This window comes from Haemophilus parainfluenzae (assembly GCF_036288925.1).
GTDB lineage: Bacteria > Pseudomonadota > Gammaproteobacteria > Enterobacterales > Pasteurellaceae > Haemophilus_D.
The window spans coordinates 2,010,716-2,068,386 of sequence record NZ_CP127167.1; the positions used below are offsets into that span (position 1 = coordinate 2,010,716).

General features: G+C 40.3%; 53 protein-coding genes and 4 pseudogenes (2 of these 57 running past the window's edge). 27 read left to right on the forward strand and 30 right to left on the reverse strand.

The features are described 5' to 3' along the window. Both rlmM and gcvA read right to left on the reverse strand, forming a co-directional pair. Nucleotides 1-479, reverse strand: the 5' end (the start) of a protein-coding gene (gene rlmM, locus QQS40_RS10125) for a 23S rRNA (cytidine(2498)-2'-O)-methyltransferase RlmM (protein ID WP_329505132.1). The gene continues 610 nt to the left of window position 1, outside the view; the window shows 479 of its 1,089 coding nt (coding positions 1-479); its start codon is at nt 477-479; the stop codon falls past the left edge of the window. Beyond that, on the reverse strand, nt 472-1,365 hold the full coding sequence (gene gcvA / locus QQS40_RS10130; protein WP_329505134.1) for a transcriptional regulator GcvA: 894 nt from the start codon (nt 1,363-1,365) through the stop codon (nt 472-474). The genes rlmM and gcvA overlap by 8 nt, the downstream gene beginning before the upstream one ends. A gap of 481 nt (nt 1,366-1,846) precedes the next feature. Between gcvA and QQS40_RS10135 the strand changes: the two genes are divergently transcribed. After that, nucleotides 1,847-2,878 (forward strand): branched-chain amino acid aminotransferase, encoded by a 1,032-nt coding sequence (locus QQS40_RS10135; protein ID WP_297567699.1) that lies wholly within the window; start codon nt 1,847-1,849, stop codon nt 2,876-2,878. Nucleotides 2,879-2,945: 67 nt separating this feature from the next. Here the strand turns inward: QQS40_RS10135 and QQS40_RS10140 are convergent. The 5 genes and pseudogenes from QQS40_RS10140 to QQS40_RS10160 all read right to left on the reverse strand — a co-directional run. Then, nucleotides 2,946-3,518: pseudogene (locus QQS40_RS10140) on the reverse strand (AMP-binding protein); the annotation flags it as partial. Next, nucleotides 3,413-4,078 carry a hypothetical protein gene (locus tag QQS40_RS10145; RefSeq protein WP_239657975.1) on the reverse strand — a complete coding sequence of 222 codons (666 nt, stop codon included), beginning with the start codon at nt 4,076-4,078 and terminating at the stop codon, nt 3,413-3,415. The pseudogene QQS40_RS10140 and the gene QQS40_RS10145, both read right to left, overlap by 106 nt. Next, nucleotides 4,075-4,716, reverse strand: coding sequence for a MerR family transcriptional regulator (locus tag QQS40_RS10150; RefSeq protein WP_329505138.1), 642 nt, complete (start codon nt 4,714-4,716; stop codon nt 4,075-4,077). Before QQS40_RS10150 ends, QQS40_RS10145 begins: the two co-directional genes overlap by 4 nt. A gap of 136 nt (nt 4,717-4,852) precedes the next feature. After that, nucleotides 4,853-6,418 carry a peptide ABC transporter substrate-binding protein gene (locus tag QQS40_RS10155; protein WP_329505140.1) on the reverse strand — a complete coding sequence of 522 codons (1,566 nt, stop codon included), beginning with the start codon at nt 6,416-6,418 and terminating at the stop codon, nt 4,853-4,855. Next, the gene (locus tag QQS40_RS10160; RefSeq protein ID WP_049357633.1) at nt 6,411-6,773 is read right to left on the reverse strand and encodes a YbaN family protein; all 363 of its coding nucleotides are present in this window, start codon (nt 6,771-6,773) and stop codon (nt 6,411-6,413) included. The genes QQS40_RS10155 and QQS40_RS10160 overlap by 8 nt, the downstream gene beginning before the upstream one ends. A 230-nt stretch (nt 6,774-7,003) precedes the next feature. Here QQS40_RS10160 and prlC point away from each other — a divergent pair, with 230 nt between their 5' ends. After that, a complete protein-coding gene (gene prlC / locus QQS40_RS10165) occupies nt 7,004-9,043 on the forward strand; it encodes an oligopeptidase A (RefSeq protein WP_329505143.1) in 2,040 nt (679 codons plus the stop codon). A gap of 111 nt (nt 9,044-9,154) precedes the next feature. Here prlC and rpsO read toward each other — a convergent pair whose 3' ends face one another. Further along, nucleotides 9,155-9,424 carry a 30S ribosomal protein S15 gene (rpsO, locus tag QQS40_RS10170; RefSeq protein WP_005628925.1) on the reverse strand — a complete coding sequence of 90 codons (270 nt, stop codon included), beginning with the start codon at nt 9,422-9,424 and terminating at the stop codon, nt 9,155-9,157. Nucleotides 9,425-9,633: 209 nt separating this feature from the next. Continuing rightward, nucleotides 9,634-10,599 carry an iron ABC transporter substrate-binding protein gene (locus QQS40_RS10175; protein ID WP_329505145.1) on the reverse strand — a complete coding sequence of 322 codons (966 nt, stop codon included), beginning with the start codon at nt 10,597-10,599 and terminating at the stop codon, nt 9,634-9,636. Nucleotides 10,600-10,744: 145 nt separating this feature from the next. Here QQS40_RS10175 and QQS40_RS10180 point away from each other — a divergent pair. After that, nucleotides 10,745-11,221 (forward strand): annotated as a pseudogene (locus tag QQS40_RS10180) (hypothetical protein); the annotation flags it as partial. 73 nt (nt 11,222-11,294) lie between these two features. Here the strand turns inward: QQS40_RS10180 and QQS40_RS10185 are convergent. Next, the gene (locus tag QQS40_RS10185) at nt 11,295-12,194 is read right to left on the reverse strand and encodes a LysR family transcriptional regulator (protein ID WP_329505147.1); all 900 of its coding nucleotides are present in this window, start codon (nt 12,192-12,194) and stop codon (nt 11,295-11,297) included. 138 nt (nt 12,195-12,332) lie between these two features. Here QQS40_RS10185 and QQS40_RS10190 point away from each other — a divergent pair, with 138 nt between their 5' ends. The 6 genes and pseudogenes from QQS40_RS10190 to QQS40_RS10215 form a co-directional block, all read left to right on the forward strand. After that, nucleotides 12,333-13,400 (forward strand): alpha/beta hydrolase, encoded by a 1,068-nt coding sequence (locus QQS40_RS10190; RefSeq protein ID WP_420485552.1) that lies wholly within the window; start codon nt 12,333-12,335, stop codon nt 13,398-13,400. Next, nucleotides 13,331-14,191, forward strand: a complete 861-nt coding sequence (locus QQS40_RS10195) for a flavodoxin (protein WP_329505151.1) — start codon at nt 13,331-13,333, stop codon at nt 14,189-14,191. Before QQS40_RS10190 ends, QQS40_RS10195 begins: the two co-directional genes overlap by 70 nt. A gap of 12 nt (nt 14,192-14,203) precedes the next feature. Further along, the gene (locus QQS40_RS10200; protein ID WP_329505153.1) at nt 14,204-15,166 is read left to right on the forward strand and encodes an aldo/keto reductase; all 963 of its coding nucleotides are present in this window, start codon (nt 14,204-14,206) and stop codon (nt 15,164-15,166) included. 12 nt (nt 15,167-15,178) lie between these two features. Further along, the gene (locus tag QQS40_RS10205; RefSeq protein WP_329505155.1) at nt 15,179-16,204 is read left to right on the forward strand and encodes a cupin domain-containing carboxymuconolactone decarboxylase family protein; all 1,026 of its coding nucleotides are present in this window, start codon (nt 15,179-15,181) and stop codon (nt 16,202-16,204) included. Between the two features lie 245 nt (nt 16,205-16,449). Then, on the forward strand, nt 16,450-17,553 hold the full coding sequence (locus QQS40_RS10210; protein WP_329505157.1) for an alpha/beta hydrolase: 1,104 nt from the start codon (nt 16,450-16,452) through the stop codon (nt 17,551-17,553). A 156-nt stretch (nt 17,554-17,709) separates the two neighbouring features. Further along, nucleotides 17,710-17,922: pseudogene (locus QQS40_RS10215) on the forward strand (TonB-dependent receptor); the annotation flags it as partial. A 53-nt stretch (nt 17,923-17,975) separates the two neighbouring features. Here the strand turns inward: QQS40_RS10215 and hldE are convergent. Continuing rightward, on the reverse strand, nt 17,976-19,406 hold the full coding sequence (gene hldE / locus QQS40_RS10220; RefSeq protein ID WP_289901952.1) for a bifunctional D-glycero-beta-D-manno-heptose-7-phosphate kinase/D-glycero-beta-D-manno-heptose 1-phosphate adenylyltransferase HldE: 1,431 nt from the start codon (nt 19,404-19,406) through the stop codon (nt 17,976-17,978). 97 nt (nt 19,407-19,503) lie between these two features. On the opposite strand from hldE, the gene QQS40_RS10225 reads away from it, so the two are divergent. From QQS40_RS10225 to rnb, 4 genes are all read left to right on the forward strand, one after another. Beyond that, a complete protein-coding gene (locus QQS40_RS10225; protein ID WP_197555783.1) occupies nt 19,504-20,439 on the forward strand; it encodes a Kdo(2)-lipid IV(A) acyltransferase in 936 nt (311 codons plus the stop codon). A 243-nt stretch (nt 20,440-20,682) separates the two neighbouring features. Then, on the forward strand, nt 20,683-21,438 hold the full coding sequence (locus QQS40_RS10230) for a Nif3-like dinuclear metal center hexameric protein (RefSeq protein WP_289901954.1): 756 nt from the start codon (nt 20,683-20,685) through the stop codon (nt 21,436-21,438). Nucleotides 21,439-21,523: 85 nt separating this feature from the next. Then, nucleotides 21,524-22,312 (forward strand): SDR family oxidoreductase, encoded by a 789-nt coding sequence (locus QQS40_RS10235; RefSeq protein WP_115180611.1) that lies wholly within the window; start codon nt 21,524-21,526, stop codon nt 22,310-22,312. Between the two features lie 66 nt (nt 22,313-22,378). Then, a complete protein-coding gene (gene rnb, locus QQS40_RS10240; RefSeq protein ID WP_329505162.1) occupies nt 22,379-24,358 on the forward strand; it encodes an exoribonuclease II in 1,980 nt (659 codons plus the stop codon). An 86-nt stretch (nt 24,359-24,444) separates the two neighbouring features. Here rnb and tehA read toward each other — a convergent pair whose 3' ends face one another. After that, nucleotides 24,445-25,389 carry a dicarboxylate transporter/tellurite-resistance protein TehA gene (gene tehA / locus QQS40_RS10245; protein ID WP_329505164.1) on the reverse strand — a complete coding sequence of 315 codons (945 nt, stop codon included), beginning with the start codon at nt 25,387-25,389 and terminating at the stop codon, nt 24,445-24,447. A gap of 157 nt (nt 25,390-25,546) precedes the next feature. Further along, entirely contained in the window at nt 25,547-26,836 is a 1,290-nt protein-coding gene (serS, locus tag QQS40_RS10250; RefSeq protein ID WP_329505166.1) for a serine--tRNA ligase, read from the reverse strand. A 238-nt stretch (nt 26,837-27,074) separates the two neighbouring features. Between serS and QQS40_RS10255 the strand changes: the two genes are divergently transcribed. Beyond that, entirely contained in the window at nt 27,075-27,293 is a 219-nt protein-coding gene (locus QQS40_RS10255; protein WP_049357594.1) for an HP1242/YdcH family protein, read from the forward strand. Between the two features lie 52 nt (nt 27,294-27,345). Here QQS40_RS10255 and QQS40_RS10260 read toward each other — a convergent pair whose 3' ends face one another. Further along, a complete protein-coding gene (locus QQS40_RS10260; protein WP_290990132.1) occupies nt 27,346-28,224 on the reverse strand; it encodes a DMT family transporter in 879 nt (292 codons plus the stop codon). Further along, the gene (locus QQS40_RS10265) at nt 28,224-29,024 is read right to left on the reverse strand and encodes an HI_1241 family integral membrane domain (RefSeq protein WP_290990134.1); all 801 of its coding nucleotides are present in this window, start codon (nt 29,022-29,024) and stop codon (nt 28,224-28,226) included. Before QQS40_RS10265 ends, QQS40_RS10260 begins: the two co-directional genes overlap by 1 nt. 133 nt (nt 29,025-29,157) lie before the next feature. Between QQS40_RS10265 and QQS40_RS10270 the strand changes: the two genes are divergently transcribed. Beyond that, the gene (locus QQS40_RS10270) at nt 29,158-29,820 is read left to right on the forward strand and encodes a trimeric intracellular cation channel family protein (RefSeq protein ID WP_197542195.1); all 663 of its coding nucleotides are present in this window, start codon (nt 29,158-29,160) and stop codon (nt 29,818-29,820) included. Nucleotides 29,821-29,835: 15 nt separating this feature from the next. Further along, nucleotides 29,836-31,089, forward strand: a complete 1,254-nt coding sequence (gene proA / locus QQS40_RS10275) for a glutamate-5-semialdehyde dehydrogenase (RefSeq protein ID WP_329505173.1) — start codon at nt 29,836-29,838, stop codon at nt 31,087-31,089. Between the two features lie 66 nt (nt 31,090-31,155). Here proA and QQS40_RS10280 read toward each other — a convergent pair whose 3' ends face one another. From QQS40_RS10280 to seqA, 10 genes are all read right to left on the reverse strand, one after another. Further along, the gene (locus QQS40_RS10280; RefSeq protein ID WP_314022924.1) at nt 31,156-32,004 is read right to left on the reverse strand and encodes a DUF808 domain-containing protein; all 849 of its coding nucleotides are present in this window, start codon (nt 32,002-32,004) and stop codon (nt 31,156-31,158) included. Nucleotides 32,005-32,044: 40 nt separating this feature from the next. Continuing rightward, complete coding sequence (dnaX, locus tag QQS40_RS10285; protein ID WP_111406545.1) at nt 32,045-34,189, reverse strand: DNA polymerase III subunit gamma/tau; 2,145 nt, start codon at nt 34,187-34,189, stop codon at nt 32,045-32,047. Between the two features lie 16 nt (nt 34,190-34,205). Continuing rightward, a complete protein-coding gene (gene apt / locus QQS40_RS10290; RefSeq protein WP_289901961.1) occupies nt 34,206-34,748 on the reverse strand; it encodes an adenine phosphoribosyltransferase in 543 nt (180 codons plus the stop codon). A gap of 113 nt (nt 34,749-34,861) precedes the next feature. Beyond that, a complete protein-coding gene (gene lpxM, locus QQS40_RS10295) occupies nt 34,862-35,821 on the reverse strand; it encodes a lauroyl-Kdo(2)-lipid IV(A) myristoyltransferase (protein ID WP_289901962.1) in 960 nt (319 codons plus the stop codon). Nucleotides 35,822-35,830: 9 nt separating this feature from the next. Then, a complete protein-coding gene (locus QQS40_RS10300; RefSeq protein ID WP_289901963.1) occupies nt 35,831-36,598 on the reverse strand; it encodes a TSUP family transporter in 768 nt (255 codons plus the stop codon). A 10-nt stretch (nt 36,599-36,608) separates the two neighbouring features. Beyond that, complete coding sequence (gene mepA, locus QQS40_RS10305; protein WP_329505180.1) at nt 36,609-37,481, reverse strand: penicillin-insensitive murein endopeptidase; 873 nt, start codon at nt 37,479-37,481, stop codon at nt 36,609-36,611. 65 nt (nt 37,482-37,546) lie between these two features. After that, nucleotides 37,547-38,620 (reverse strand): chorismate synthase, encoded by a 1,074-nt coding sequence (gene aroC / locus QQS40_RS10310; RefSeq protein WP_329505182.1) that lies wholly within the window; start codon nt 38,618-38,620, stop codon nt 37,547-37,549. 15 nt (nt 38,621-38,635) lie between these two features. Next, the gene (gene mscK / locus QQS40_RS10315; RefSeq protein WP_289901965.1) at nt 38,636-41,977 is read right to left on the reverse strand and encodes a mechanosensitive channel MscK; all 3,342 of its coding nucleotides are present in this window, start codon (nt 41,975-41,977) and stop codon (nt 38,636-38,638) included. A 13-nt stretch (nt 41,978-41,990) separates the two neighbouring features. Continuing rightward, nucleotides 41,991-43,343, reverse strand: a complete 1,353-nt coding sequence (gene menE, locus QQS40_RS10320; RefSeq protein ID WP_289901966.1) for an o-succinylbenzoate--CoA ligase — start codon at nt 43,341-43,343, stop codon at nt 41,991-41,993. A gap of 4 nt (nt 43,344-43,347) precedes the next feature. Continuing rightward, nucleotides 43,348-43,989, reverse strand: coding sequence for a replication initiation negative regulator SeqA (gene seqA / locus QQS40_RS10325; protein ID WP_289901967.1), 642 nt, complete (start codon nt 43,987-43,989; stop codon nt 43,348-43,350). A 70-nt stretch (nt 43,990-44,059) separates the two neighbouring features. Here seqA and QQS40_RS10330 point away from each other — a divergent pair, with 70 nt between their 5' ends. From QQS40_RS10330 to fur, 3 genes are all read left to right on the forward strand, one after another. Next, nucleotides 44,060-44,845, forward strand: coding sequence for an alpha/beta fold hydrolase (locus QQS40_RS10330; RefSeq protein WP_289901968.1), 786 nt, complete (start codon nt 44,060-44,062; stop codon nt 44,843-44,845). Nucleotides 44,846-44,947: 102 nt separating this feature from the next. Continuing rightward, complete coding sequence (fldA, locus tag QQS40_RS10335; protein ID WP_289901969.1) at nt 44,948-45,472, forward strand: flavodoxin FldA; 525 nt, start codon at nt 44,948-44,950, stop codon at nt 45,470-45,472. 32 nt (nt 45,473-45,504) lie between these two features. Then, nucleotides 45,505-45,939, forward strand: coding sequence for a ferric iron uptake transcriptional regulator (fur, locus tag QQS40_RS10340; protein ID WP_126471749.1), 435 nt, complete (start codon nt 45,505-45,507; stop codon nt 45,937-45,939). Nucleotides 45,940-46,044: 105 nt separating this feature from the next. Here the strand turns inward: fur and argG are convergent, their stop codons facing one another. The 3 genes from argG to QQS40_RS10355 all read right to left on the reverse strand — a co-directional run bounded on the left by argG (nt 46,045) and on the right by QQS40_RS10355 (nt 49,193). Then, entirely contained in the window at nt 46,045-47,379 is a 1,335-nt protein-coding gene (argG, locus tag QQS40_RS10345) for an argininosuccinate synthase (RefSeq protein ID WP_289901970.1), read from the reverse strand. 51 nt (nt 47,380-47,430) lie between these two features. Next, nucleotides 47,431-48,261, reverse strand: coding sequence for a Rossmann-fold NAD(P)-binding domain-containing protein (locus QQS40_RS10350; protein WP_289901971.1), 831 nt, complete (start codon nt 48,259-48,261; stop codon nt 47,431-47,433). Nucleotides 48,262-48,332: 71 nt separating this feature from the next. Beyond that, complete coding sequence (locus QQS40_RS10355; protein WP_329505190.1) at nt 48,333-49,193, reverse strand: phosphoribosylaminoimidazolesuccinocarboxamide synthase; 861 nt, start codon at nt 49,191-49,193, stop codon at nt 48,333-48,335. A gap of 219 nt (nt 49,194-49,412) precedes the next feature. Here QQS40_RS10355 and prfC point away from each other — a divergent pair, with 219 nt between their 5' ends. The 8 genes and pseudogenes from prfC (at nt 49,413) to QQS40_RS10395 (ending at nt 55,544) form a co-directional block, all read left to right on the forward strand. After that, nucleotides 49,413-50,996, forward strand: coding sequence for a peptide chain release factor 3 (prfC, locus tag QQS40_RS10360; RefSeq protein WP_329505192.1), 1,584 nt, complete (start codon nt 49,413-49,415; stop codon nt 50,994-50,996). A 34-nt stretch (nt 50,997-51,030) separates the two neighbouring features. After that, nucleotides 51,031-51,570 (forward strand): hypothetical protein, encoded by a 540-nt coding sequence (locus QQS40_RS10365; protein ID WP_290915201.1) that lies wholly within the window; start codon nt 51,031-51,033, stop codon nt 51,568-51,570. A gap of 383 nt (nt 51,571-51,953) precedes the next feature. Then, nucleotides 51,954-52,001: pseudogene (locus tag QQS40_RS11250) on the forward strand (hypothetical protein); the annotation flags it as partial. Between the two features lie 15 nt (nt 52,002-52,016). Continuing rightward, a complete protein-coding gene (gene tet(M), locus QQS40_RS10375) occupies nt 52,017-53,936 on the forward strand; it encodes a tetracycline resistance ribosomal protection protein Tet(M) (protein ID WP_050142810.1) in 1,920 nt (639 codons plus the stop codon). A 363-nt stretch (nt 53,937-54,299) separates the two neighbouring features. Beyond that, nucleotides 54,300-54,545 (forward strand): hypothetical protein, encoded by a 246-nt coding sequence (locus tag QQS40_RS10380; RefSeq protein ID WP_001813542.1) that lies wholly within the window; start codon nt 54,300-54,302, stop codon nt 54,543-54,545. Continuing rightward, nucleotides 54,542-54,877 carry a DinB/UmuC family translesion DNA polymerase gene (locus QQS40_RS10385; protein ID WP_000806926.1) on the forward strand — a complete coding sequence of 112 codons (336 nt, stop codon included), beginning with the start codon at nt 54,542-54,544 and terminating at the stop codon, nt 54,875-54,877. Before QQS40_RS10380 ends, QQS40_RS10385 begins: the two co-directional genes overlap by 4 nt. A 12-nt stretch (nt 54,878-54,889) precedes the next feature. Continuing rightward, on the forward strand, nt 54,890-55,258 hold the full coding sequence (locus QQS40_RS10390) for a hypothetical protein (RefSeq protein ID WP_000567222.1): 369 nt from the start codon (nt 54,890-54,892) through the stop codon (nt 55,256-55,258). Next, the gene (locus QQS40_RS10395; protein WP_001072467.1) at nt 55,245-55,544 is read left to right on the forward strand and encodes a DUF5960 family protein; all 300 of its coding nucleotides are present in this window, start codon (nt 55,245-55,247) and stop codon (nt 55,542-55,544) included. Before QQS40_RS10390 ends, QQS40_RS10395 begins: the two co-directional genes overlap by 14 nt. A 117-nt stretch (nt 55,545-55,661) precedes the next feature. Here QQS40_RS10395 and msr(D) read toward each other — a convergent pair whose 3' ends face one another. Both msr(D) and mef(A) read right to left on the reverse strand, forming a co-directional pair. Next, nucleotides 55,662-57,125: an ABC-F type ribosomal protection protein Msr(D) gene (msr(D), locus tag QQS40_RS10400; protein ID WP_000420313.1), complete on the reverse strand. Its 1,464-nt coding sequence runs from the start codon at nt 57,123-57,125 to the stop codon at nt 55,662-55,664. 119 nt (nt 57,126-57,244) lie between these two features. After that, nucleotides 57,245-57,671 carry the 3' portion of a macrolide efflux MFS transporter Mef(A) gene (gene mef(A), locus QQS40_RS10405; protein ID WP_000417519.1) on the reverse strand. 791 nt of this gene lie beyond the right edge of the window, so 427 of the gene's 1,218 nt are visible here — the last part of the coding sequence; its start codon lies beyond the right edge, outside the window; the stop codon is at nt 57,245-57,247.

Consider the following 57,671-nt stretch of genomic DNA (forward strand, 5'->3'; position numbering starts at 1 on the left):
TGAGTGAAAAAACAATGTAAAATCTGACCGCGCTTTGCATTCGGCTTACCTTGTAACCAACCTTGTTTTTTCAACGCTTGGCGTAACGGCACGGTAAATTTTCGGCAAAATGTCGAAAGCGCTTTGGCTTCATTCGTATCAGCTGTTTCGACAAATAGCTCTACCGCTTGCTTAAGATTAATGCCTTCTGCAATATGTTTATATTGAGCCATAATTGGCGAGATACGATCTTGAGGATCGAGATTTTCTAAGAAATCTGAAACAACGATCATTTGACGCGCAAAAATCAAACGATTAAAAGGGATTTCTCGCGCTAAACGATCCGCATCACCCGGTTGATAACATTCAAAAATGACATAGCCGCTGTTTTCTACTACGCGAGCAAAACCAAATACACCACGCTCAGAGGCTCGGTCGGTAATTTCTGCGGCGACTTCTTTTTCAAAGCCAATTCGACAATATAAGGCTAATTTATTCATGTTTTCCTAATTTAATTGAATCTTTAATCCATGTTCTAAAGGCTTGAATTTGTTCATCATCTAAACGATCTAAATGATTGACCACATAGAATGATTTTGGATCCCGTAATTCGGTTGGTAACACAATTTGCAAATGACCGCTTTCAATTTCTTGCTGAGCCAAAATACGATTCGCTAACGCAATACCCTGCCCATGAACGGCCGCTTGCAATGCCATAAAAGTATGGCTAAATAACGGACCTTGCTGAATATTCAAATCATCTAATTTGAGATAATCCACCATCGCTTGCCAGTTATCTCGGGTATGCGTATGAATCAGCGTATGCTTTTTCAAATCATTAGCACAACTTACTGGTATTTTCTCAAGCAATGAAGGCGCAGCTAAAATTACTAAGTTCTCTTCGACCAAACGATCAACCTGTAAATTTTCCCAATCACCTTTACCATAATAAATAGCAATATCTATTTCTTTATCCAATAAACCTTCATCTTGATCAACGCCTTTTAAGCGTACTTCTATTTCAGGATATTGCTTATTAAAATCATTTAAATGTGGTACAAGCCACTGAATACCAAAGGTCTGTGGAACACTAATGGTTAAATGGGGCTCGGCCTTAAGTGTTAATAATCGTTCCGTCGCTTCATTTAATTTTCTTAAAATTTTATTAATATCGATAAAATACGCTTTCCCAAATTCTGTCAATTCGAGCGAACGATTTTTACGAATAAAAAGCTCAACACCTAAAAAATCTTCTAATAATTTTATTTGATGGCTTACAGCTGCTTGTGTTACACACAACTCATCAGCTGCTTTTGTAAAGCTTAAATGCCGTGCGGCTGATTCGAAAGACTTCAATGAATTAAGGGGAGGCAAACGTTTATACATAATTCTTCCCAAGGATAAAATTTTAGTTTATAATCAAAAAATATATATCGGATTAGTTTTTTTTATGCATTAAATAAAAAAACATCATTTGTCCTTTCACAACCTTCTACCTACAATACACCCATACTTAATGATTGGTAATTCCTTACAAGTTAATGAGTTTCAGGCTTAAGTATGATGTTGTGTTTGCATATAGTTCGGTTCTCCGAACTGGAGTAACAATTAAGTTACTCATTTACTTCCTGTATATATTAAACCATTCTGGTTAAGCGCTGCTCGTTTCGAGCGGCGTTTTTTTATTCCTGGCATTTTAGCATAAGCAAAATTTTATTTCCTGACTAACTTCACAAATTTGAAAACCCAATAAAAATTTTGAGAAATCACAATATTTTTGTGTTTAAAGGTTTTCATAGTTATCGTAATGGTGTAGATTAACCGCATTTCCATTCATAAAATTATTTATACAAATTAAGGAAGCAAAATGAAAGACTTAGACTGGAACAATCTTGGATTTAGTTATATCAAAACGGATTACCGTTTCATTGCTCATTGGAAAGATGGTAAATGGGATGAAGGTGAACTGACCACTGATAATATGCTACATATCCATGAAGGCTCAACGGCAATTCACTACGGTCAACAATGCTTTGAAGGCTTAAAAGCCTATCGTTGTAAAGATGGTTCAATCAACTTATTCCGTCCTGATCAAAATGCAAAACGCATGCAACATACCTCTGATCGCTTATTAATGCCACAAGTGCCAACAGAATTATTTATCCGTGCTTGTAAAGAAGTGGTGAAAGCAAACCAAGAATGGTTAGGTCCTTACGGATCTGGCGCAACATTATATTTACGTCCATTCCTCTTTGGTACAGGCGCGAATATTGGTGTAAAAACTGCACCTGAATTTATTTTTTCCGTATTCTGCTGTCCTGTTGGCGCATACTTCAAAGGCGGGCTAGCCCCTTCAAACTTCATCACTACCGATTACGACCGAGCAGCACCGATGGGAACTGGTGGTGTAAAAGTGGGTGGTAACTACGCAGCAAGTTTGCTTCCACATGAACTAGCCGCAAAAGAAGGTACGCCTGAACGTAAATTCGCTGATGCGATCTATCTTGATCCGAAAACACATACTAAAATTGAAGAAGTAGGGGCAGCAAACTTCTTTGGTATCACCAAAGATAATAAATTTATCACACCAGCGTCCGACTCTATTTTACCAAGTATAACTAAATACTCATTACTTCACATTGCAAAAGAGCGTTTAGGTATGGAAGCCATTGAAGGTGATGTGTATATCGATCAACTTGATCAATTTGCCGAAGCGGGGGCTTGTGGTACTGCCGCAGTGATTACGCCAGTAGGCGGTATTCAACACAAAGGTAAATTCCACGTGTTCTATTCAGAAACTGAAGTAGGTCCTGTTACACGTAAGCTTTACAACGAGTTAACCGGTATCCAATTCGGTGATGTCGAAGCGCCTGAAGGCTGGATTGTGAAAGTAGAATAATTTATATCTATCAATAAAAAGAGCGATCAGATCAGATTGATCGCTCTTTCATTTATGACGATTTTCTTTACTTAACCAAACTCATCGCTAAGTTCTTCGCCCCTTTGAAATCCACTTTACCACTTCCGAGCATCGGAATTTCATCCACTAAGAAGACTTGGCTTGGGAGCATAATCGGCGGTACATTTAATCCTTTAATACGTTCATTAATCTCGTCTAAAGAAAGTGCAGATTTGATTAAAAGTACAATGCTCTCGCCTTTTTTATCATCGCTCAAGGCAACGGCAACAAATTGATTTTCTTCATCAAATACTTGTGAAAGTTTCTCTTCCACGCTACCTAGACTGATCATTTCACCGCCGACTTTAGCAAATCGAGAATAACGATCCACAATGGTAATAAAGCCGTTATGATCAATATGGCCTTTATCGCCAGTTTTGTAATAACGTACACCGTCAATTTCAACAATCACTTCTGCTGTTTTTTCTGGTGCATTCAAATAACCTTTCATGACTTGCCCACCACCAATCAAGATCAAACCGTCTTCGCCGACTGGTAATTCTTGCAAGCTTTCTGGATCCACAATTTTAATAATGGTGCCCGGTAATGGCATGCCGACTGTACCAGCTTGATTGAAGGTAATACTAATGCTATACCTATCACCCAAACACTTTGTAATACTTCATTCGGATCATCTGATGCCACATAATGCGCTTCAAAGAAGAAAGAAAAAGCAAAAGAACTAAATAGAATGGCCACAATAGTAAGCGCTTGAATCACACCATTTGCCATACCAATATTTTCAGTGCCCACAATTGATTTAATAATGCTATATTTGGCTGGAGAATAGACCGCACTTTGCGCTGCCAAAATCAATGTCAGTACAAAGGAAATAGCAAACATTCCCGTCATATAACTCAATAAAATCCCCGCACTAATCACCACAGCCGCTAAACTGCTATAACGAATCACATTGGTGCGAGAAAATTTATCGTTAATAAATGCCGAAGGGGAAAATAAGAAAATAAATGGCAATAAAATCATGGCATTAATTAATGCCGTTAAAACGACCAAACTCTCGCCTGAAAAACTTTTCAGTAATACATTTTGAATGGTAATTTTATGTGCCAAATCCACACTGGCATTAATAAAGGCAATGGCTAAATACGGTACAAAGCCAGCATATTTTAAGAGTTTCATTTCCCACTCTCCGCTTGATAAAGATTAAAGGTTTTCATATTCAAGAGATAAGGTTTTAACACCAACAATAAATCAAATAAGTGTTTTAATTTTTCATCTTTTTGTTCGCTATTGGCTAATGCCGCTAAAGTCACATTCACCTCTTTTTCTGCTAACATTTTGGCTGCAGCTAAATAAGCTTTCACTACCTCCATTTCGGCTTCATCACAACGAGCCAAGATCACCAAAATATCACGTTCTTTTGCTGTAAAAATGCCTTCACGAGGATTCAATAATCCTTCCGCTACCATGTCTTCAATTTGTTCAGCAGAAAGATGAAATTCTGTACATAATTGCTCAATAGTGAACACTTCATTTTCAGCCCCCATGATGATATCCAATAATCCAATAAGGCTTTCATAAGGATTATTCCAATCAAAATGAGGATGAGCAAAAAGTGCTTTAATTTGTGAAATCGTTGCATTGAAATTGCTTTGTAGATACTTAATAAAACTGAGCAACTCTACACAATATTCATCATAGAGATGAAAATTCGGTTTATCTTTTACTGGTTCTGGCAACAAACCTTCTTTCACATAGTACAGTACCGTGGATTTTGGTGTCTGACTAAGCTTAACCAAATCATTCATTTTTAACATAAGGATTTCCCTCTAGGTTGATTTGTTGTGTATTGTATCGTATAAAAATAAAAAGTAAATAGTGTTACTTTACACTTTTATTAAATTTAATAAAAAAAGTTGTTCACCACATCATGAACAACTTTCTTAATCAGCTTTAGTTTTCAACTTTTCGCCATAAATCCTTACTGTAAATGACGCCCACCGGATTTTTCTTCGCCCCCATAATAGTTGGAGAAAGATAAACTGGCGTGGTGTATTGAAAAAGCGGTAAAGTAAGGTTTTCCTGTTGAATCTTCTCACTTAATTTTAAGTAAATTTCTGACCGCTCTTTTTCATTTAAGCTTGTCAATGCTTGCTCAAAAAGTTGGTCATATTCCGCATTGGCATAGCCATTTTTATTATCAGGACTTTTAGAATAGAACAAACCCAAGAATGCCATCGGATGATTAAAATCCGCACACCAACCAGAACGAATGACTTGGAAATCACCTTTTTGACGTTTAGCCTGTAATGTTTGCCAATTGACTGGTTGTGCATCCACACGCAACATATCTGATTGCGTTAATTGCCCGACTAAACGTTGCGCGATATTTACATGCAATGGCGTCTCATCATAAAGCACATTTAAGTGTAGCGGATGTCTTTCATTAATTTTATTTTGAGCCAATAGCTGCTCGGCAACAACGGGCTCCCATCTTGAATCTTGTCCATTTAACATGGCTTTCGGTAAAAAATACGAACTCGGAATTGCCGCAGGAATCTCATTATTCACGATATTGGTGACAGAGACCAACGAAGCTATCGCCTTACGCACATCGGCCTTAGCAACTTTAGGATCGTTGAGATTAAATTCATAAAAATAACTACAAAGCTGTGGGAAATGTTGAAGGTCCGCGTGCACTTCTGGTACATCAACCACCACATCAAAGTCAGACAATTTAGTGGCGATAAAAGGCAAATATTCTACCCGCTCAAAAGCCACATTATTTTTCTGCCAATAATAGGGGTTTTTAATCAAATGTATACCTTGTTGGTTTTCACTTTGCAACATATAGGCGCCATTTGTTACTGCAACTACATTTGGATTTTTATATTGAGGCACAAGGCTGATATGTGCCACCATTTCCGGTAAATAAGGCGTGGCTTTATCCAGTTCAATACGTAAAGTGCGGTCATTTTCCGCATAAATTCCCAAGCTCTTAAAAGGTTTATTTTTCTCTAAAATACCTTTCGCATTTTTTAAATTGAGATAAGCTAAATAAGATCTTAAAGGACTATTTGATTGGGATAACGCTTGCCAAGAAAGCATGACATCTTGGGCAACTAAAGGATCACCATTTGACCAACGAAGCCCTTCACGCAAGGTAAAGATCCAGGTTTTATTGTCTTTTGTTTGCCAACTTTCTGCGATACCCGGCACGATTTTTCCCTCTGGATCATAAGCCGTTAAGCCTTCATACAAATCACGCAATAAGCTCTCTTGTTCTGGATAACGAACAAACCAAGGCTCAAAAGAAGGGGGATGAGTAAACGCCCGAGTCAGTAATGTACGATTCGATTTTGAAGTATTCTCTTGTTTGATAGACTGGCTTTGTGTTGGTTGCTCATCCGTTTCTGTGTTTATCGATTTCTGGCTGTTTAATTTATCACAACCACTCAATCCAAAAACGACACCGAAAATAACCGCACTTTTAAGCCAAGTCAGGAAAGAATTATCCATTTTCAACGTCTTCTGTTTTAATCCAAAAGAAAAAGAACCAATATTTTACCGCAATTAAAATGGCAATGATCGTTCGACCCACAACGCTTGGGGTAAAATAAAAGCCAATTAAAAGCATTGTGGTTGAAAACGTTAGAATAGAAATTTTTGCTTTTTTCGTCAATGCACGACGTTCATTAAAGGATTTTAGGTGTTTTTGATAAAGCTTAGTGCCTAAAAACCATTGTTCTAAACGAGAAGAACCTTTCGCAAAAGAATAAAGTGTAAGCAGTAAAAAAGGTGTGGTTGGAAGAATAGGTAAAAAAATACCAATAACACCTAATATTAAAGAAATGCAACCAAGAACAATATACATGACTTTGGTTAAAGAAGTCTTTGAGAAAAACTTAAGTGAAACAACACCTATAACGATCGCAAGAGCAATGATGCCAGAAAAAATGATAATAGAAAAAAAGGAAGTGCCGTCCATCATAAACCCTAAATAAAAGTGATACGCAATTATCACTGATTTTTTAGATTTTTCAACCTTGATATTATAGAATTTGTCGCAATTTACTAAAGAAACTATTAGCAAAAGGAATATTTATGTCTAATCCATTACTTCATATTGAAGGCTTACCTCCGTTTTCTCAAATCAAACCGGAACATATTCAACCGGCAATTCAAAAACTCATCGAAGAAAATCGTCAAGCCATTGAACAAGTTCTAAAACAACCGCACTTTATTTGGGAAAACTTTATTGAACCGCTTTCTGAAGCAGGCGAGTACTTAAGTCGTGCTTGGTCACCCATCTCCCATTTAAATTCAGTTAAAAACAGCCCTGAATTACGTGATGCGTACCAAGCCTGCTTACCACTACTCTCTGAATACAGCACTTGGGTAGGCCAACACAAAGGCTTATACAACGCTTATTTAGCCTTAAAGAATAGTCCTGAATTTGCGACTTACTCCGTCGCGCAAAAGAAAGCCATTGAAAATGCACTACGTGATTTTGAGCTTTCAGGTATCGGTTTATCCGAAGAAAAACAAAAACGTTATGGTGAGATTGTCGCGCGTTTATCTGAATTAAGCTCACAATTTAGTAATAATGTACTCGATGCCACCATGGGCTGGGAAAAAGTTATTGAAGATGAAAGTGAATTAGCGGGTCTTCCTGAATCCGCATTACTTGCGGCAAAACAATCTGCAGAAAGTAAAGGTTTAAAAGGCTATCGTTTTACGTTAGAAATCCCAAGTTATTTGCCAATCATGACCTATTGTGAAAATGCAGCATTACGCGAAGAAATGTATCGTGCTTATACGACTCGCGCTTCTGATCAAGGTCCAAATGCTGGTAAATGGGATAATACGGCGATCATTGAAGAAATCATGACGTTACGCGTGGAGCTAGCTAAATTGCTAGGTTTTAATACCTATACTGAACGCTCACTTGCGACCAAAATGGCAGAAAATCCACAACAAGTGTTAGATTTCTTAAATAACCTTGCAGATCGTTCAAAAGCACAAGGTGAGAAAGAATTAGCTGAACTCAAAGCTTATTGTGAAAAAGAATTTGGCGTCACTGAACTCGCCCCTTGGGATATCAGTTTCTATTCTGAAAAACAAAAACAACATTTATATGCGATCAATGATGAAGAACTTCGTCCTTATTTCCCTGAAGATCGCGTTATTTCGGGCTTATTTGAATTAATTAAACGTATTTTTAATATTCGTGCAGTTGAACGTTTTGGTGTAGATACTTGGCACAAAGATGTGCGTTTCTTTGATTTAATTGATGAAACCGATGAAGTACGAGGCAGTTTCTATCTCGATCTTTATGCACGCGAAAATAAACGTGGCGGCGCATGGATGGATGATTGTATCGGCAGAAAACGCAATGCCGACGGTTCAATTCAAAAACCGGTTGCCTATTTAACGTGTAACTTCAACGCGCCTATTGGGGATAAACCTGCGCTATTCACCCATGATGAAGTCACGACTCTATTCCACGAGTTTGGTCATGGTATTCACCATATGCTTACCAAAGTTGATGTGCCGGATGTTGCGGGTATCAATGGTGTACCTTGGGATGCGGTAGAGCTTCCAAGTCAATTTATGGAAAACTGGTGTTGGGAAAAAGAAGCCCTTGATTTTATTTCGGGTCACTTTGAAACGCACGAACCATTGCCAGAAGAAAAATTAAATCAACTTCTGAAAGCGAAAAACTACCAAGCAGCGATGTTTGTGTTACGTCAGCTTGAATTTGGCTTGTTTGATTTTACCCTTCATCATACTTTTGAAGTGGGTAAAGCTAACCAAGTGCTTGATACCTTAAAAGCAGTGAAAGATAAAGTTGCCGTGATTAAAGGTGTTGAATGGGCAAGAGCACCACATAGCTTTAGCCATATCTTTGCTGGCGGTTACGCAGCAGGTTATTACAGCTATTTATGGGCTGAAGTGTTATCTGCAGATGCCTTCTCTCGCTTTGAAGAAGAAGGAATTTTCAATCCAGTTACGGGTAAATCCTTCTTAGATGAAATTCTCACTCGCGGCGGCTCTGAAGAACCAATGGTATTATTCAAACGCTTCCGTGGGCGTAAACCTCAACTAGACGCATTGCTTCGCCATAAAGGCATTGCGAACTAATAACTAAAAAAGAGCGGTCAAATTTTTGACCGTTTTTTATTTTCCAATATGTAGAAAATAAAAAAGCCCTCGGTAATCCGAAGGCTTTTATTTTTACTATCGTAATAAAAATTAGCGACGTAAACCTAAACGAGCGATAGTGCTTTGGTATAAAGCAAGATCAGTACGTTTTAAGTAGTCTAAAAGTTTACGACGACGAGAAACCATACGTAATAAACCACGACGACCATGGTGGTCTTTTTTGTGCTCAGCGAAGTGAGCTTGTAAGTGGTTGATTTGTGCAGTTAATAATGCGATTTGAACTTCAGAAGAACCAGTATCTTTCGCATCGCGACCAAATTCAGCAACGATTGCTGCTTTTTTTTCAGTACTTAGAGACATTTTTTACTCCTAAAAGGTAGTGTTATTAATACATCATTCGCCGATCTCTAACTCAGCGATGACAAGGAACCTGAATTTTAACGATTGAAGCCAATAAAAGCAAGGAATTATTACGCTGTTCCCCCTAAATGTTTAATCATTTTTAAATCCATTCTTACGAATAATCTCTTGCGCATGCTTGCTCAATAAAAATTGATAAAATCGTTGCGTCAATTCGGTAATTCAATCTGATAGAACAAGTGATAAAACGTTTGTACTTCTTTTGCAAATTCAGCAATAGGTTTACCGCTGGCTAAATGAGAGACCCAACGTACTCCAAGCAAACGGTTCACACTAGGTGGCGAATCTAACCAACCAAATGGATTATTCGGAATTAAAAAAACGTGTCCATTTTTGACCGCACTTAATTGTTGCCATTGCGGATTATCTTTTAAGGTTTGCAAAAACTCAGGATATTGGCTAAAAATCACATCAGGATTCCATAATAAAAGTTGCTCCATCGAAACCTGTGTGAGCCCTTTATGATCGCCTTCTACCACGTTTTTTAAACCGACTATTTCAATGGCTTCCGTATGAATGGAGCCTTTTTGTCCTGTTTGTAAGCCATCTGCACTACGAGCTAAATAGAAGGTTTTGGTAAATTTAGAGGCGTTTTCGACCGCTTGTTTAAGCGTTTCTTCCGCATACTTAGCCTGAGGTTTAGTTAAGTTCTCTACCCCTAATACTTTGCCTAAATAACGTAAGGTAGTCGGTGTTTCGCTGAGTTTGCCATCTAACAATAAATAAGGCACGCCCGTTTGCTCAAAGGTGCGCTTTGCTTGATCGATATAGTTTGGCGTAACATTACCCACATCAATAATTAAATTCGGTTGTAATGCCACAATTTTCTCTGGCGAGAGCGTGCTGCCTTTTCCAGCTATTTTCCCTAAGGTTGGTAAAGTTTGTTGCACTGCAGGAAACAGTTTTCCGCGTTTTTCCATATTAAATCCTGCCAATCCAAGCAATTTATTCGGTGCACTTGAAAGCAATAATACATCGGCTGGATTGCCCGCACTTAATACTTTTTCAATTTTAGCAGGCTGAGGCAATTCCCCTGCCAAATAAGATACTTCCTCGGTTGCTAATGCTGCGGTTCCTACACAGACTGAAAGTACAATGGTTATCCATTTTTTCATGTTTTCTCCCTCTTTTAGCCATTCAACTGATACAACTTAATTTTAACGCTATATATTTTTTAACATAACAGATAAATTTTGTTAGAATAACATCGTTATATTTTCAATTATATAATATTTATTATTCATAGCTAAAGGTGAAAAAATGAAATGGGATGTGATTTATAAGTTTTGCTTGCTTTGCATACTCATTGCAGGATTAGCAGGGATATTGTTCAGCGGCTTAGGGATTTACTTCCAGTGGCCCATTCAAGGCATCTTTCAGTTGCATTTAGGTTCTGCTTTACTGTTTATTTTGGGTGTGGCTTTACACGTCTTCAATCGTAAAAATAAAGCGGTCAAAATTGTTCAACAATTTAACGATTTAGTGACACATAGTCGCTATCCCACCTATTGCAATTTAGACCGTTTGATCATGACGTTTGAGCACTTTTCAATTCTACAAATTGCGGAGCAACTTCAACTTACCCCTTCGATTTTACTCACTGAATTAGCTAACGGAAAAATAAACTTCAGCGATTCTAACCGCACTTTACGAGAAAATTTCCCCCATCATAATGATGAGAAAATTTTCGCCGCGATCACTATTGCATTGAAGTTACGTTTCAACCCCAACCCAAAACCGACCGCGCTTTTGCCTTACAAGCCGACTTTAGTAGAAACAGTATCCTTTGGCAGGATTGCGACCGTATCGGTCAAGCCCCCGCCACGCGCAGGGCGGCGATTAGGGCGGCCATGGCGGCGGTTTTATGACGGTTTTGCGGGTAATACAGATACATCGGCGGGTAAGTGATGGCGGTTTGGGGGAGGATTTCCACCAGTTTGCCCGCCTCAAGTGCAGCTTGCACCCAGCTTTGCGGCAGCCACGCCACCGCCAGTCCGTCCAACGCCGCTTGTTTCACCAGCAGGGTGGAATTAAACACCAGGCTTTCGGGCACGCGGATTTTCACCAACTGCTTGTTTTCCATAAATTCCCATTCGCTCAGGCGGTATTCGGGGTTAAAGGAAATCACGGCGCAGCGATGTTTTGCCAATTCCTTCAAAGCCTTAGGCGCGCCGAAGCGAGCAAGATAAACAGGCGACGCTACCAGCGCCATTTGGTTGGGCGCGGAAATCGGCACCGCCACCATATCGCCCGCCACGTCTTTACCCGAGCGCACGCCGAAATCAAACCGCTCCGCCACGATGTCGCAATAGCGGTTGTTGATAAAAATCTCCAGCTCCATATCGGGATTGTCCGCAAAAAAACCGCTTAATCTGGGGTAAATCAGCTCGTAGGCGGGGCGTTCGGGGCAGTTAATGCGGATTTTGCCGCGCATTTCGTGGGTGAAATCCACCAAGGCACCCAACTCCTGCTGAATGCCGCTAAACAGCGGCGCAATGCGTTCGAGCAGCTGCTGCCCCGCTTCGGTGGTGGATACGGCTCTGGTGGTGCGGTTTAACAACTTGATTTTCAGACGGCCTTCCAAATCGCTAATCCGGTGGCTCAAGGCGGAAGGCTGCACGTTTAACGCCTGCGCCGCTTTGCTGAAACTGCCGAGTTTTGCCACCTGCACAAAGGCGTAGAGGTCGTTGAATTGTTTGTTGTCGTTCATCGCTGCTGCTCCATTGGTGAAATTTTCTCACTAGCGTATAGCAATTTATCTGTCTTATCAAATAAATTCATCGGCTTATAATAATACGCCTGATCAACGTTCGACAAACAAGATAGAAACCCGATGAAACGCAATATAATGAAAGGCTTGAAAGCCACATTCTTAACCGCAACGCTCGCTACAATCTTAGGAGGCAACGCCATGGCAGCAGATTACCGCAATAACCCGTTCACCTTAACTTACGACGGCGCCATCACTGAAAACGTGCAAGGCAAAGTGAATATCCACCCTGTGAAATACACCCAAAAACAAACCGGCATCGAAGTGGTGGCCAACGTTTACACACCGGTCAACTACGACGCCAAGAAAAAATACCCGACCATCGTGGTTGCCCACCCGAACGGCGGCGTGAAAGAACAAGTGGCCGGCCTGTACGCGCAGCGTTTGGCAGAGCAAGGCTATCTCACCATCGCCTTTGACGCAGCCTACCAAGGCGGCAGCGGCGGCACACCGCGCTACACCGATAAACCGCAAAACCGTATCGAAGACATCCGCTCGGCGGCGGACTTTATCAGCCAATATCCGGGCGCGGACGCCAGCCGCTTGGGCGTACTCGGCATTTGTGGCGGGGGCGGCTACACCATCAAAGCGGTGCAAACCGACAAACGCTTTAAAGCGGTGGCAACGCTAAGTATGTTCAACTCCGGCGACGTGCGAAGAAACGGTTTTATGCGCAGCCAAAAAGACACTATTCAAGAGCGTTTGGCAGACATCGCCAAAGTGCGCACCGAAGAAGCTGCGGGCGGCCCGATTCAATACACACCGGCTTTCGGTCAAAACATGACCGACGAACAAGTCGCCGCGCTGCCCTTCGAGCTGTACCGTCAAGGCTACCAATATTACGGCCAAACCCACGCTCACCCGAATTCGCAAACCAACAGCACCGTGGACAGTTTGCAGGATTTGATGGAGTTTGACGTCAACGCCAACGTGGATTTGATTAACCAACCGCTCTTGATGATGGCAGGCGACAAAGCCGACACCTTATACATGACCGAAGAAGTGTTCGCCAACGCCACCGGCACCAAAAACAAAGAGCTGTACAAAATCAAAGGCGCCACCCATATGGAAACCTATTGGAAACAGCCCTATGTGGATCAAATCAGCAGCAAACTCACCGAATTTTTCGGCGCGAATTTGAAATAACACCGGTAAAGTGCGGTCGGAATTTTGAAAATTTTTCTCACCGCAAAAACGAACAATGCCGTCTGAAAATAAATTTTTCAGACGGCATTTTATTGGTGAGAATTTTTCACAGAGCCATTGCGATTTATGCGGATTATCAAACCAATTCAACAGGTTTACACTATGTTCAAGCCATTAAGGAGAATAAGATGAAGCATTCAAAATTGACCCGCCTCCGTTTTGTGCAAGGCGGTTTGGCGCTGCTGGCAGCAGGCGGACTGAATCTCAAAGCAAGCGCCGCAGGCAAAAGCGATACGCTGGTGGTGTACCTTTCCCGCACCGGCAACAACAAAGCCTTGGCGCAGTTTGTCGCCCAAAGCACGGGGGCGGATTTGGCCGCCATCGAAACCGCCGAACCTTATCCGCAAAATTATGCGCAAATGCGCGACCAAGCGGCACAAGAAATTGCAGACGGTGTGTTGCCACCGCTGAAAAACATGCCGAACATCGAGCCTTACCGCCGTATCGTCATCGTGTTCCCTACTTGGGCGATGCGCCTGCCCGCACCGGTGAAGAGTTTTTTAATCGGGCGCAACCTACGCGGCAAAACCATTCTGCCGCTCAACACCAATGCCGGTTACGGCGTGGGCAGCGGCTTTGAGGAAATCAAACTGCTGGCAGCAGGCGCGGACGTGCGCCTGGGTTTGTCGCTCAAAGGCGGCAACGAACGCGACGGCATTCTTTTGGTGATGAAAGGCAATGCCCTGACGCAGGCACAAAACCAAATCCGTCCGTGGCTGGCAAAAAATTAAGAAGCAAATAAAATGAAAACCAGAATTTTAGGCAAAGATTTAACTGTGTCCGCCATCGGGCTGGGCATTATGGGTATGGATCACGCTTACGGCAAGGCGGCAGATCGCGGCGAGATGATTGAGCTTATCCGCCATTCCATCGCGTTGGGCGGAAATTTTTTTGACACCGCGCCCATTTACGGCAAGGCCAATGAAATGCTACTGGGCGAAGCGGTGAAAGGCATGCGCCATCAAGCGGTGATCGCCACCAAATTCGGCATTGTGGGGCAAACTCATTCCGCCAGCGGCGTGGAGAATGTGCTGGACAGCCGCCCCGAATCCATCCGCAAGCAAGTGGACGAATCATTACGCAATCTGCAAACCGACTACATCGACCTGTATTACCAGCACCGCATTGACCCGAATGTACCCGCCGAGGCTGTGGCGGAAGTAATGGGCGAATTGATTAAGGCAGGCAAAATCCGTCATTGGGGCGTGTCCAACGCGCCGATTGAGTATATGGCCGCCGCCCACGCCGTTACGCCCATTACCGCCACGGAGAACCAATATTCCATGGTGTTCCGCGCTCCCGAAAAAGCATTGTTTGCTTTTTGCGAAGCCAACCATATCGGCTTTGTGGCATACAGCCCACTGGGGAACGGCTTTTTAAGCGGCCGTTTTAATGCGCAGACCCAGTACGCCAAAGGCGATTTCCGCCGCATGATGAAGCGTTTTTCGGCGGATGTGATGACGAAAAACCAGCCTGTGTTGGACTTGCTGCACGAGCTCGCCGCCGCCAAATCCGCCACCGCCGCGCAAATCGTGTTGGCGTGGGAACTGGCGCAACGGGATTTCATCGTGCCGATCCCGGGGACGACCAAACAATCCCGTCTGCAAGAAAATTTGGGCGCGATGGCGGTTGAATTAAGTACCGATGAAGTGGCGCGTATCAATCAAAAATTAGATGCCATGCACATCGACGAAACGCATTTTTAACGGTCTAATACCATGAAAATTTTACAAAAACTGACCGCACTTTGCATGGCATTATCCAGCCTGACAGCGGTTGCGGAGGATAAAATGTCAACCACTTACACACCAGTCAATCAACAAACCCTACAAGTGGCAGACGCTGCCCATTTTAGCGGCAACGCCGAGTTTGCCCGCCTACCTATAATGCCATCAAACGGCGATGTTGCGCCCGCTATTGTGCATTTTGCCCCCAATGCGTTGACGGATTGGCACAGCCACAGCCAAGGGCAGTATTTGATCGTAACCGACGGCACGGGGCGTTTCCAAGAATGGGGCAAGCCCGTGCAAACCATTCAAAAAGGCGATGTAGTGTGGATTGCGCCCGATGTCAAACACTGGCACGGCGCGGGCAAATTCACGGCGATGAGCCATATCGCCATCAGTCCCGTCAAAGACAATCGCGTAACTTGGCTGGAAAAAGTAAGCCCTGAGGCAGATAAAAGCGCGGTCAAAAATTCAAAAGTTTTTGACGGTATATTCACCGCCAAACAGCGCAGTATCGTCCCGCTCGCCGTCGCCGCTACGATTGGCGACCAAGCAGGCGTAAAAACTGCCGCCGAAAATGCACTGGCAGCAGGCTTGACGGTGAGCGAACTCAAGGAAGCTGTGTCGCACCAGTTTGCCTATATCGGCGCACCAAAAACCCTCAACGCCTTGACCACGCTCAAAGCCCTACTTGACGAACGCACCGCCCAAGGCATCAAAGACCCGCAAGGCAAACCCGCCACGGATTTGGGCAAAGTAGATTATTACGCGCTCGGCACGCAAAAAATGGCGCAGCTTACCCAAGCGGCGACTTCCCGCCCGATTTTTGATTTCGCTCCGGCGGTGGATTACGCCCTCAAAGCCGAACTGTTCGGCTACCAGTTCGCCCGCGATAATTTGGGCGATGTAGAGCGCGAACTCGCCACCCTCGGCTCGCTGCTCGCCTTCGGCGAAAGCGTCAACGGACAACTGCGCTCGCATTTAAGCGTGCTGAAAAATTTGGGCTTAAGCGAGTAAGGCTTGGCGCAGATTGAGCGGCAAATCAGCCCGGCGCAAGCGGCGAATATGCAAAGCGTGTGGGCAAGCGTGAAAGGCTGAAAGCGCGGTCGGTTTTGAGCAAATTTTAAGACCGTCTGCCCCCCTTGTCAGACGGCCTTTATTCTTGAAAATTTCTCACAACATCATACTGATTTTACAGAATTAACATTCTAACCCATTCCGCTATAATGTCCCTAATCCAATCAAACACAAGGACAATCAAGATGAAAAAATCCGCATTTTTTACCGCACTTTCGCTGGCGGCAGCCACGGCAACCGCCGCGCCGTTAAGCATTGAAAGCCAAGGCAGTTTTGCTGTGGGCGGTACGGTGAAAACCAGTCAAGGCCACTACAACCCACGCCCTGAAATTACCCAAAATAAAACGGCTAACGACTTTATGGCGGTGTTCAACGCCAATATGCAAAATGGCGGGCAGACCCTGCACGGCGATCACGCAACGGTGTGGTATCAAATCCCGACGGTTGCCAAAGCCTTGCCGCTGGTGTTTTTGCACGGCGCGGGGCAGTCAATGCGCACGTGGCAGACCACGCCTGACGGTCGTGAGGGCTGGAACAATATTTTCTTACGCAAAAATTACCCCGTTTTCCTCGTAGATCAACCGCGCCGAGGCTGGTCGGGACGTTCCACTGTGGACGGTGCGATTACTGCCACGCCCGACGATCAATTTTGGTTCGCCCAATTCCGTATGGGCGAATACCCGAAATTTTTTAAGGGCGTCGCTTTCCCGCAAGATGCCGCCAGCCTGAACCAATTTTTCCGCCAAATGACCCCGAACACCGGCGCCTTTGACGTAGGCGTGATTTCAGACAGCCTCAAAGCCCTGTTTGAGCGCGTGGGCGACGGCATGCTCGTTACCCATTCGCAAGGCGGCATCGCAGGTTGGTTTGCGGGCATCAAAGCGTCTGACAAAATCAAAGGGATTGCCGCCATTGAGCCGGGCAACTTCCCCTTCCCCGAAGGCGAAGTACCGCCCACCATCACCAGCGCATTCGGCGATATTGTTCCCGCCAAGATAAGTGCGGCGGATTTTGAAAAACTCACCAAAATGCCGATTATCATCTATTTTGGCGATAATATCAGTGATAAACCGTCCAAAATCCAAGGCGAAGACCAATGGAGCATCCGTCTCGCCCTCGCCCGCCAATGGGCGGATGTGGTGAACAAACATGGAGGCGATGTCAAAGTGGTGCATTTGCCAGAAGTGGGCATTCACGGCAACACCCATTTTATGATGCAGGATTTGAATAATGCCGAGGTTGCCGAGCATTTGGCGGGTTGGTTGCAAGAAAAGGGGCTGAATAAATAACAAAATGCCGTCTGAAATTTTCAGACGGCATTTCGTATCTCAAAAACTTTCTAAAATCCTACCGCGCTTTTTAGAAAATCGCTTTATTCGGGGAGTCGGCTTTTTCCCTTTGAGTATAAGGCATCGGGATGTGGGTCAGCATATATTGGCGCATGGCAATCGGAACATGGCCGTTATTATTTAGATGGTGGTGAAACCGTGAAACTCTCTGGTTTTGGAAATAGCAATGCGAAATTGATCTATGAACCTGTTTCAGGGTTAAGTTTAGAAGCGGGTGTATCGAACCTCTTTGATAAAAACTACTACTATCAAGCTGGCTACCCAGAAGAAGGACGCATTTATTTCGGCAATATCCGATATAAATTCTAAAATAAAAAACGGGCAACTTGTAAAACAGGTTGCCCGTCGTTTTTATAAAGCCATTAATCTTTCAGCGCTTTGATTTTCTCAATCACGTTTGTAGTTGAACAGCCATTTTCGAAATTCAATACACGAACATCACCGCCGTTCGCCCACACTTCTTTACTGCCTGCAATCTCTTCTGGTTTGTAATCGCCGCCTTTTACCAATAAATCCGGTAAAATCTCACCGATTAAACGTTGTGGTGTATCTTCATCAAAAGAGACTACCCAATCCACTGAAGCTAAACCAGCCAATACTGCCATACGAGCATTCAGATTGTTAATTGGACGACTTTCACCTTTTAAGCGTTTGACTGAATCATCCGTATTCACGGCAACAATTAAGCGATCGCCAAGTTTGCGAGCATTTTCTAAATAAGACACATGACCTGGATGAAGAATATCAAAACAACCGTTTGTCATCACAATTTTCTCACCGCGCGCTTTAGCATGAGATACTGCAGTTTTTAATTGGCTTTCTGACATAATACCGAAGCCTGTTTCAGAACGTCCATGGATTGCATTCTCTAATTCCACAGTAGAAACCGTTGATGTACCCAATTTACCAACCACAATACCTGCCGCCACATTGGCTAAGTAGCAAGATTCTTCAAAAGAAAGACCGTCTGCAAGTGCGGTTGCTAAGACACTGATTACGGTATCGCCCGCCCCCGTTACATCAAACACTTCTTTTGCAACGGTTGGTAAATGGAACGGTTCTTGATTTGGACGAAGTAATGTCATGCCTTTTTCAGAGCGCGTCACTAAAAGTGCGGTCAATTCGATGTCTGAAATTAATTTTAAACCTTTCTCAATGATCTCTTCTTCAGAATCACACTTACCTACCACCGCTTCAAACTCTGACATATTTGGTGTCAGTAAAGTCGCACCACGATAACGCTCAAAATCTGTACCTTTTGGATCGATTAACACGGGTACGTTTGCTTTACGTGCAATTTGGATCATCTTTTGCACATCTTTTAATGTACCTTTACCGTAATCAGAAAGCACTAGCGCACCAAAGTTTTTCACTTCCGTTTCTAATTTCGCAAGCAACTCATTACATTCCACGTTTTGGAAATCTTCTTCAAAGTCCAAGCGTAGTAATTGTTGATGACGAGACAAAATACGTAATTTCGTAATGGTTGGGTGAGTATCCAATGCCACAAAATTACAATCAATTTTTTGATGTTGTAATAAATTGGTTAAGGCTGCACCTGTTTCATCTTGACCAATTAATCCCAAAATTTGCACAGGTACATTAAGAGAAGCAATATTCATTGCCACGTTTGCTGCACCACCTGCACGCTCTTCATTATCTTGTACACGAACCACAGGAACTGGTGCTTCCGGTGAAATACGATTAGTCGCACCAAACCAGTAACGGTCAAGCATCACATCGCCTAACACTAATACTTTCGCTTGATTAAAATTGGCAGAATATTGAGCCATTTTGAAATCTCTCTGTTGGAATAATAAAAATTTGGTGCAATTTTACCACAACTCAAATTTGCGATAAACTACACGTCGAACTAACCAGAAAAGAATTATGAAAAACGAAAAACTCCCTCAATTTCAACCGCACTTTCTTGCCCCTAAATACTGGGGCTTTTGGCTTGGTGTGGCGATTTGGCGAAGCCTTTTGTTACTTCCCTATCCAATTTTACGTCACATCGGCAATGGCTTAGGCTGGCTTTTCTCAAAATTAAAAGTAGGAAAACGCCGTGCTGCAATTGCTCGCCGAAATCTTGAGCTCTGCTTCCCAGAAATGCCCGAACAAGAGCGTGAAGCCATTTTGCAAGAAAACTTGCGTGCCGTTGGGATGGCGATTATTGAAACCGGTATGGCGTGGTTTTGGTCTGATGCGCGCATTAAAAAATGGTCAAAAATTGAAGGCTTAAATTATTTAAAAGAAAATGCCCAAGACGGCATTATCTTTGTGGGTGTTCATTTCCTCACTCTTGAGTTAGGCGCACGTATTGTGGGCTTACATCATCCTGGCGTAGGCGTTTACCGTCCAAATGACAATCCTGTATTGGATTGGCTACAAATCAAAGGTCGCTTACGTTCAAATAAAGATATGCTAAACCGAAAAGATCTGCGTGGTATGCTCAAAGCCTTACGCAAAGGTGAAACCATTTGGTATGCCCCTGATCATGACTACGGCAGAAAAAATGCGGTATTTGTGCCTTTCTTTGCCGTACAAGAAGCGGCAACCACGACGGGCAGTTACTATCTACTTAAATCCGCACCAAATTGCAAAGTCGTGCCTTTTGCCCCATTACGTAATAAAGATGGTTCAGGCTATACGGTCAGCATTTCGCCACCAGTGGATTTTTCTGATCTTTCAGATGAAACGGCGATCGCTGCACGAATGAATAAAGTCGTGGAAAAAGAAATCTTAAAAGGTGTGGAACAATACATGTGGCTACATCGCCGATTTAAAACACGCCCAACGGAAGATGAACCGAGTTTGTATTCATAAGTGCGGTTGATTTTTCATTTGTTTTTGAATGCTAAAACGACATATCGAAAAATAAGGAAAATTTTCCTTATTTTTTTCTTGATTTTTATATAATTAAATATATAATGAACCTCGTTTTAGATAGTAAACTTGTGTTATGACAAACACACTACTGGCTAGTGCATTCCCCCCACTCCTTTTGCACTAGCCATTTTTTTTGAAATCTCTTACCATATCTCACCCTTTTCTTTTTTCTTAGAAATCATGAACAACCTAGAACTTGAACGTTTACTAAACGAAAAACTTAGCACAGACAGAATTAACGATTATGCGCCTAACGGTTTGCAAGTAGAAGGCAAAGCGGAGATCAAAAAGATCATCACGGGCGTCACCGCAAGCCAAGCTTTGATTGATTATGCCGTTGCACAACAAGCTGATGCAGTACTTGTCCACCATGGCTATTTTTGGAAAAGTGAAAATCCTTGTATTCGCGGCATGAAAGGCAAACGTATCAAAACCTTGCTTGTGAATGACATCAATTTATATGGCTACCATTTACCCTTAGATGTTCACCCTGAATTAGGCAACAACGCAAAACTTGCTCAGTTATTAGGGATTAGCGATCTTCAACCTTTAGAAAATAGCTCAACCAGTATTCCTGTTTGGGGAACGTTAAAAGATCCCATTACCGCTGAAGAATTTGCGCAACGTATTGAGCAAGCACTTCACCGTAAACCATTAATTTGCACCGAAAATGGACCGCACTTAATCCGTAAAATTGGCATTTGTACTGGTGGTGGACAAGGCTATATTGATTTAGCCGCAGCACAAGGTTGTGATGCTTTTATTACCGGTGAGGTTTCGGAGCAAACCATTCACTCTGCTCGTGAGCAAGGTATTCATTTCTTTGCGGCGGGTCACCATGCTACTGAACGCTATGGCATTAAAGCATTAGGTGAATGGCTAGCGGCTGAATATGGCTTGGATGTAGAATTTAAAGATATTGATAATCCGGCCTAACTGGTACAAAGTGTGATTAATTGCCGAAAGCACACAAAACAAGTATAATCTCGTCGATTTTTTTAACTCAAACATAGGAAAAAATATGGGTTTCTTAACTGGTAAACGTATTTTAGTGACAGGTCTTGCAAGCAACCGTTCTATTGCTTACGGGATCGCAAAAGCAATGAAAGAACAAGGCGCTGAACTTGCTTTCACTTATTTAAACGATAAATTACAACCACGCGTAGAAGAATTTGCAAAAGAATTTGGTTCTGACATCGTATTACCTTTAGACGTAGCGACCGATGAAAGCATCCAAAACTGCTTTGCTGAATTAAGCAAACGTTGGGAAAAATTTGATGGTTTTGTACACGCTATTGCATTCGCACCAGGCGATCAATTAGATGGTGATTACGTAAACGCCGCAACTCGTGAAGGCTACCGTATCGCTCACGACATCAGTGCATTCAGTTTTGTTGCAATGGCACAAGCGGCTCGTCCTTACTTAAATCCAAATGCAGCGTTGTTAACGCTTTCTTACTTAGGGGCAGAACGTGCAATTCCTAACTACAACGTGATGTGTTTAGCAAAAGCATCTCTTGAAGCGGCAACTCGCGTAATGGCAGCGGATTTAGGTAAAGAAGGTATTCGTGTGAATGCGATCTCTGCTGGTCCAATCCGCACTTTAGCGGCATCAGGCATTAAAAACTTCAAGAAAATGCTTTCTACCTTTGAGAAAACCGCAGCATTACGCCGCACTGTCACTATCGAAGATGTGGGCAACTCAGCCGCATTCTTATGTTCTGATTTAGCATCGGGTATTACCGGTGAAATCGTTCACGTTGATGCAGGTTTCAGCATCACTGCAATGGGCGAATTAGGCGAAGAATAATTTTTCGTACAGTCTATTTTTAGGCAGGCTTTTCAGTCTGCCTTTTCTCTCTTTTTAAATATAACTATGTTCCAAGATAATCCATTACTCGCACAACTTAAGCAACAAATCCACGATAGCAAAGAACACGTTGAAGGCGTGGTAAAAAGTACTGATAAAGCTTATGGTTTTTTAGAGTGCGATAAAAAAAGCTACTTTATTGCCCCACCCGCAATGAAAAAAGTGATGCACGGTGACAAAATCAAAGCCACCATTGAAAAACAAGGCGATAAAGAGCAAGCTGAACCTGAAGAATTAATTGAGCCAATGCTCACGCGCTTTATTGCCAAAGTGCGGTTCAATAAAGACAAGAAATTGCAAGTTTTGGTTGATCACCCAAGTATCAACCAACCCATTGGTGCACAACAAGCTAAATCCGTCAAAGAAGAATTACAAGAAGGCGACTGGGTCGTAGCAAATTTAAAAACGCACCCATTACGTGATGATCGCTTTTTCTATGCCACTATCAATCAATTTATCTGCCGTGCTGATGATGAATTAGCCCCTTGGTGGGTGACATTGGCACGTCATGAGCAATCTCGTCATCCTGTGCAAGGTGCCGAAAGCTATGAGATGTTAGATCAACAAACTCGCGAAGATCTGACCGCACTTCATTTTGTCACTATTGACTCTGAAAGCACGCAGGATATGGACGATGCGCTTTACATTGAACCTATCGAACAAAATGGTACGCAAACCGGCTGGCGATTAGTCGTTGCTATTGCGGATCCAACAGCTTACATTGCATTAGATTCACAAATTGAAAAAGATGCGAAACAGCGTTGTTTTACCAATTATTTACCTGGCTTTAACATTCCTATGTTGCCGCGTGAATTGTCTGATGACTTATGCTCATTAATGGCAAATGAAACTCGCCCTGCATTAGTGTGTTATATCGAAACGGATCTTGCCGGCAACATCACGGCTAAACCGCATTTTGTGTCAGCTTATGTACAATCTAAAGCAAAATTAGTCTATAACAAGATCTCAGATTATTTAGAACAAGTACCGGATGCATGGCAACCGGAAACACCAGAAATTGCACAGCAAATTGATTGGTTACATCAATTTACTAAAGCACGTATTCAATGGCGTAAAACGCATTCTCTTTTATTTAAAGAAAAACCGGATTACTCCTTTATTCTCGCTGAAAATGGCAAAGTGAAAGAAATTAAAGCGGAATATCGTCGTATTGCAAATCAAATCGTAGAAGAATCCATGATCATCGCCAATATCTGTGCTGCACAATTCTTAGCTGAACAAGCACAAACCGGTATTTTTAATACACACTCGGGGTTTGATAAGAAATTCTTAGAAAACGCGCATAATTTCTTAATGGCAAATTTAGCTAATGAAGAAAATCAAGCTGAGCTTGCTGAGCGTTATTCTGTGGAAAATTTGGCAACCTTAAAAGGTTATTGCCAAATGCGTCATGATATTGAACCCATTGAAGGTGACTATTTAGAATTCCGTTTACGTCGTTATTTAACCTTTGCGGAGTTTAAATCGGAACTCGCTCCACATTTTGGGCTTGGATTAGAAGGTTATGCGACCTGGACATCGCCTATCCGTAAATATTCCGATATGGTGAACCATCGTTTAATTAAAGCCGTACTCACACAGCAAGCTTGTGAAAAACCACAAGATGAAGTCCTTGCTCGCTTACAAGAAGCCCGTCGCCAAAATCGCTTGGTTGAGCGTGATATCGCAGACTGGTTATATTGTCGCTATCTTGCTGACAAAGTCGCTGAAAATACTGGATTTGATGCAGAAGTGCAAGATGTAATGCGTGGCGGTTTACGTGTTCAATTATTGGAAAATGGTGCATCAATGTTCGTACCGGCCTCTACACTGCACCCGAATAAAGCTGAAATGCAAGTGAACACTGATGAATTGGCCTTGTATATTCAAGGAGAACGTCGCTACAAAATCGGCGATTTAGTGAAAGTGAAACTCACCGAAGTGCGAGAGGAAACTCGTAGCATTGTAGGAAATATTATGATGTAGGCATATAAAATTTGCACCTCAATTATTGGCTGTTTAGTCCAACTTTTGGGGTGCAAATAATTTTTTAACCGTACTTTTTATTTAAATTACTTTAACCAAAATTGTCCTTTGAAAATTTTTCCTAGTGTTATCAGTACTAAACCACTCATCATCAGGTTAGCGAAGATAAATGCACCATTTGCCAAGCCGCTCAGTACATTATGATGAACGAAAAAAACGGCCCCATTTGCTAAAGAAGCTAATCCGAATGAAAAAGCCCAGAAGCCAATATTTAGCCCTTTTTCACTAATCCAAGGGAACAGGCGAATTAAAAAGAACATTTGTAAAAAACCGTATCCCCATAAGAACTTAACGAAAAGATCGATCTCTCCCCCATTAAGCGATAAGTAAGCCGACGATCCCACGAATGCCGGCGCTAAAATGATCCCCATGGTTGGACGAAATTGTGGTTCAATTTGCAACACGCGTAAGCGCTGGAATAACACCGGTTCATAAATAATCCAAGCAATCATCCCTGCACCTAAGAACAAATAGCCTAAATCGTGATAACCTAACAAGGCCAATGATGATGCACTGGTGAAATTAGTTGCTACAGAAGGCAAATAAAAAGGTGGCAATGTCGATTTCTGCTCAAACGTGCCATCTTTCCATAACGCACTAATACGCACGGAAGCAAACAATAATTGCCCAATTGTCCCAATCCAAATTAATCCCTCACCAATGAGAGGAAGCCAACGATACAGAATATCCCCGCTTAACATCGTTGTAATCGGTATTAAGGCAAGAAAAGAAAAACGTATCGGACAGCAATATTCATCGCGTACTTCGTGAGAGAAATAAATCATTTTATAAATATAAAGCAAGACGAAAAGTGCCCATACTGAAACAGACGTTACGCCAATAATATCACTCACATTCCGAGAAAAAGAGAGCGTATCGCCCATATGTAGCCAAGCTAAAGACAAGGCACCTAAACCTAATGGAATCGCAAAATACCCTGTTGGTAATGGAAATGGTCGTTTATCAGTCATTATTATTCTCCTAAAAATTGATACCTTACAAGATTATCTCTAAATGCATGAATATTGATGTGGATTTATCTCAAAGACTAGAATAAAAATCTCATTTCTCTAGATGAAAGAAAGGGCTAATAAACATTAGCCCTAAATTGAATTTATGTATTTTGGATTATTTGCAGATCACTTCTAACCCGCCCATGTAAGGACGTAATACTTCTGGAACAGTAATCGAGCCGTCTGCATTTTGATAGTTCTCAAGCACGGCCACTAATGTACGACCTACTGCCAAACCAGACCCGTTTAATGTGTGCACTAAGCGAGTTTTCTTATCCCCTTTCGCTTTGCAACGTGCTTGCATACGACGCGCTTGGAAATCCCACATGTTTGAGCAAGAAGAAATCTCACGATAAGTATTTTGTGCAGGCACCCACACTTCTAAGTCGTAAGTTTTGCAAGAACCAAAGCCCATATCTCCGGTACAAAGTAAGACTTTACGATATGGTAGATTTAAAAGTTGTAATACTTTTTCTGCATGACCGGTTAATTCTTCAAGCGCTTCCATAGATTTATCTGGATCCACGATCTGTACCATTTCGACTTTATCGAATTGGTGCATACGAATTAAACCACGGGTATCACGACCATAAGATCCTGCTTCAGAACGGAAACATGGTGTATGTGCGGTCATTTTAATTGGCAAATCTGCTTCATCAATAATCACATCACGTACAAGGTTGGTCACCGGCACTTCCGCTGTTGGAATTAATGCGTAAGGTTGTTCGCCTTCTAGCGCTAAAGTATGGAATAAATCTTCACCGAATTTAGGTAATTGACCTGTACCATAAAGGGTCGCATGGTTAACTAAATAAGGCACATAAGTTTCTAAATAACCATGTTGTTCGGTATGAAGATCTAACATGAATTGCGCTAACGCACGGTGCATTTTAGCAATTTGACCTTTCATGACCGCAAAGCGCGCACCTGCTAATTTAGCCCCTGCTGCAAAATCTAAGCCATTGGCATCTTCACCTAATGACACGTGATCTTTGATCTCAAAATCAAATGTACGCGGTGTACCCCAACGTAAAATTTCTTTATTTTCAGTGTCATCTTTACCTAATGGTACTTCATCCGCAGGAATGTTTGGAATGCTTAATGCGATTTGATTGATTTCGGCTAACACCGCATCAAGTTGGGACTTCGCTTCGTTAAGCTGTTCGCCCATGTTATCTACTTCAGCCAATAATGGTGCAATGTCCTCACCACGTGCTTTTGCCGCACCAATAGCTTTGGAACGTGCGTTACGCTCTGCTTGTAATGTTTCAGTTTTTACTTGTAAATCTTTGCGTTGCTCTTCTAATGCGGTAAGTTTTTCCGTATCAAGAATAAAGTTACGTTTTACTTTTAATTTTTCTGCTACTTCAGCCAGATTATTACGGAGTAAATTTGGATCGATCATTGGAATTCCCTATTTTTCATTATGAAACAGATGCCTTTATTCTAGCGTGCTTTGAGCAAATAAACCAGTTAAAAGCCTGATTTTTCTTTTATTAACCTCTTCAAAAACATCCAATTTTATGACCGCACTTTGCCATGATTTAATTTTGTGATCTCTGTCAAATTCTGAGAATGAGACACTAGAAACAGCAAAAAAAAGTTCTATAATGAAAATGAACGTTAACCAAGAGGAGTAACCTATGTTTCCTGAATTTCGCGATTTAATCACTAAGCTTAAAAACAAAGATGCTTATTTCGATCGCTTGTTTGAAAAGCACAATGCATTAGACCAAGAGATCAAAAATAAGATTGATAACATAGAACTCGCTACTCATACGGAAATTGAGAACTTGAAAAAAGAAAAATTACGGATTAAAGACGAGCTCTATCAATACTTGAAAAAGAAAGCAGCTGAGTAATTTGGTTTAATGTGAAGACAAAGTGCGGTGAAATTTACCGCACTTTTTTGTTTTAAGCGGTTTTGTTTTTTTGAGAGCCCAGATAAATCGCCACTAATGTCAGCACTGCCCCCGCCCATTGCCAATGATTGATGGGCTTATCCAAGCCAAAATAATCAATCACAAGCGCCACCACCGGCTCAGAAAGAAGCAATAAACCGGTTAAACCTAACGACAAATAAGGAATGGTATAAGCAATCATGCCCCAGGCGACACATTGCATCACTGCACCATAAATGAAGACTAATCCCCAATCGGTGAAGGTGGTTGGATAAAGATTATCAGAATTAAAAATCAACGAAGGAACAATTAAAACAAGCGCACCACTTAAACTCAAAATAAACATTAACGAAAATAAAGCGGTGGGTTCTTCTTCGTGTACTTTTTTAATCATAATCATTGAAGTGGCAAGCATGCCTGCAGAAATGAGCCCAATGATAATGCCGTACATCCCCTCAAAATTATGTTGTAACTCTTCCCCTGAGATTAAGACAACACCCGCAACCGCTAGAAAAAGGCTTAACATTTGTAATTTCGTTTGGCGTTCACCAAAGAAAAGATAGCCAATTGCTGCCAAAAAGAAAATCTGCAAGCTATTCAGCAACGTTGAAATACCCGGCCCTACCGCATATACACTTTCATGCCAAAAGGATAAATCAAAGGCTAAAAAGATGCCGGCTAATACAGCATACATCATCGCTTTACGGCTTTTCGGGAAACGCTGTCTTTTTAATTTCATTAAGAACCAGAAAATAAAAGAGGCAATAAGTAAACGCCAAAATGCAATGGCATAACCACCCACTGGCACAAACTTAACAATTAGGCTTCCTAAACCGAATAGCACGCAGCCCACGACTAACATCGGGGCGGCGTAAGATTTTATTTTATCCATTAAATGAACATTGCCCAGACAGCCAAACTCGCTACCATAAAGAACAAAATGAGTAAGCTGTTATAACTAAGTTTCCATTTATTAACACTGTGCAAAAGCAATACCCCTGCTATTACTAAGTGAAGAACAAAATAAATACCGTATGCGAAAACACCATCAAAACTGACCGCACTTACACCTTGATAAACAATAAAGATCAGTACTGCCAACGCATTCAGTGCAAGCAGTAAAATCATCAATAATGGCAGTAACGCAATGAAACCTTGCAGACGATTACGAGAAACAGACAAGCATAAATTCGCCAATAATACCCCCATCACCGCTTGCGCCAATGGATTATATTGCACGAAATTTGGTGTTGGATTGCCAAAGAAAATCATCAAATACGCAATCACACCCAATCCACTCACCAACGATGCCATTAAGAGAAAACCACGGCGAGCGACTTCATCCTTAGGTTGTTTCCATACTGCATATACAGCAGATAATCCACATAAACTGACAATATCAGTCATCACATAATGATGTGGGGAGGCTAAGCTCATTCCAAGCCAAACTAACCAATAAAGTGCAAAACAGACATTTGCTTTGATTAAACGTCCACGTTGTCCTGGACAAATTTCGCCTTTAATAAAGGCGACCAAACAAAGTAGCTGAGCAATCAGCACACCAAAGGCTAAATGAGGAATCAGTTTTTCAACAGATTGCAAAGACTCTGCAAAAAATTCAATAATTAATAGCAACCCAATTGGCAAGAGAGCAAGAAATGCGGCTAAGGGTTTGGATTGTTCTTCTGACATAAGATTCTCGATTAGAAAAAGAAAGCGGCATTATGCCAAAATTTACGGCTTTTTTTAATGGCTTTCGTGCATTTTGACTCATTCCCTTTTAAAATAAGCAAAATTATAACCGCACTTTAGGAACCACAAAAAAATGCTATTAAGCGTACTTTATATTATTGGAATAACTGCCGAAGGAATTACCGGTGCATTAGCCGCTGGACGAGAAAAAATGGATATTTTTGGGGTAATTATTATTGCCTGCGTGACGGCGATTGGTGGCGGTTCGGTACGCGATGTATTACTTGGACACTACCCGCTTGGCTGGGTTAAACATCCTGAATATTTCATTATGGTGGCTGGTGCAGCTGTATTAACGGTTTTTATCGCACCTTTCATCAAACATTTCATGCGCTACTTCCGCACAATTTTCTTGGTGTTAGATGCCTTAGGATTAATCGTGTATTCCATTATCGGTGCACAAATTGCCATTGATATGGGCTATGGCTTTACCGTGACATCCATTGCGGCAACGGTGACGGGGGCATTTGGTGGTGTGTTGCGTGATTTACTTTGTAACCGCATTCCCCTTGTATTCCAAAAAGAACTTTACGCCAGTGTATCATTCTTCTCTGCTGTGATGTATATGGCATTACAACATATTCAATTAGATCATACGTTTACGATTTTACTGACTTTATTCAGCGGTTTTGCACTGCGTTTACTTGCTGTTCGATTTGGCTGGGGACTACCTGTTTTCGATTTCCAAGAGCAAGAAGATGAAACAAATGATAAATTACCGAAGAAAACAAAATAATTAAAAGGAATAATTATGTTAGAACAAATGGGCAAACAGGCTAAAGATGCGGCCTTTATTTTAGCGCAGTTAAACACCACTGAAAAAAATCATGCGCTCAGTATTATTGCAGATCAATTAGAACAGCAAGTGGATCGTATTCTTGCCGCAAACCAAAAAGATATTGAAATTGCAAAACAAAATGGCTTATCAGAAGCATTAATTGATCGTCTTTTATTAACCGAAGATCGCCTAAAAGGCATTGCGAATGATGTGCTCCATGTGATTTCGCTCGCCGATCCTGTGGGTAAAATCATTGATGGAGGCACCTTAGATAGCGGATTAAAGATCGAACGCGTTCGTACTCCGCTTGGCGTGATTGGTACCATTTACGAAGCACGTCCCAATGTAACCATTGATGTGGCAAGCCTTTGCTTAAAAACCGGTAATGCCGTGATTTTACGTGGTGGAAAAGAAACGCAACATTCCAACCAAATTTTAGTAGAAGTGGTACAAAATGCCCTTGAACAAGCTGGACTACCACGCCATGCAGTCCAAGCCATTACCGATCCGAATCGTGAACTTGTGATGCAACTGCTTAAATTGGATCGTTATGTGGATATGATTATTCCTCGTGGCGGTGCAGGCTTACATGAGCTTTGTAAACAACATTCCACTATTCCTGTGATTGTCGGTGGTGTAGGCGTTTGCCATCTTTTTGTGGAAGAAAGTGCTGACCAAGAAAAAGCCCTTGCGGTGATTGCTAATGCAAAATGCCAACGTCCAAGCACATGTAATACGCTGGAAACACTTTTAGTTCAGCGCTCGATTGCTGATGCTTTCCTACCAAAACTCGCGAAATATTTAGCCGAGAAAAAAGTAAAATTCCATGCAAAATCGACCGCACTTTCGATTCTTCAAGCTGCAAATGTCGATGTGCAAGAAGTGACTGAACAAGCGCTACGCCAAGAATGGGGCTCATTGGATCTCAATGTTGTGGTGGTTGAAGATATGGATGCGGCGATTGCTCACATTCGTGAATATGGCACACAACATTCAGAAAGTATCTTGACGGAAAATCAACGACTAGCCACACAATTTATCAATCAAGTGGATGCAGCAGCCGTGTATGTGAATGCAAGTACCCGATTTACCGATGGCGGACAATTTGGTTTAGGTGCTGAAGTGGCGGTAAGTACTCAAAAACTTCACGCTCGCGGCCCAATGGGATTAGAAGCCTTAACCAGTTATAAATGGGTTTGTGTAGGTGATTACACTTCTCGCCAATAATCTGTTCCATCCATAAAATAACCGCACTTTGAAAGCATCAAAGTGCGGTTATTTTTTATCTCGTTTTTAGTGTTTACCAAATAATTTCATCGCGGGTAATACAATCGCACAAGCAATCGCGCCTACAATCACACCCACGACTAACGTCGCCACATTACCTAATAAGCCATTCGCTAATTGATAATCAGCAAGTAAATGATGAATGAAATCCACATTATGTACGAAAATACCACCACCGACTAAGAACATCGCAAGCGTACCGATAAAACTAAGTGAACGCATAAATTTAGGCATAATCACTAAAATTGCATTCCCGATTGACTTCGCCACACCACCTTTTTTGATAAGGTATAAACCGAAATCATCCGCTCTAACAATCAATGCCACTAAGCCATAAACAAAAATAGTAATCCCGATACCCACTACCGAAAGGGAAATAATACGTGTCAGCAAGCTGGCTTCAGTTAATTCACCTAATGCAATAATGATAATTTCAGCGGAAAGAATAAAATCGGTACGAATTGCCCCTTTAATTTTAGCGGCTTCATTAAAGGTTGTTTTTTCTTCGTGCTCTTCATGAGCAATAAATTTATGTAGAATTTTCTCTACACCTTCAAAACACAAATACGCCCCACCTATCATCAGAAGTGGCACGATCAACCAAGGTAAAAACGCAGAAAGCAGTAAAGCAATTGGAATTAAAATGACTTTATTGACTAACGATCCTTTGGTGACTGCCCAAACAATGGGTAATTCACGATCGGAAGATGCCCCCGTTACCTGATTAGCATTTAAGGCTAAGTCATCGCCTACCACGCCAACAGTTTTCTTGGCTGCTATTTTGGTCATCAAAGCGACATCATCAAGAATCGATGCAATGTCATCAATAAGGGTAAAAAGAGAGCTAAACGCCATATTCTTTCCTTTATAAAGTTAAAATTTAGAGAAATGAGTTTTAGACTGGTCTAATGCTTTCGACATCCAACTTCGCATCAAACTCTTTTTGTAATAAAAGCAGTTTTTTATCTTGCTGCAAATCCGTACGCGCCTGTTCACGTAAGTCTTGATAAACCTTTTTACGGTAATCCATCGGTGTTAAAACATCGGAATCTTCAACAAAAATCGACAATTTGACTGGTTTTTCATATAAACGTTCAAGATGTTCCACTAAATTTTTAATATTTCGATCTTGTTTTAAATGCGCTTTTTCAGAATGAAGCCCGAGTTGAATTTCATCTTCTGTTTGAGACTTAATGAAGCAATTTAATGCCAACTCTTTTGAAAAGCCAATCACGCCTGAACGTTCGACAATATCCGTCCAAGGATCTTGTTTTTGCGTAATTTGAATAATTTTCTCACGCAACTCTGGTGTCACATCTTTCAACATTGCCTGTTTAATATCAGAAGGACGCACACCGCTATCCACCTTGGCTAAATCCGGGTTGCTCCACTCCCAACGATAGGTTTCCGCATCCAGAATTTCTTGCTCTTCCGCATCTATTTCAGCATTGTCATCAATGGTATTTTCAACCGTCTCAATACTTTGCTTTAACTTGTCAGCTTGTTGAGTCATTGGATTTGGTACCGCGGCTTTCGTTTGCGTAGCTTTCGGTGGTGTCATCTCTCGCACGGGAAGTGCGGTCATTTTAGGCGCGTTTTTTTGCTCGTCTAACTCTTGGAGATGATGCAAGGTTTCTTCCACCGCGGCTTGCTGTTCATCATGATGATGTTGGCGCTCTGATTGCTCAATTTTCGTTAATTGATTCAATGCCTCTAGCGCAGCAAGGCTAGCCAAATTCAATGAAGATGTGGTTTGAGTGGAAACTGGTTGAGAAGACGAGGAATGCACAACCGCCGCTTGAGCCATCGGCTTTTGTGCTTGAGCAGAATAATTTGCTTTGATGTTTTGCGACAGCACCGGCATATCCACATAACCAGAAACAGGCTGATTTTCAACCGCACTTTTCTGTGTATTTTGTTCAGGGGATAGCCCGCCTTGTTTAGGCGTTTGTGCTGCCGTAAGGAACTTTGGGTGGAATGCCAATGCCCTCAATAATGTCATTTCGGCACCAATTCGACGATTTGGTGCGGAGGCCAATTCTTTTCGACCTGATACAATCACTTGATAGAAAAATTGTACGTCTTCCGGTGAAATATGTTTGGCCAGAAAACCTAAGTGATCGTTTTCATCTGTGGCATTTTTAGCAAGTAACTGCATTAACGCGATTTGATGCAATTTCTCAGCTGTTTCTGCCAATAACTCATCCCAATCACCCGCTTTTTCAGCCACCGTTTGGATGGTTTTCATTAAACGCTCACCGTTACCTTGATGTAAGGCGTAAATGATTTCAATCGGCTGATCTTCATCTAACAACCCAAGCATGGTATTCACCACATCGGTGGAAACTTTACCGTTGCCCATGGCAATCGCTTGATCCGTTAAACTTAAGCTATCACGAATACTGCCCTGTGCAGCTTTGGCTAATTTATCTAATGCTGGCGCATCAAAAGGAATATTTTCGGCAGTAAGCACGCGATTAAGATGTGCTGAAATTTGCGGTTCATCTAATGCTTTGAGATGAAATTGCATACAACGGGATAAAATCGTAATCGGTAATTTTTGAGGATCCGTTGTAGCGAGTAGGAATTTCACATATTCAGGCGGCTCTTCCAAGGTTTTTAACAACGCATTGAAAGAATGGCGAGAAAGCATATGCACTTCATCGATAAGATAGACTTTATAACGCCCTACTACAGGCTTATATTGCACATTGTCTAACAGCTCACGCGTGTCTTCTACTTTGGTACGAGAAGCCGCATCGATTTCAATTAAATCAATAAAGTTGCCTGCTTCGATCGCTTTACAGTTTTCACATTCACCGCAAGGATCAGCAGTAATACCATTTACGCAGTTCAAGCCTTTCGCAAATAAACGAGCAATGGAGGTTTTACCCACGCCACGGGTGCCGGAAAATAAATAAGCATGATGTAAACGGTTTTCTTTTAAACCGTTTTCCAAAGCAGTGAGTACATGGCTTTGCCCCACTACTTCAGAAAAGTTTTTTGGTCGCCATTTTCTGGCTAAAACTTGGTAGCTCATCGCATCTCTTTAAAAATTAATGGCCTTCAAAATTGACTAAGGTGTAGCAATCAATGCCTAAATCACGTAAGCGTTTTTCGCCCCCTAATTCTGGCAAATTAATCACAAAGGCAGCATGTTTCACATCTCCACCTAAACGTTGAACTAATTTCACGGTGGCTTCAACTGTACCGCCCGTTGCTAACAAGTCATCAATGATTAACACATTATCACCTTGTGAAATGGCATCAGTGTGCAATTCAAGGGTGTCTTGACCGTATTCTAACTGATAAGACTGTGCAATCACTTCACGAGGTAATTTGCCCGGTTTACGAACGGGGATAAATGGCAAGCCTAATGCTAATGCAACTGGCGCACCAAAAATAAATCCACGAGACTCAGTACCAATTACTTTTGTGAGTCCTTGATCTTTATACTTTTCAACGATCAAATCGATTGTGGCTTTAAAAGCTGTAGGCGCTTCAAGTAAGCTCGTGATATCACGGAAAATAATGCCTTCTTTTGGATGATTTGGGATAGATTTGATAGAAGATTTGATTAATTCAAGTTGTTTGTTCATAAATAATTGCTCAAAAAAGAGTAAGAAAAAATCCTGTTTTTAGGCTCGCATTCTAGCATATAAAAATGCAAAAGTGCGGTGAATTTTGACCGCACTTTTGTAAATAAAATGAATTAATCTGGGTAAATATCTTCCCCGTCTTTTCGAGTACGAAGAAGCTGTAAAATCCAGACATATTGTTCGGGTGTTGGCGTGACGAAATACTCTATTTCTTCGTTCATCGCACGGGCCGATTGCTCAGGATCGTCGCTTAATTGCATTGGTGGGCGAATTTCCATTTCATACTTGCCACGCTTGGCGTTATAGCGTGGGAACATTGGAATAACCACCGCTTTCGCTAATTTTGCCATTTTGTTTAACCCAGGAAGTGTGGCTTTATAAGTGGAAAAGAAATCCACAAAGACACTTTGCTCGGCACCAAAATCTTCATCTGGAAGATAATACCCCATTTGGCCTTGTTTGATATGTGCTAAAAACGGCTTAATACCATTTTGGCGAGCATGCATTTTCCCGCCAAAACGCTGACGCGCTAAAGTCCACAACCAGTCCACCAACGGATTTCGGTGCGGGTTATACATTGACGTCATCGGCATGCCGTGTGTATGCAAAATAATGCCTGAAGCATCTATCGCCCAGCCATGTGGTACCATTAAAATGATGTTATGCCCTTCAGCTTTGGCTTGCTTGATATGTTCAAGGCCAATGAATTCACTGCGTTTTTGTAAATGTTTTTTAGAACGAATGGCAATTTCACCAATACCAAGCATGACTTGTGCGACCGTCACAAACATCTCTTCAATCACTTTTTCACGCTGCTCAGCCGTCCAATCCGGGAAACAGAGTTTCAAATTAATCTCGGCACGAATACGTGGTTTACCAATTTTTTTGGTCAGCGCACGAGCCAGTTTCTCGGCCATTTTATCGCGTAAACGAAATGGTACAAAAGCGAGTAACAAAAGCACAAAAATACCAAGCCAAATGCCCCAATTTTTCGGGTGCAAATATGACCATGAAAAATGTGGTTCATAACCTGTTCGTGCTGTAATACGTAATTTTTTCTGAGAGTCTGTCATAATCAATCATTAAAAATGAAACCAACCTTGATCATACGCCATTTTTATCGTCATGATAAATGACATAATCACCACCATCGGTCTGATCAGTTGTTTGCCTTTTGCCATCACCATTTTAGCACCTAAATTTGCACCTATCAGACTTCCTACCATCATCACTAAACCGACAGTCCAAATGACATGCCCCCCAATAAAGAAGAAAATTAATGAAGCAAAATTTGAGGTTAAATTCATCACTTTCGCATGGGCGGTGGCTTTGGTTAGGTTAAATCCAAGCAATGTCACACAAGCTAGGTTCATCAATGAACCCGTCCCAGGCCCGAAAAAGCCGTCATAAAAACCCAGAAGAGAGCCAAAACATAACGCAAAAACAGCATAAGAAATTCGTTGTTTACGATCACTTTCGCCCAATTTAGGCGTAAATAAAAAGTATAAGCCGATCGCTAAAATGAGAAATGGAAGCCCTTTTTTAATTAATGACGCATCTAAACTTTGAATAAGCAAGGTGCCAACCACCGAACCGATAAAAATCACCAATAAGATGAAAGAAAACTCTGATAAATTGACCGCTCTTTTACGCAAAAAGTAAATACTTGCAGACAACGCACCACCGAATGCTTGTAATTTATTCGTGCCTAATGCCATTGCAGGTGGCATACCTGTCATTAATAAGGCAGGGATTGTAATTAAGCCTCCGCCACCCGCTATAGCATCAATAAATGCGGCAATAAAGGCAGCAGCAAAAAGCATGGCTAATATATCAATCCCCAACTCCATTATTTAACTCCTACTCTAACCATTCGCTACTATTTGGCGAACTCAACACTTGCTGACATAAAAACGGTTCTGGTGGTGTTACTTTTGGTTTAGAAGAGCCTGAACCTGGTTTTGCGGGTTCAAACCAAGAATAAAGTTCATCGCCACAACCATCGCCTGCTGGTACAGGTGCTTGATCTTCACAATAAGCGGCATCTTTCGGACAAGCAATGCGCACGTGGAAATGTGAATCATGTCCAAACCATGGACGAATTTTATGTAACCAGGTACGATCATCTCCTGCAGTTTGACAAAGTTTTAATTTAATCGCGGGGTTCACAAAAATACGCGTGACTTTGGGATCTTGTGCCGCCAGTTTAATTAATGTGGCGTGATTGTTATTCCACACATTTTCATCAACACGTTGTGTTTGACGGTTCACCACGAGCAAACCTTTTCCATCCGAATTTAACGCTTCGCTGTCTGTCATAGTGCCCATACGCAACCAAATATCCGCATCTAATCCCATTTGATGGCTTGCATGCCCCGTTAAAAAGCGACCACCACCTGGCATAGCAATATCCCCAACTAACATCGTTGGTAAGCCTGCTGACTTCTCTTTTTGTCCAAGACGCTGTAAATAGTCAATCATATCCGGATGACCATAATAGCGATTTTTATTCATACGAATCACTTGGTAGCCCTCACCTTTATAAGGCAATGGCTCTGCCCCAATAATACAACCATTCGAATAGCTGCCGATTGGATTTGCCTTACCATCTGTTGCAGGAATTGGACGTTTAATTCGTTGCCAATCTTGTGGCGAGGCTGTTGTTTGTAACGAGAAAAAAACACTCCCTAAAGCAACCGCACTTGAAAGTAATTTTGCTAAAGATTTATTCATAAGATTTCCTAAAATAAGTTGATTTCTCTTCAATAAAAGAGCACAAGAAACTTAATTTAAAAGAGTTATTTGCATTGTGCCTTAAAACGCAATAAATGATCGAGTAACACGATCGCAACCATTGCCTCCGCAATGGGTACTGCACGAATCCCCACACAAGGATCATGACGACCTTTTGTCACCACTTCCACAGACTCTCCCGCTAAATTAATGGAACGGCCTGGAATCGTGATACTGGATGTCGGTTTCAATGCAATCTTTGCAATAATTGGCTGTCCTGAGCTAATGCCCCCTAAAATACCGCCAGCATGGTTGCTTTCAAAACCATTTGGTGTCATTTCATCACGATGTTCACTGCCTCGCTGTTCAACCACGGCAAAACCATCGCCAATTTCTACACCTTTAACAGCATTAATCCCCATTAAAGCATGGGCTAAATCGGCATCAAGTCGATCAAAAACGGGCTCACCTAAACCAACAGGAACATTCTCTGCAATCACAGTTAGCTTTGCCCCAATCGAATCCCCTTCTTTTTTCAATTCACGGATTAATTCATCGAATTTTTCGACCGCACTTTCATCTGGACAAAAAAATGGATTACTGTTGACTTTATCCCAATCAATTTTGCCGACAGTTTGTGGCGCAATCTTTACTTCGCCAATTTGGCTTAAAAAACCACGCACTTCAATACCAAACTGTTCACGTAAATATTTCTTCGCAATCGCACCCGCGGCAACACGCATGGCGGTTTCACGCGCAGAAGAACGACCACCACCGCGATAATCACGAATACCGTATTTTTGTTGATAGGTAAAATCCGCATGTCCAGGACGGAAACGATCTTTGATATCGCCATAATCTTGTGAACGTTGATCACCATTTTTAATGATCATTCCAATGCTGGTACCCGTTGTTTTACCCTCAAATACCCCAGATAAAATCTGCACTTCATCGTCTTCACGACGCGGTGTGGTATAGCGTGATGTACCCGGTTTACGACGATCTAAATCAGGTTGAATATCGGCTTCCGATAATTCAAGATTCGGAGGCACACCATCAACGATGCAGCCTAATGCAATACCATGTGACTCCCCAAAGGTTGTCACACGAAAAAGTTGTCCGATAGTATTCCCTGCCATATTGTCTCTCTTTAATTAATGATTTTGGGCTAATTTTGCCACATCAATAAATGGAATTTCTTCGCCAGTATCTTTATTTTTAATAAAGATATCTAATTGATTGAATGCAATATCAATATTATTTTCTGCAAATAACTCATTTACACGACGATTGAGCGCATCCAACGTATCATTTCGCTCAGATATTTGCCCTACATAAACACGTAATTCGTGATCTAAAGTACTTGCACCAAAGGTTAAGAATAATGCTCTTGGTTCAGGATCTTTTAAGACGCTTGGTTGCTCATGTGCTGCTTGCAATAATAAGCGTTTCACTAAGTCTAAATCTGAACCATATGCCACACCAACAGACACCACTAAACGAGTTACTGTATTAGACAATGCCCAGTTGATCACTTGACCTGTTACAAAAGATTTATTTGGCACAATCACTTCTTTTCGATCAGGATCAATCATGGTAATCGCACGAATGCGGATTTTCGCCACCGTACCTGTCACGCCATTAATTGTCACGGTATCGCCCACACGAATTGGACGTTCAAATAATAAAATGATACCCGAAACAAAGTTTGCAAAGATTTCTTGCATACCAAAACCGAGACCAACGGAAAGGGCGGCAAATAACCATTGTAATTTCGACCAAGACATCCCGAGCGTTGAGAATGCCCATGCCCCACCAACCGCAACAAAGATGTAGGTTAATAAGGTGGTGATTGTATAAGACGTACCTTGTGAAAGTTTCACTCGGGAGAAGATTAATACTTCTAAAATACCCTGAATGTTACGCACTAAAATATACGTAATTACAATAATCAGCAATGCAACAATCAAGTTAAAGAGTGAAATCGTTTCTGTCACCACGCCCGCTTCAGTTGTTGAAGTTTGTTGCCATAAAGTAATATCACGCAAATAGCTTACAACGGTCACTAAATCTGACCATACATAATAGAAGATGGCAAAAAGTGCGGTCCAAATAAAGAGATCGGCAAAGCGTAGTAACTGGCTACGTACTTCATTTAAGGCCAATCCCTCTTCTTGTTCGGTAATGACTACCACATCATCAGAAGCTGAAGCATCACTTGAATCTTGCTGTTTTTGTTGACGTTTTTCTTGTAAACGACGATATGCTAAACGTCTTGATGCTACTGTGACGCCCCGATAAATTGTATGACGCACCAACGACCACACTACCCACGCTATGTAGGTATTAATAATATGCGTAATTAAATTTAAGGCCGTGTAATAATAGCCTAAAGCGATTAGCGCAATTAAAATAACAGGGACCAATTGCAATAAAACGCGCATAATTTTTAAAAGCGTTCTATCACGCTGATCCGTTGTGCTTGAATTCAAGGATTTTTCTGTGCGAACAAAACGTGGTGCAATAATTACAATGCAGAAAAGCAACGCAACAATGGTATTTATTTCACCCAATACGTCATTGGCTAAGCCTGTATCCATTACATTACTGAAAATTGATGTATTCAGTAATAACACAACAGAAACAATAATACGTTTCGTCACATCCTGTAAGTTAACCGCGCTCTCTTTCGAAAAACCAAAATGACGCACTAAAATGCCATTCGGACGAAGAATAGCTAAAACAAAACTAAAGAACCACCAATAGCCCGCCATACTGAGCGACCACTCCCAAAACTCTTGTGGGTTTTTCACCAAGAAAAAGCCCAACAATTGGCAAGCCGCTAAGAACCAAAGGGTGCCTGATAAAGATAAAAGTGCGGTATAAAATAACGCAAGAGGCGTATGCCATTGGCTATCCGAACGAAGCGTATTAATTTCGCCATTAATCACGCTCAAACGTTGTTTAATCGATTCTTTAAATTTAAAAATCAACCCACCAATCACAAACAAAATAAAGACATAAGTAAGTAAATACGGCAAATTATCAAAATTTGTCGGGAAGCCGATTTTCTTTCCAATGCCATCAAATTGTGCCTTAAGTGACATTGGCAGTTTTTTGATCCAATCTAAATTAATTGGATTATTACTTTTTACCCAGAAACTTTGTTGATCGAGTTTAGACTGAATTTGATCACTGATTTGAGTAATCTGTTGTTGGGTTAGCTCTAAGGAAATCGCCAAATTCAACTGATTATTCAATGACTTAATCAAATCAGAGGCCACTTTTCGACGTTCTGTCAATAAACTGGCTAATTGTGCTTTTTCCGCTGGGGTAAAAGACTTATTTTCATCTTGCTCTATTTTACTGATATAGGCATCAATATCATAAAGCTCGTTACGTTTCTGAGTAATATCAAAGATCTTCACGCGCAAATCTGCGATTTGTTTTGAAAGCCCTTGAATATTTAAATTGGTTGGTAATTTTTGTTTTTGTTGTTGAATAATACGTGAAAGCACTAACGTTCCTTGCAAAGCACTAATTTGCTCATCAATGGTACGTTGAGTTTGAGTTAAATTATCCAATACATTGCGCATACGCAACTCATCTTGCGTTAATGTATTCGTCTTCTCTGTTTGCTCAAGTAAATATTGACTCAACTGCGCATTCAGATCCAATTCTTTCTGAATAAATGGATTTTTTACAGTGCCTTGACTTTGCTGTTGTACCTGTTCAACTTGGCTTTGTGTTTGCGCCAAATTCTTTTGATTAATCACTTCTTGAATGGCTGCAATTTGTTGCTGTTGTGCTTGTGCACGGGCACTTAATAGATCATAACGACTTTGATAAAGAATGGTAAACTGATCGCTATTTTTTAACAAAATTTGATTGTATGTATTTTTTAATTCAATCAATTGTAATTCAAGCTGAATTTTCTGTTTTAAAAGCATATCAGTGGTTGGTTCATTCAACTGCTGATTCAATTCCTGAGTACGTTTAACATTATCCGTCAATGCAGTTTGTGCTCGTTCAGATACCGAGCTTTGCGCTGCAAGTTGCGTATTGACCGCACTTAATGAGGCTTGGGTATCTTGATGTTGGGTTGTTATTTTCTCAACCTGTGCTTGCAAACTCACTAAACTTTGCGAGGCATAATCAGTATTATTTGATGTACTCTGCTGTTTTTTCAGATTTTGAAGTTCAGTGTTATTTTTCTGAATTTCAGACTCAGCATTGATTAGCGTTTCTTGTAAATCCTTATTATTTTTTTGCTGGGTTTGAATTTGTTGTAAAAAATCAAGTGAAGCTTGAATCGTCGTCACCTTATTTGTTTTTTCATCACCATCAGATAATTTTTCAGTTTCAGCTAATTCACTTTTTAGTGTTTTTTCAGTCGGTTCTGCACCATAATCCTCAGCCCAACTAGGTTGAGAACTCATAATAGCAAAAACAAATGAAAAAACTAAAACAGTCAAAAAATGAGAGATATTTTTCATGAAATCAACTTTCCTATTGTTGTGATAGCCAATCGGCGAGTACTTTGCGAGAAATCTTTATTGCCCCTTGGATTAAATTCTCCGGGAGTTCATAATAAGCAACAGGTTGCTTGAATCGTTCCAATCGCCCTTGTAAAAAAACGTTGAGAGATTCGACCGCACTTTCATTAAAGGATGTATGAAATTCAACAATCGCGACAGGACGATGGCCAAATTCTTCATCATATTTAGGCAAAACAAAGACTTGCTTCACTAAATCTGATTGTGCAATCACTTTTTCAATTTCTTCCGGCTGAATATTTTCACCGCCAGAAATAAACATATTATCTAATCGGCCTTGAATGACTAATTCGTTATCGAGCCATTGACCTTTATCTTTGGTTTGGAACCAACCTTCAGCATTAGTAAGCGGTTCAACACACCCATTGCGCCAATATCCCATGGCAAGCCCGGCACCTTTTAGCCAAACTTCTTCATTCACTAACTTGAACGCTCGACCAAGCAAAGGCTGTCCCACACCGATTTTTCCATCCGATTGTTTAGCGAATGCGGTAGAAGCCATTTCGGTCATACCATAACCTGAATAACTGCGAATCCCTAATTCACTTAACGCTTGGGTTAATTTTACAGGGATTTGTGTCCCACCTAATAACACGGCTTGCGTTTGGATAGGTTGAGGATGTTCCGTCAAATAATCAAACCAACGCTGTAGTTGCGTTGGCACGAGAGAAACATGAGAAACCTCACCAATAGATTGATAAAAATCTTCTTTCGGTAAAACTAAGGTTGCACCTACGTAAAGCCAGCGCCACACAATGCCTTGTCCGGAAACATGATAAAGCGGTAAAGAAAGTAGCCATGATCGATCTTTGCCAAAATTCATTAAGGCACAAACGCCTTCCGCATTAGCTAAATGAGCAGACACATTATGCACCACCGCTTTAGGCAAACCAGTCGAGCCCGATGTGAGTGTCATCGTTGCCGCTTTTGTAAAGTCAGCGTTATGTTCAGGGAATGCTTCAGCAGCTAAATAATGAATATCTTCGGTCTGATAACAAAAATCTACACCATATGCTCGACACAATTCCTCTCTTTTTTCTTGAGGAAATGCAGGATTGATACCTAAAATTTTTGCACCAAGCTGAATCACCGCTAAATAAAGAAATAAAATCTGTTCTGAATTTTTACCACAAAAAGCAACAACACTTTTTGCCGTCACCTCTTGTTGCAAAAGGAATGCTTCTACCTGGTTAATTTTTTCATACAGTTCACCCCAAGTAATATGAATACCTTGCGAGTTTCGCAACGCTACCCTATGAGTGTGAAGTGGACTTTGGGCAAATATTTGCCAAGGAAATTTTCGCATCGAACTAATTATTGATAAAACAAGGACGAACCTCATCAATTAAACATTCTGGCAAATGCATAGATTGCATTGCGCTCTCTAACATCAACATCTTACGAGCACTATTGGTATTCGTAATCACCCAGTATGGTGTATCCGGAATTTGCTTCGGTTTTGTATGATTACCCGCAACTAGTAAGGTTGCTTCATCTCGAGCAAAATAGACTCGAGTACGACCTTGTAAACTTTCTGTTGCCAAAGCAAAACTTTCTGGATTTGTACGATAAAGAATGCGTAATATACTTAAAAAACGTACAACTGCTTTTGTTTCAGCTTTAAAGTCAGGTGAGTTTAGTAACGTGCGAACTTTATCCACTATATGGCTTATAGCTTCATCTGATTGCTTTTTCACTGCTCTCTGCGACTCTATCGACTTAACCTTTTGTTGAGATATTTCCATTTTTTTTTCGACAAAAACAGACGCTGAATGTTCTTTATTTTTTGAAATTTGAGAAGATTCCTCTGAGTCAAAGACATCATTCTGACTTATCGCATGATGAGGTAAATTCAACAAACGGCGAAGAATATCTGAAGCACTTTCTCCGATTGACTGAGTTTTTCCAGCAATATATTGATATAACTCTTCATCGACTTCAATTATCTTCATTTTTTTCTCTCCGTTTGCTAAAATTTCTCTCCATTATAACGATTTCCAAGCAAATTCTCACGTAAAATATATGTTATCCTACCAATTATTAAACTATCAATTTCATCAAACAAAACAACAAATTAATTCACCTACTTTAGTTTTTATTCATGGCTTATTTGGGGATATGAATAATCTTGGGGTTATCGCCCGTGCATTTAGCGATAAGTATAACATTTTACGTGTGGATTTACGTAATCACGGACAAAGTTTTCATTCAGAAACAATGAATTACGACGTCATGGCTAATGATGTATGGCTACTTATCAATTATCTTCAATTAGATAAGGTGATTTTAATTGGCCATTCAATGGGCGGAAAAACGGCCATGAAAATGACCGCACTTCAACCACTGCGCGTAGAAAAATTAGTTGTCATCGATATTGCTCCTGTGGCGAATAGCAGCACTGGACATGATGATGTATTTCGCGGGTTATTTGCTGTAAAAAAAGCTCAGCCAAAAACTCGTCAACAAGCCAAACCTATTTTAGAAACTGAAATTGCCACTCCTAATGTGGTGCAATTTATGTTGAAATCTTTTGATGCGACTTCACCTGAATATTTTCGTTTCAATTTGACCGCTCTTTTTGAACATTATGCGGAACTGATGGATTGGCAAGAGATTTTTGTTAATACGCCAACGCTCTTCATCAAAGGTGGGCTTTCATCTTATATTAAACCTGAATATACGGAAACCATTCTAAAACAATTCCCGAATGCGACTTCTTTCACCATTAATGGTTCTGGACACTGGGTTCATGCGGAGAAACCTGATTTTGTGATACGTGCGATTGATAGGTTTCTAAATAAGAATTAATCGTTTTAAATGAGAATTCATTTATGGTATAGTTCGCACAAATCGTAGGGCTTTAGTCTCTCACTTTTTCTATTCACTCAATTTTATTTAAAGGAAAGAACAATGGCAGTTGTCGGTTTATTTTACGGTAGTGACACAGGTAATACAGAAAACATTGCAAAAATGATTCAAAAACAATTAGGCAATGAATTAGTCGATATTCGTGACATTGCAAAAAGCACAAAAGAAGATATCGAAAGTTATGATTTTTTACTTTTCGGTATTCCGACTTGGTATTACGGTGAAGCGCAAGCTGACTGGGATGATTTTTTCCCTACTTTAGAAGAAATTGATTTTACTGACAAATTAGTGGGTATTTTTGGCTGTGGCGATCAGGAAGATTATGCTGATTATTTCTGTGATGCAATCGGTACAGTACGTGATATCGTTGAACCACGTGGCGCAATTATCGTGGGCAATTGGTCAACGGATGGTTACACCTTTGAAGCATCGAAAGCATTACTGGACGATGGAAACTTCATTGGCTTATGTATTGATGAAGATCGTCAACCGGAACTTACTGCAGAACGCGTAGAGAAATGGACAAAACAAATCTACAATGAAATGTGTTTAGCAGAATTAGCTTAACCATCTCTATTTAGCATATTTAAGGGAACATTATGTCTGAAGAAAACATCAAATTACTCAAAAAAGCCGGATTAAAAATTACTGAACCTCGGCTGACTATTCTTACGTTAATGCAAGAGCATAAAAACGAGCATTTCTCAGCAGAAGATGTATATAAGATCTTATTGGAACAAGGCAGTGATATTGGCCTTGCAACTGTATATCGTGTGCTTAACCAATTTAATGAAGCGCATATCTTAATTCGTCATAATTTTGAAGGTAACAAGTCTGTTTTTGAACTTGCACCAACAGAACACCACGATCACATTATCTGTGAAGATTGCGGTAAAGTATTTGAGTTTACTGATAATATTATCGAACAGCGTCAAAAAGAAATCAGTCAGCAACATGGTATCAAATTAAAAGCACACAGTTTATATCTCTACGGTAAATGTAGCGATATCAACAAATGTGAAGAGAAAAAATAATGCTTGCTAAAAAACAAAAACCTTAGGCTAAACCTAAGGTTTTTTATTCTCTCAGCTAAAATGCGGTCAAAATCGACCGCACTTCTTTCTATTTAAAAGAGAAAATTATTTTTTACCTAATTGTGGCAAAACAGAATCTTTCCCTGCAGTTAATAAACCCACTTGAGAGTAGATACTTAATTTGCCACGTGTATCTGCTACGTCTAAGTTACGCATGGTTAATTGACCAATACGATCGATTGGATCAAATGGTGCATTTTCCACTTTTTCCATACTCAAACGTTCTGCCGCATAAGTTAAGTTTGGTGATTCAGTATTTAAGATTGAATAATCATTACCACGACGAAGTTCTAATGTCACTTCTCCTGTAATCGCACGAGCCACCCAACGTTGTGCCGTTTCACGTAACATTAACGCTTGTGGATCAAACCAACGACCTTGGTATAATAAACGGCCTAAACGTAAACCGTTGATACGATATTGTTCAATAGTATCTTCATTGTGAATACCGGTGACTAAACGCTCATAAGCAATGTGGAATAATGCCATTCCCGGTGCTTCATAAATACCACGTGATTTTGCTTCGATAATACGGTTTTCAATTTGATCTGACATGCCTAAACCATGACGACCACCAATGCGATTTGCTTCTAAGAAAAGATCCACCACGTTATCAAATGTTTTACCATTTAAGGCAACTGGCACACCTTCTTCAAAACGAACAGTCACTACTTCTGGTTTCACTTCAACATTTTCATCCCAGAATGCCACGCCCATGATTGGCTTCACAATTTTAATGCCGCAATTTAATTCTTCTAAGTCTTTCGCTTCATGAGTTGCACCTAACATATTAGAGTCAGTTGAATAGGCTTTTTCTACTGACATTTTGTAGTCAAAACCATTTTCAATCAAGAATTGTGACATTTCAAAACGACCACCTAACTCATCAATGAATTGTTGATCTAACCATGGTTTGTAAATTTTTAAATTTGGGTTGGTTAATAAACCATAACGATAAAAACGCTCAATATCATTACCTTTAAAAGTTGAACCATCACCCCAAATATTGACATCATCTTCTTTCATTGCTGCAACAAGCATCGTACCCGTTACCGCACGACCAAGTGGTGTGGTATTGAAATAGGTTGCTCCACCAGTCGAAATATGGAATGCACCACATTGAATAGCCGCAAGTCCTTCATGGGCTAACTGCGCACGACAATCTACTAAACGCGCATTTTCCGCACCATATTCCATCGCTTTTTTGGGAATTGCATTGTAATCATCTTCATCTGGTTGACCTAAGTTTGCTGTATAAGCATAAGGTATTGCACCTTTTTGACGCATCCAAAGTAATGCCGCACTGGTATCGAGCCCGCCTGAAAAAGCAATACCAACTTTTTGGCCTTTAGGTAAATGTTGCAGAATTGTATTTGACATATTTTATTTCCTTCATTGTGGTTATGGTGAGTGAGTCTTTAAAAAGTGCAGTCAAAAATCACTGCGCTTTTCTAACATCTCATCGGGATTTGGATAACGATAAACGAAGCCTAAATCTCGACAAATCTTATCTGCTATAATGATTCGTTTCGGATCCGAATCACTACATTCAAATTGTGGTATGGATAAATCATAAAATGCCGCTGCTTTTGTGTAATATTCTGCTCGTGTAGGATGAATTGGCGCGCAAAGATGGTAAGTTCGCAATCCATTTGGATTCATAAGTAAGGTAGTAATAGCTTGAATGCAATCTTCAAGATGCACCAAATTAACAGGCGAATTACCCTGTTTTAAATTACATTTTCCTGCTAAGAATTTAACCGGATGGCGTTGTTTCCCAATTAATCCTGCAAGTCGAAGAATATCGCAATGAGATATTTCCGATTGGAACAAGCACTGCTCGGCTTGTATCAGTGTTTTACCCATTTCTGTTTCAGCTGAAAGTTGAGAATCTTCATCAAATTGCCCCGAAATATCAGGAAAAACAGACGTTGAACTGGTAAAAATCAAGTGCTGTACACCTTGTTTCTTTGCTTGATTAGTTAAAAAAGTAAGATGTTCACAATACTGTTGAGAAGAAAAACGGCTAGGTGGTAAGGTGATAATGAGTGCATTCACATCAAAAAGAGATTGAATATTATCAGGCAAACTCTTTATTTTTTCTGAAAAAGAAAAAGGATAGGCTTCAATGCCTAACTGATGCAATCGTTGAGCATCCGCGAAAGATTGTTTTGAGCCTTTTACACGCCAACCGAGTTTTTTTAAGTGTTGCGTCAGCGGCAAACCTAACCAACCTAAACCAACTATTGCAACAGATTTCATTTTCTTTTATTCACAAATTCTATCCGAAAAAATCCCTGCCATTCTAAAGCATAGCAGGGAGATTGTTAATGTTATTTTGTTAATAAATCCAACGCCTCTCGATATTTAGCCATTGTTTTTTCAATTACTTCTTTTGGTACTTTAGGCGCTGGTGGTTGTTTATTCCAACCACTTTGCTCTAACCAATCTCGTACAAATTGCTTATCAAACGACGGTGGATTTGTGCCTTCTTTATAAGTATCAACTGACCAAAAACGACTAGAATCTGGCGTTAATACCTCATCCATTAAAGTGAGTGTGCCATTTTCATCTAAACCTAATTCAAATTTAGTATCACAAATAATAATACCTTTAGTCAGCGCATATTTCGCAGCCTCAGTATAAAGCGCTATCGCTTTTTCTCTCACTTTTGCCGCCAATTCTACGCCAATAGCTTTTTCACATTCTTCATAGCTAATATTGATATCGTGATTGCCCACTTCTTCTTTACTTGATGGCGTAAAAATTGGTTCAGGTAATTTACTTGCCTCAACTAATCCTTCTGGCAATTTCAAACCACAAATGGTGCCCGTTTGCTTATAATCTTTTAGCCCACTACCTGTTAAATAACCACGCACGATAGATTCAATTTTTATTGGTTTCAAACGCTTACATACCACTGCTCGATCTTTTACTAAATCAGCTTCTTCTTTTGGTAACACATCATAAACTGAATCGCCTGTAAAATGATTCGGCATAATATGGGCTAACTTATTGAACCAGAAATTGGAAATTTGAGTCAGAATTTCACCTTTGCGTGGGATAGGATCATCTAAAATTACATCAAATGCAGACAAACGGTCACTGGCTACCATTAACATTCGTTTATCATCGATCTCATAAAGATCACGCACTTTCCCTGAATAGATTTTTTTTAGACTAAGTTGTGTCATTGTTTGCACCTTTTATTATAAGAATAAAAAATCGGCGCGTATTATACCGCACTTTTGCGCAAACGTTTGCTTTTTTTATCAAAAATTTTTAAAGAAAAGAAATTACAGAGTCATACACCTAAATAAGCTATAGATAACAAAAGAAAAACAATTTAATTTGAGCTCAATCTGAAAATCAGCGACAATACAGCATTATTTAAAACAGAAGAAACAAGACAAATGAGTTATCCATTAGAAGAAGTGAATAAACGTCGCACATTTGCGATTATTTCCCACCCTGACGCAGGTAAAACCACCATCACCGAAAAGGTATTGTTATACGGCAATGCCATTCAAAAAGCAGGCTCAGTAAAAGGTAAAGGCTCTGCACAGCATGCAAAATCTGACTGGATGGAAATGGAAAAACAACGTGGTATTTCCATTACCACTTCCGTGATGCAATTCCCTTACAATGAATGCTTAGTGAATTTATTGGATACACCGGGACATGAAGATTTCTCGGAAGATACCTACCGCACTTTAACGGCCGTGGATAGCTGCTTGATGGTTATCGACTCAGCAAAAGGGGTTGAAGAACGAACCATTAAATTAATGGAAGTGACCCGTTTACGCGATACACCAATTATCACTTTCATGAATAAACTTGACCGAGATATTCGCGATCCGATGGAATTATTAGATGAAGTGGAAAGCATATTAAAAATCCATTGTGCACCGATTACTTGGCCGATTGGTTGCGGTAAATTGTTTAAAGGAGTTTATCATTTATATAAAGATGAAACCTATCTTTATCAAAGTGGCCAAGGCTCTACTATTCAAGAAGTACGAATCGTGAAAGGCTTAAATAGCCCTGAATTAGACGCAGCCGTAGGTGATGACTTAGCCCAACAACTGCGAGATGAATTAGAGCTAGTAAAAGGTGCAAGTAATGAATTTGATTTGGATTTATTCTTAAGTGGTGAATTAACACCAGTCTTTTTTGGTACTGCATTAGGTAACTTCGGTGTCGATCATTTCTTGGATGGTTTAACCGAATGGGCGCCTGCACCACAAGCTCGCCAAGCAGATACTCGTAAAGTTTCAGCAGAAGAAGAAAAATTCAGCGGTTTCGTGTTTAAAATCCAAGCCAATATGGATCCAAAACACCGCGACCGCGTGGCTTTCTTACGCGTAGTTTCTGGCAAATATGAAAAAGGCATGAAACTTAAACACGTGCGTATTGGTAAAGATGTAGTCATTTCTGACGCCCTCACCTTTATGGCGGGGGATCGTACTCATGCAGATGAGGCTTATGCTGGCGATATTATCGGTTTGCACAATCACGGTACTATTCAAATTGGTGATACCTTTACGCAAGGCGAAGAGCTTAAATTTACCGGTATTCCAAACTTTGCGCCTGAATTATTCCGTCGTATTCGTTTAAAAGATCCTCTTAAACAAAAACAATTATTAAAAGGTTTGGTGCAACTTTCTGAAGAAGGTGCTGTGCAAGTATTCCGCCCATTAAGCAATAATGATTTGATTGTTGGCGCGGTCGGTGTATTACAGTTTGATGTGGTTGTTTCGCGTTTGAAATCTGAATATAACGTTGAAGCCATTTACGAAACGGTCAATGTCGCGACGGCTCGTTGGGTAGAATGTGCGGATAACAAAAAATTTGAAGAGTTCAAACGCAAAAATGAGCAAAACCTAGCATTAGATGGTGGAGATAATCTTACTTACATTGCACCAACGATGGTTAATTTAAATCTTGCACAAGAACGTTATCCTGATGTGACCTTCTTTAAGACAAGGGAACATTAATTACCATTTTCTACCATTAACAAAAGGAAAAATTATGAAAAAATTGATGCTTATCAGTACAGCAGCGTTACTACTCTCGGGTTGTGTAAACACTGAGCTGTCAAATGCAGGAAAAGCTTATAACCCACAAACTGACGCACGTATCCGTCTATATGGACAAAATGGTCGCTATACCGAGATGGAAGTAAAACAGAATGGAAAAACAGAAAAAGTAAATGTTGGAGGTGGATGGGGGCAATCCTTCAGCTCAATGCTTTACCTTAAAAGTAATGAATCGCTAGGGATGCCAGATAGCGAAGCGAGTAAAAAACCAAGCCAATTCAATAACTTTGGTTCAAGTACTTTCTTTAAAGAGTTTGTTATCCCTGCGGGCGCTGAAATCACCCTAAAAAGTGAAATAGTAACCCCAGATAATACTTATACCGATTATGCAAAAGGTATTAAATATACACAACTAGGTTACAGCTGTTCGGGTAAAAAACTCACATTCACGCCTCAGGCAGGAAAAGATTATGAAGCATTACCTGCAGCATCAACAGCTCAATGTAATTTAACTTTAGTAGAATTAAAATAAATCAATATGAAAGGTCACCGCAAGGTGGCTTTTCTTTTATATAAAGACATTAAAATTTGTAGCAAATAACAACTGATGGATAGAACAAAGTGCGGTTAAATTTAATCGCATTTTTTCCTTGTAAAAAATTGGAGATTCCTTTACAAATATGCTCTTACGTGCTATTATTTAAGTGACTATTTAAAAGGAGTTAATAAATATGCGGCAAGGTATTCTTAAATAAACTGTCAATTTGATAGCGGGAACAAATAATTAGATGTCCTTTTTTAGGAGGGCTTAGTTTTTTGTACCCAGTTTAAGAATACCTTTATCATGTGATTCTAAAGTATCCAGAGAATATCTGTATGCTTTGTATACCTATGGTTATGCATAAAAATCCCAGTGATAAAAGTATTTATCACTGGGATTTTTATGCCCTTTTGGGTTTTTGAATGGAGGAAAATCACATGAAAATTATTAATATTGGAGTTTTAGCTCATGTTGATGCAGGAAAAACTACCTTAACAGAAAGCTTATTATATAACAGTGGAGCGATTACAGAATTAGGAAGCGTGGACAAAGGTACAACGAGGACGGATAATACGCTTTTAGAACGTCAGAGAGGAATTACAATTCAGACAGGAATAACCTCTTTTCAGTGGGAAAATACGAAGGTGAACATCATAGACACGCCAGGACATATGGATTTCTTAGCAGAAGTATATCGTTCATTATCAGTTTTAGATGGGGCAATTCTACTGATTTCTGCAAAAGATGGCGTACAAGCACAAACTCGTATATTATTTCATGCACTTAGGAAAATGGGGATTCCCACAATCTTTTTTATCAATAAGATTGACCAAAATGGAATTGATTTATCAACGGTTTATCAGGATATTAAAGAGAAACTTTCTGCCGAAATTGTAATCAAACAGAAGGTAGAACTGTATCCTAATATGTGTGTGACGAACTTTACCGAATCTGAACAATGGGATACGGTAATAGAGGGAAACGATGACCTTTTAGAGAAATATATGTCCGGTAAATCATTAGAAGCATTGGAACTCGAACAAGAGGAAAGCATAAGATTTCATAATTGTTCCCTGTTCCCTGTTTATCACGGAAGTGCAAAAAACAATATAGGGATTGATAACCTTATAGAAGTGATTACGAATAAATTTTATTCATCAACACATCGAGGTCCGTCTGAACTTTGCGGAAATGTTTTCAAAATTGAATATTCGGAAAAAAGACAGCGTCTTGCATATATACGTCTTTATAGTGGCGTACTGCATTTGCGAGATTCGGTTAGAGTATCAGAAAAAGAAAAAATAAAAGTTACAGAAATGTATACTTCAATAAATGGTGAATTATGTAAGATTGATAGAGCTTATTCTGGAGAAATTGTTATTTTGCAAAATGAGTTTTTGAAGTTAAATAGTGTTCTTGGAGATACAAAACTATTGCCACAGAGAAAAAAGATTGAAAATCCGCACCCTCTACTACAAACAACTGTTGAACCGAGTAAACCTGAACAGAGAGAAATGTTGCTTGATGCCCTTTTGGAAATCTCAGATAGTGATCCGCTTCTACGATATTACGTGGATTCTACGACACATGAAATTATACTTTCTTTCTTAGGGAAAGTACAAATGGAAGTGATTAGTGCACTGTTGCAAGAAAAGTATCATGTGGAGATAGAACTAAAAGAGCCTACAGTCATTTATATGGAGAGACCGTTAAAAAATGCAGAATATACCATTCACATCGAAGTGCCGCCAAATCCTTTCTGGGCTTCCATTGGTTTATCTGTATCACCGCTTCCGTTGGGAAGTGGAATGCAGTATGAGAGCTCGGTTTCTCTTGGATACTTAAATCAATCATTTCAAAATGCAGTTATGGAAGGGATACGCTATGGTTGCGAACAAGGATTATATGGTTGGAATGTGACGGATTGTAAAATCTGTTTTAAGTATGGCTTATACTATAGCCCTGTTAGTACCCCAGCAGATTTTCGGATGCTTGCTCCTATTGTATTGGAACAAGTCTTAAAAAAAGCTGGAACAGAATTGTTAGAGCCATATCTTAGTTTTAAAATTTATGCGCCACAGGAATATCTTTCACGAGCATACAACGATGCTCCTAAATATTGTGCGAACATCGTAGACACTCAATTGAAAAATAATGAGGTCATTCTTAGTGGAGAAATCCCTGCTCGGTGTATTCAAGAATATCGTAGTGATTTAACTTTCTTTACAAATGGACGTAGTGTTTGTTTAACAGAGTTAAAAGGGTACCATGTTACTACCGGTGAACCTGTTTGCCAGCCCCGTCGTCCAAATAGTCGGATAGATAAAGTACGATATATGTTCAATAAAATAACTTAGTGTATTTTATGTTGTTATATAAATATGGTTTCTTGTTAAATAAGATGAAATATTTTTTAATAAAGATTTGAATTAAAGTGTAAAGGAGGAGATAGTTATTATAAACTACAAGTGGATATTGTGTGCTGAGAGCTTTCTTCTATACTAATAGACGAAAGGGTGTGAAAATGATTTTTAAATGATACTGTGGAACGGAACAGTAGCCCTAGTATTGACTACTGTCGTTTCTATTCATATTGGCTATTCTAGGACTGAGATGAAAAAATCTATAAATGCTCAGAATAAAATTGAACCCGCAAATCTCCCCAAAACAATGGTGAGTCATGTACTTGTATTATTCCGAAAAAATACACCTCTGGTGCAGTGAGACAAATTGGTGTATCTTATAGTGGCTTCGTAGATGAAAGCTATACTCTACTATCACTCTTTGATGATGTAGAACAAATTGAAAAAGATAATAGACTTCAGACAGCTATTGATGTTGTCAGAGAACAGTTTGGTTTTTTAGCCATACAAAAAGGAACCGTCCTAACTGAAGGTTCCAGAAATATTGAACGCAGTAAACTTATCGGTGGTCATTCCGCGGGTGGATTGGAGGGATTAAAATGAAACAAGAAAAAAATACAGTACAATTTTCAGAAATCCGTAGCAAAGGATGTAATGATATTGAAATGCTTGAAAGATTTTTACATGGAATCGTTGAAACAGCAACTTCAAAACTTCGTCAGAGAAAACTCAAAACAACTGAAATATCGATACGACTAGTACATGCTAAATCTGAAAACCGATTACCATTGGAATTTACATTTAGCATTAAGCCAACAAGCTCATCTGTGATAATCTATACTGAGGTAATCAATCGCTTTAAAGAATGTTACACAGGTGGGGGAATTCAAGGTTTTACGATTCAATTTGATAAAAATACCCTTGCCTCTGCATAGAAAGGATTTGATATGATTGACCGTTCATATTTACCATTTCAATCAGCAAGAGAGTACCAGGATACAAAGATGCAAAAATGGATGGGCTTTTTCCTATCTGAACATGCATCAGCACTCTCTGATGATACAAACAAAGTAACGTACATGTCTGACTTATCACTAGAGAAGAAATTATTACTCCTCAGTCAAGTATACGCCGGGCAGCTACGCACACGCATTCAAGTGATTGAAAAAAACAAGCGTGTTTCCTACACTGGAACAATACCAAGTCTGACCAAAGATTTCATTTTGATAAAAACTACAACAGGTCACATCAATTTGAAATTAAAAGACATTATTAGTATTGAACTTGTCGAGGAGGTGCTCTATGAATCAGCTTGAGTTTCAGCGTAATCACCTACAAATGGACTATTATAGCGAGAGCTACCAAGATTTTGAACGTGACTTCTACCGCTACTCTAACATGAATATTCCATTGACCTTCCTAACTGATGATATCCTAAAAACAATGGCGACTTCACGTAAGAATTACTTTGTCCTCAATAAGGAAAAGTCCAGAGATAACCGCGATCACTTCTTCATATTTGAAGTAAGTACCGTAGATGAGAATCCGCTAATCTATCATTATACATATAAGAAAACTACAATATATTTAGCAGAAAAATAGGAGCAGTTCAATTGACTGTTCCTATTTTTAATATTCATAAAATCTAAAGTCTTTATACTCTTTAACAATGGAGTCGCCAACCAGAACAGACTATACTGACCAGCGACTACCTTAAATTTAATGTTTCAGATTTATTTTCTTATCTCTAATTTCATAAACTACATCTGCTACATTTTCGAGTAATCGTTTATCGTGGGTGATAAACACGATAGTTCCGGTGTACTCCTTCATTAGTATTTCCAAAGCCTCTAAACTTGGTATGTCAAGGAAGTTACTGGGTTCATCCATTATTAGGATGTTATATCTACCCATGAGCATTTTAGCAAGCAACAATTTTATAATTTCTCCACCGCTTAAAACAGATAAACTTTTTCCAATATCGTTCTGTTTGAACCCCATAGATGCTAGCACTGAACGAATTTCTGATATATTGTAGTCACAATCCTTCTGCATAAACTCCATAACATTCTGATTACTGTTGTACTTGTAACCATTCTGTGCAAAGTAACCTATTTTTGCCTTAGGCGAAATAGAAATTCCTTCTTCATGGTTTAAGATCATTTGGATTAAAGTTGTTTTTCCGATTCCATTACCACCAGTTAACGCCACTTTTGCTCCTAACGGAATTTGAAAAGATGCATTTTCAAACAGAGCCTTATCCCCAAATACTTTATTAATTTCTGCACCGACTATAGGGTATGGATTATGGAGCTCCAATGCTTTACTTTGCCTGAAACGAATTCTGCGAATGCCTTCCGGAGCTTCTACTTTTCCTAAGGCCGCAATCCTGTGCTCTAGGGTTTTAGCAGCATTATACATCTTTTTTTCCTTACTTCCTATTGATTTTTGATGAGCTAAACGCCCTCCGTCTTCAGTACTTTTTTTCTTTGAAGAACCTTTTGCCTTCTGTTCTATTTTACGAGCCTGTTTTCGCTTTTCCTCCGCAGCCCTTTCCAATCGGGCACGTTCCGCAATAAATTGTTCGTATTCTGCAGCTTGGCTCTTACGTTCTTCCTCTTTCTGACGAAGATAATCAGAATAGTTTCCCCAATACTCAGTGATTTTGCCATCTTTCAGTTCCCATATTTTATCTACTATTTCATCAAGAAAATAGCGGTCATGGCTAATAACTAACAGTGCACCTGTAAAATATTTTAGCTGTCCTATTAGAAAATCAATTCCTTCACGGTCTAAATGGCTCGTAGGTTCATCCGCTAAAATACCATGAACCTGTGCCGATAAGGCCTGTGCTATTTTAAGCCTTGTTTCTTCACCACCGCTCATAGTCTGTATATTTAATTGCTCAACACCTAGCTTGCCTACAAGTGCAAAATCTTTTTCCTCCTGCAGAGTTACTTCGTCCAACTGGGGAATATAGGCAAGTTCACCCAGACGATTCATTTTACATCCTGGGGGAGTTAATTCTCCTAAAAGTACCCTGAGTAAAGTGCTTTTTCCAGCACCATTTGCTCCTACTAAACCAATACGGTCATAATCATATACTTCTAATTCATTTATATCTAAAACATCGCGTCCTTTGAATTCCACACGAATGTCTTTTGCTTTTAATATTAATTCCATAACATTTCCTCCTGTCTATAATCGCATGCTTTCATTTGCTTGTATGCAGGGAAAACCCTGCGATTTTAGCAGGAAGAGTTACATGAAAATAAGATACATAAATATTCCTCCAATATTGTTTATTTTAAATCTAATTTTCTAACCTCAGTTATCATTTGGCAAACTATAGCAATGCCAATAATTAAAATACCTGATAGTAAAAACCAATGATTTACACCGATTTTATCAGCAAAGAATCCAGAAAGAATTAACCCAATTGGCATAGCAAGTGACATGATACTTCCGATCAAAGAAAATACACGTCCTAAATATTCAGGCTTAATTTTCTCCTGAAAAAGAGCTGTTTGCACACCGCTATAAAATGGCACCGAAAGCCCCATTATTGCACAGCAAACTACGAATATTACAAATCCATTTGGAGGAAGTATTCCCGAAACGGCTAAACTGGTCCCCATTATAAAAAATGAACTTGTTATTAGTAATACATGCTTTTCGAAGCCCCCTAATCTTCCTAATAATAAGCCTCCTGCTAGCATCCCAAATGCA

Coding starts and splice junctions, on each gene's coding strand:
- QQS40_RS10200 (WP_329505153.1), top strand. CDS start 14,204: ATGAAAACCAGAATTTTAGGCAAAGATTTAACTGTGTCCGCCATCGGG.
- QQS40_RS10185 (WP_329505147.1), bottom strand. CDS start 12,194: ATGAACGACAACAAACAATTCAACGACCTCTACGCCTTTGTGCAGGTG.
- QQS40_RS10260 (WP_290990132.1), bottom strand. CDS start 28,224: ATGGATAAAATAAAATCTTACGCCGCCCCGATGTTAGTCGTGGGCTGC.
- QQS40_RS10350 (WP_289901971.1), bottom strand. CDS start 48,261: ATGAAATCTGTTGCAATAGTTGGTTTAGGTTGGTTAGGTTTGCCGCTG.
- mscK (WP_289901965.1), bottom strand. CDS start 41,977: ATGAAAAATATCTCTCATTTTTTGACTGTTTTAGTTTTTTCATTTGTT.
- QQS40_RS10300 (WP_289901963.1), bottom strand. CDS start 36,598: ATGGAGTTGGGGATTGATATATTAGCCATGCTTTTTGCTGCTGCCTTT.
- mepA (WP_329505180.1), bottom strand. CDS start 37,481: ATGAATAAATCTTTAGCAAAATTACTTTCAAGTGCGGTTGCTTTAGGG.
- QQS40_RS10135 (WP_297567699.1), top strand. CDS start 1,847: ATGAAAGACTTAGACTGGAACAATCTTGGATTTAGTTATATCAAAACG.
- QQS40_RS10205 (WP_329505155.1), top strand. CDS start 15,179: ATGAAAATTTTACAAAAACTGACCGCACTTTGCATGGCATTATCCAGC.
- seqA (WP_289901967.1), bottom strand. CDS start 43,989: ATGAAGATAATTGAAGTCGATGAAGAGTTATATCAATATATTGCTGGA.
- apt (WP_289901961.1), bottom strand. CDS start 34,748: ATGAACAAACAACTTGAATTAATCAAATCTTCTATCAAATCTATCCCA.
- QQS40_RS10280 (WP_314022924.1), bottom strand. CDS start 32,004: ATGGCGTTTAGCTCTCTTTTTACCCTTATTGATGACATTGCATCGATT.
- QQS40_RS10385 (WP_000806926.1), top strand. CDS start 54,542: ATGAAACAAGAAAAAAATACAGTACAATTTTCAGAAATCCGTAGCAAA.
- QQS40_RS10210 (WP_329505157.1), top strand. CDS start 16,450: ATGAAAAAATCCGCATTTTTTACCGCACTTTCGCTGGCGGCAGCCACG.
- QQS40_RS10235 (WP_115180611.1), top strand. CDS start 21,524: ATGGGTTTCTTAACTGGTAAACGTATTTTAGTGACAGGTCTTGCAAGC.
- aroC (WP_329505182.1), bottom strand. CDS start 38,620: ATGGCAGGGAATACTATCGGACAACTTTTTCGTGTGACAACCTTTGGG.
- prfC (WP_329505192.1), top strand. CDS start 49,413: ATGAGTTATCCATTAGAAGAAGTGAATAAACGTCGCACATTTGCGATT.
- hldE (WP_289901952.1), bottom strand. CDS start 19,406: ATGGCTCAATATTCTGCCAATTTTAATCAAGCGAAAGTATTAGTGTTA.
- proA (WP_329505173.1), top strand. CDS start 29,836: ATGTTAGAACAAATGGGCAAACAGGCTAAAGATGCGGCCTTTATTTTA.
- QQS40_RS10150 (WP_329505138.1), bottom strand. CDS start 4,716: ATGTTAAAAATGAATGATTTGGTTAAGCTTAGTCAGACACCAAAATCC.
- argG (WP_289901970.1), bottom strand. CDS start 47,379: ATGTCAAATACAATTCTGCAACATTTACCTAAAGGCCAAAAAGTTGGT.
- QQS40_RS10145 (WP_239657975.1), bottom strand. CDS start 4,078: ATGAAACTCTTAAAATATGCTGGCTTTGTACCGTATTTAGCCATTGCC.
- QQS40_RS10390 (WP_000567222.1), top strand. CDS start 54,890: ATGATTGACCGTTCATATTTACCATTTCAATCAGCAAGAGAGTACCAG.
- gcvA (WP_329505134.1), bottom strand. CDS start 1,365: ATGTATAAACGTTTGCCTCCCCTTAATTCATTGAAGTCTTTCGAATCA.
- dnaX (WP_111406545.1), bottom strand. CDS start 34,189: ATGAGCTACCAAGTTTTAGCCAGAAAATGGCGACCAAAAAACTTTTCT.
- rnb (WP_329505162.1), top strand. CDS start 22,379: ATGTTCCAAGATAATCCATTACTCGCACAACTTAAGCAACAAATCCAC.
- QQS40_RS10330 (WP_289901968.1), top strand. CDS start 44,060: ATGTTATCCTACCAATTATTAAACTATCAATTTCATCAAACAAAACAA.
- fur (WP_126471749.1), top strand. CDS start 45,505: ATGTCTGAAGAAAACATCAAATTACTCAAAAAAGCCGGATTAAAAATT.
- QQS40_RS10395 (WP_001072467.1), top strand. CDS start 55,245: ATGAATCAGCTTGAGTTTCAGCGTAATCACCTACAAATGGACTATTAT.
- QQS40_RS10155 (WP_329505140.1), bottom strand. CDS start 6,418: ATGGATAATTCTTTCCTGACTTGGCTTAAAAGTGCGGTTATTTTCGGT.
- QQS40_RS10270 (WP_197542195.1), top strand. CDS start 29,158: ATGCTATTAAGCGTACTTTATATTATTGGAATAACTGCCGAAGGAATT.
- QQS40_RS10265 (WP_290990134.1), bottom strand. CDS start 29,024: ATGTCAGAAGAACAATCCAAACCCTTAGCCGCATTTCTTGCTCTCTTG.
- QQS40_RS10225 (WP_197555783.1), top strand. CDS start 19,504: ATGAAAAACGAAAAACTCCCTCAATTTCAACCGCACTTTCTTGCCCCT.
- rpsO (WP_005628925.1), bottom strand. CDS start 9,424: ATGTCTCTAAGTACTGAAAAAAAAGCAGCAATCGTTGCTGAATTTGGT.
- lpxM (WP_289901962.1), bottom strand. CDS start 35,821: ATGACAGACTCTCAGAAAAAATTACGTATTACAGCACGAACAGGTTAT.
- QQS40_RS10355 (WP_329505190.1), bottom strand. CDS start 49,193: ATGACACAACTTAGTCTAAAAAAAATCTATTCAGGGAAAGTGCGTGAT.
- serS (WP_329505166.1), bottom strand. CDS start 26,836: ATGATCGATCCAAATTTACTCCGTAATAATCTGGCTGAAGTAGCAGAA.
- fldA (WP_289901969.1), top strand. CDS start 44,948: ATGGCAGTTGTCGGTTTATTTTACGGTAGTGACACAGGTAATACAGAA.
- menE (WP_289901966.1), bottom strand. CDS start 43,343: ATGCGAAAATTTCCTTGGCAAATATTTGCCCAAAGTCCACTTCACACT.
- QQS40_RS10175 (WP_329505145.1), bottom strand. CDS start 10,599: ATGAAAAAATGGATAACCATTGTACTTTCAGTCTGTGTAGGAACCGCA.
- tehA (WP_329505164.1), bottom strand. CDS start 25,389: ATGACTGATAAACGACCATTTCCATTACCAACAGGGTATTTTGCGATT.
- QQS40_RS10230 (WP_289901954.1), top strand. CDS start 20,683: ATGAACAACCTAGAACTTGAACGTTTACTAAACGAAAAACTTAGCACA.
- QQS40_RS10160 (WP_049357633.1), bottom strand. CDS start 6,773: ATGTATATTGTTCTTGGTTGCATTTCTTTAATATTAGGTGTTATTGGT.
- prlC (WP_329505143.1), top strand. CDS start 7,004: ATGTCTAATCCATTACTTCATATTGAAGGCTTACCTCCGTTTTCTCAA.
- QQS40_RS10190 (WP_420485552.1), top strand. CDS start 12,333: ATGAAAGGCTTGAAAGCCACATTCTTAACCGCAACGCTCGCTACAATC.
- QQS40_RS10365 (WP_290915201.1), top strand. CDS start 51,031: ATGAAAAAATTGATGCTTATCAGTACAGCAGCGTTACTACTCTCGGGT.
- QQS40_RS10255 (WP_049357594.1), top strand. CDS start 27,075: ATGTTTCCTGAATTTCGCGATTTAATCACTAAGCTTAAAAACAAAGAT.